At 71.3% G+C, this 48,883-nt stretch carries 47 protein-coding genes and 1 pseudogene (1 of these 48 running past the window's edge); 27 read left to right on the plus strand and 21 right to left on the minus strand.

What is annotated here, in order from left to right:
• The 6 genes from QC283_RS22065 to QC283_RS22090 form a co-directional block, all read right to left on the minus strand.
• A protein-coding gene (locus tag QC283_RS22065; RefSeq protein ID WP_279563334.1) for a branched-chain amino acid ABC transporter permease crosses the window boundary here: on the minus strand, positions 1-312 show its beginning. It extends 621 nt beyond the left edge of the window; 312 of the gene's 933 nt are visible here — the first part of the coding sequence; its start codon is at positions 310-312; its stop codon lies off the left edge, out of view.
• 121 nt (positions 313-433) lie between these two features.
• Entirely contained in the window at positions 434-1,669 is a 1,236-nt protein-coding gene (locus QC283_RS22070) for a branched-chain amino acid ABC transporter substrate-binding protein (RefSeq protein WP_279563335.1), read from the minus strand.
• Between the two features lie 287 nt (positions 1,670-1,956).
• The gene (locus QC283_RS22075; RefSeq protein ID WP_279563394.1) at positions 1,957-2,568 is read right to left on the minus strand and encodes a Tat pathway signal sequence domain protein; all 612 of its coding nucleotides are present in this window, start codon (positions 2,566-2,568) and stop codon (positions 1,957-1,959) included.
• Positions 2,565-3,113, minus strand: a complete 549-nt coding sequence (locus QC283_RS22080; RefSeq protein ID WP_279563336.1) for a hypothetical protein — start codon at positions 3,111-3,113, stop codon at positions 2,565-2,567. The genes QC283_RS22075 and QC283_RS22080 overlap by 4 nt, the downstream gene beginning before the upstream one ends.
• A 131-nt stretch (positions 3,114-3,244) precedes the next feature.
• Positions 3,245-3,733, minus strand: coding sequence for a PaaI family thioesterase (locus QC283_RS22085; RefSeq protein ID WP_279563337.1), 489 nt, complete (start codon positions 3,731-3,733; stop codon positions 3,245-3,247).
• Between the two features lie 79 nt (positions 3,734-3,812).
• Complete coding sequence (locus tag QC283_RS22090) at positions 3,813-6,092, minus strand: FdhF/YdeP family oxidoreductase (RefSeq protein ID WP_279563338.1); 2,280 nt, start codon at positions 6,090-6,092, stop codon at positions 3,813-3,815.
• 179 nt (positions 6,093-6,271) lie between these two features.
• Between QC283_RS22090 and polA the strand changes: the two genes are divergently transcribed.
• Together polA and QC283_RS22100 are read left to right on the plus strand one after the other, a co-directional pair.
• A complete protein-coding gene (gene polA, locus QC283_RS22095) occupies positions 6,272-8,998 on the plus strand; it encodes a DNA polymerase I (protein WP_279563339.1) in 2,727 nt (908 codons plus the stop codon).
• 355 nt (positions 8,999-9,353) lie between these two features.
• Complete coding sequence (locus QC283_RS22100; protein WP_279563340.1) at positions 9,354-9,704, plus strand: hypothetical protein; 351 nt, start codon at positions 9,354-9,356, stop codon at positions 9,702-9,704.
• Here the strand turns inward: QC283_RS22100 and QC283_RS22105 are convergent.
• Positions 9,622-10,479 carry a DUF4184 family protein gene (locus QC283_RS22105; protein ID WP_279563341.1) on the minus strand — a complete coding sequence of 286 codons (858 nt, stop codon included), beginning with the start codon at positions 10,477-10,479 and terminating at the stop codon, positions 9,622-9,624. The two genes, QC283_RS22100 and QC283_RS22105, sit on opposite strands and share 83 nt — an antisense overlap.
• A gap of 239 nt (positions 10,480-10,718) precedes the next feature.
• Here QC283_RS22105 and QC283_RS22110 point away from each other — a divergent pair, with 239 nt between their 5' ends.
• On the plus strand, positions 10,719-12,530 hold the full coding sequence (locus QC283_RS22110) for a lytic transglycosylase domain-containing protein (protein WP_279563342.1): 1,812 nt from the start codon (positions 10,719-10,721) through the stop codon (positions 12,528-12,530).
• A 124-nt stretch (positions 12,531-12,654) separates the two neighbouring features.
• Here the strand turns inward: QC283_RS22110 and hrpB are convergent, their stop codons facing one another.
• Together hrpB and QC283_RS22120 are read right to left on the minus strand one after the other, a co-directional pair.
• Positions 12,655-15,153 (minus strand): ATP-dependent helicase HrpB, encoded by a 2,499-nt coding sequence (gene hrpB, locus QC283_RS22115; RefSeq protein WP_279563343.1) that lies wholly within the window; start codon positions 15,151-15,153, stop codon positions 12,655-12,657.
• A gap of 76 nt (positions 15,154-15,229) precedes the next feature.
• Positions 15,230-15,892, minus strand: a complete 663-nt coding sequence (locus tag QC283_RS22120) for a class I SAM-dependent methyltransferase (protein WP_279563344.1) — start codon at positions 15,890-15,892, stop codon at positions 15,230-15,232.
• A 536-nt stretch (positions 15,893-16,428) separates the two neighbouring features.
• On the opposite strand from QC283_RS22120, the gene rpsA reads away from it, so the two are divergent.
• The 7 genes from rpsA to QC283_RS22155 all read left to right on the plus strand — a co-directional run bounded on the left by rpsA (position 16,429) and on the right by QC283_RS22155 (position 22,533).
• Positions 16,429-17,946, plus strand: a complete 1,518-nt coding sequence (gene rpsA / locus QC283_RS22125; protein ID WP_279563345.1) for a 30S ribosomal protein S1 — start codon at positions 16,429-16,431, stop codon at positions 17,944-17,946.
• Positions 17,947-18,133: 187 nt separating this feature from the next.
• Positions 18,134-19,072 (plus strand): PAC2 family protein, encoded by a 939-nt coding sequence (locus QC283_RS22130; RefSeq protein WP_279563346.1) that lies wholly within the window; start codon positions 18,134-18,136, stop codon positions 19,070-19,072.
• A 60-nt stretch (positions 19,073-19,132) separates the two neighbouring features.
• Positions 19,133-19,738, plus strand: coding sequence for a dephospho-CoA kinase (gene coaE, locus QC283_RS22135; protein WP_279563347.1), 606 nt, complete (start codon positions 19,133-19,135; stop codon positions 19,736-19,738).
• Between the two features lie 77 nt (positions 19,739-19,815).
• Positions 19,816-20,196 (plus strand): tetratricopeptide repeat protein, encoded by a 381-nt coding sequence (locus QC283_RS22140; RefSeq protein ID WP_279563348.1) that lies wholly within the window; start codon positions 19,816-19,818, stop codon positions 20,194-20,196.
• Positions 20,197-20,246: 50 nt separating this feature from the next.
• Positions 20,247-21,179 (plus strand): acyltransferase domain-containing protein, encoded by a 933-nt coding sequence (locus tag QC283_RS22145; RefSeq protein ID WP_279563349.1) that lies wholly within the window; start codon positions 20,247-20,249, stop codon positions 21,177-21,179.
• A 126-nt stretch (positions 21,180-21,305) separates the two neighbouring features.
• Positions 21,306-21,992, plus strand: coding sequence for a class I SAM-dependent methyltransferase (locus QC283_RS22150; RefSeq protein ID WP_279563350.1), 687 nt, complete (start codon positions 21,306-21,308; stop codon positions 21,990-21,992).
• Positions 21,993-22,071: 79 nt separating this feature from the next.
• Complete coding sequence (locus QC283_RS22155; RefSeq protein ID WP_279563351.1) at positions 22,072-22,533, plus strand: DoxX family protein; 462 nt, start codon at positions 22,072-22,074, stop codon at positions 22,531-22,533.
• Positions 22,534-22,626: 93 nt separating this feature from the next.
• On the opposite strand, the gene QC283_RS22160 is transcribed toward QC283_RS22155, so the two are convergent.
• Positions 22,627-23,181, minus strand: a complete 555-nt coding sequence (locus QC283_RS22160; protein ID WP_279563352.1) for an RNA-binding S4 domain-containing protein — start codon at positions 23,179-23,181, stop codon at positions 22,627-22,629.
• Between the two features lie 137 nt (positions 23,182-23,318).
• Entirely contained in the window at positions 23,319-23,720 is a 402-nt protein-coding gene (locus QC283_RS22165; protein ID WP_279563353.1) for a hypothetical protein, read from the minus strand.
• 274 nt (positions 23,721-23,994) lie between these two features.
• Here QC283_RS22165 and QC283_RS22170 point away from each other — a divergent pair, with 274 nt between their 5' ends.
• The gene (locus QC283_RS22170; RefSeq protein ID WP_279563354.1) at positions 23,995-24,708 is read left to right on the plus strand and encodes a uracil-DNA glycosylase; all 714 of its coding nucleotides are present in this window, start codon (positions 23,995-23,997) and stop codon (positions 24,706-24,708) included.
• A 303-nt stretch (positions 24,709-25,011) separates the two neighbouring features.
• Here QC283_RS22170 and QC283_RS22175 read toward each other — a convergent pair whose 3' ends face one another.
• A complete protein-coding gene (locus QC283_RS22175; RefSeq protein ID WP_279563355.1) occupies positions 25,012-26,292 on the minus strand; it encodes an RNA-guided endonuclease InsQ/TnpB family protein in 1,281 nt (426 codons plus the stop codon).
• 23 nt (positions 26,293-26,315) lie between these two features.
• On the opposite strand from QC283_RS22175, the gene tnpA reads away from it, so the two are divergent.
• Positions 26,316-26,744, plus strand: a complete 429-nt coding sequence (gene tnpA / locus QC283_RS22180; protein ID WP_279563356.1) for an IS200/IS605 family transposase — start codon at positions 26,316-26,318, stop codon at positions 26,742-26,744.
• A gap of 131 nt (positions 26,745-26,875) precedes the next feature.
• Here tnpA and QC283_RS22185 read toward each other — a convergent pair.
• Both QC283_RS22185 and QC283_RS22190 read right to left on the minus strand, forming a co-directional pair.
• A pseudogene (locus QC283_RS22185) lies at positions 26,876-27,253 on the minus strand (GNAT family N-acetyltransferase); the annotation flags it as partial.
• Positions 27,250-27,663, minus strand: a complete 414-nt coding sequence (locus QC283_RS22190; protein ID WP_279563357.1) for a RidA family protein — start codon at positions 27,661-27,663, stop codon at positions 27,250-27,252. The pseudogene QC283_RS22185 and the gene QC283_RS22190, both read right to left, overlap by 4 nt.
• A 164-nt stretch (positions 27,664-27,827) precedes the next feature.
• On the opposite strand from QC283_RS22190, the gene QC283_RS22195 reads away from it, so the two are divergent.
• The 4 genes from QC283_RS22195 (at position 27,828) to QC283_RS22210 (ending at position 31,444) form a co-directional block, all read left to right on the plus strand.
• Positions 27,828-28,607, plus strand: coding sequence for a nucleotidyltransferase domain-containing protein (locus tag QC283_RS22195; RefSeq protein ID WP_279563358.1), 780 nt, complete (start codon positions 27,828-27,830; stop codon positions 28,605-28,607).
• 191 nt (positions 28,608-28,798) lie between these two features.
• Entirely contained in the window at positions 28,799-30,223 is a 1,425-nt protein-coding gene (locus QC283_RS22200) for an amidohydrolase (protein ID WP_279563359.1), read from the plus strand.
• A 193-nt stretch (positions 30,224-30,416) separates the two neighbouring features.
• Positions 30,417-31,106, plus strand: coding sequence for a DUF899 domain-containing protein (locus QC283_RS22205; RefSeq protein ID WP_279563360.1), 690 nt, complete (start codon positions 30,417-30,419; stop codon positions 31,104-31,106).
• Positions 31,107-31,261: 155 nt separating this feature from the next.
• Entirely contained in the window at positions 31,262-31,444 is a 183-nt protein-coding gene (locus QC283_RS22210; protein ID WP_279563361.1) for a hypothetical protein, read from the plus strand.
• A gap of 12 nt (positions 31,445-31,456) precedes the next feature.
• On the opposite strand, the gene QC283_RS22215 is transcribed toward QC283_RS22210, so the two are convergent.
• Together QC283_RS22215 and QC283_RS22220 are read right to left on the minus strand one after the other, a co-directional pair.
• Positions 31,457-31,897: a hypothetical protein gene (locus QC283_RS22215; protein ID WP_383525609.1), complete on the minus strand. Its 441-nt coding sequence runs from the start codon at positions 31,895-31,897 to the stop codon at positions 31,457-31,459.
• Complete coding sequence (locus QC283_RS22220; RefSeq protein WP_279563363.1) at positions 31,888-32,529, minus strand: ATP-binding protein; 642 nt, start codon at positions 32,527-32,529, stop codon at positions 31,888-31,890. Before QC283_RS22220 ends, QC283_RS22215 begins: the two co-directional genes overlap by 10 nt.
• Positions 32,530-32,755: 226 nt before the next feature.
• Here QC283_RS22220 and QC283_RS22225 point away from each other — a divergent pair, with 226 nt between their 5' ends.
• The 3 genes from QC283_RS22225 (at position 32,756) to QC283_RS22235 (ending at position 34,977) form a co-directional block, all read left to right on the plus strand.
• Positions 32,756-33,616, plus strand: a complete 861-nt coding sequence (locus tag QC283_RS22225; protein ID WP_279563364.1) for a helix-turn-helix domain-containing protein — start codon at positions 32,756-32,758, stop codon at positions 33,614-33,616.
• A complete protein-coding gene (locus tag QC283_RS22230; protein ID WP_279563365.1) occupies positions 33,617-33,907 on the plus strand; it encodes a DUF397 domain-containing protein in 291 nt (96 codons plus the stop codon).
• A gap of 266 nt (positions 33,908-34,173) precedes the next feature.
• Positions 34,174-34,977 carry an SAM-dependent methyltransferase gene (locus QC283_RS22235; RefSeq protein ID WP_279563366.1) on the plus strand — a complete coding sequence of 268 codons (804 nt, stop codon included), beginning with the start codon at positions 34,174-34,176 and terminating at the stop codon, positions 34,975-34,977.
• 25 nt (positions 34,978-35,002) lie between these two features.
• Here the strand turns inward: QC283_RS22235 and QC283_RS22240 are convergent, their stop codons facing one another.
• Positions 35,003-35,482, minus strand: a complete 480-nt coding sequence (locus QC283_RS22240; protein WP_279563367.1) for an anthrone oxygenase family protein — start codon at positions 35,480-35,482, stop codon at positions 35,003-35,005.
• 163 nt (positions 35,483-35,645) lie between these two features.
• On the opposite strand from QC283_RS22240, the gene QC283_RS22245 reads away from it, so the two are divergent.
• Positions 35,646-36,278, plus strand: coding sequence for a uridine kinase (locus tag QC283_RS22245; RefSeq protein WP_279563368.1), 633 nt, complete (start codon positions 35,646-35,648; stop codon positions 36,276-36,278).
• 257 nt (positions 36,279-36,535) lie between these two features.
• The gene (locus QC283_RS22250) at positions 36,536-37,330 is read left to right on the plus strand and encodes a class I SAM-dependent methyltransferase (protein WP_279563369.1); all 795 of its coding nucleotides are present in this window, start codon (positions 36,536-36,538) and stop codon (positions 37,328-37,330) included.
• A 116-nt stretch (positions 37,331-37,446) separates the two neighbouring features.
• Here the strand turns inward: QC283_RS22250 and QC283_RS22255 are convergent, their stop codons facing one another.
• Positions 37,447-38,364, minus strand: coding sequence for a carbohydrate kinase family protein (locus tag QC283_RS22255; RefSeq protein WP_279563370.1), 918 nt, complete (start codon positions 38,362-38,364; stop codon positions 37,447-37,449).
• Positions 38,361-39,269 (minus strand): pseudouridine-5'-phosphate glycosidase, encoded by a 909-nt coding sequence (locus tag QC283_RS22260; protein ID WP_279563371.1) that lies wholly within the window; start codon positions 39,267-39,269, stop codon positions 38,361-38,363. The genes QC283_RS22255 and QC283_RS22260 overlap by 4 nt, the downstream gene beginning before the upstream one ends.
• Positions 39,270-39,390: 121 nt before the next feature.
• Here QC283_RS22260 and QC283_RS22265 point away from each other — a divergent pair, with 121 nt between their 5' ends.
• Entirely contained in the window at positions 39,391-39,819 is a 429-nt protein-coding gene (locus tag QC283_RS22265; protein ID WP_279563372.1) for a VOC family protein, read from the plus strand.
• Between the two features lie 65 nt (positions 39,820-39,884).
• Here QC283_RS22265 and QC283_RS22270 read toward each other — a convergent pair whose 3' ends face one another.
• Positions 39,885-40,439 carry a methylated-DNA--[protein]-cysteine S-methyltransferase gene (locus tag QC283_RS22270; protein WP_279563373.1) on the minus strand — a complete coding sequence of 185 codons (555 nt, stop codon included), beginning with the start codon at positions 40,437-40,439 and terminating at the stop codon, positions 39,885-39,887.
• Positions 40,440-40,472: 33 nt separating this feature from the next.
• Positions 40,473-41,378 carry a glycerophosphodiester phosphodiesterase gene (locus QC283_RS22275; RefSeq protein ID WP_279563374.1) on the minus strand — a complete coding sequence of 302 codons (906 nt, stop codon included), beginning with the start codon at positions 41,376-41,378 and terminating at the stop codon, positions 40,473-40,475.
• Positions 41,379-41,668: 290 nt separating this feature from the next.
• Here QC283_RS22275 and QC283_RS22280 point away from each other — a divergent pair, with 290 nt between their 5' ends.
• From QC283_RS22280 to QC283_RS22300, 5 genes are all read left to right on the plus strand, one after another.
• Positions 41,669-42,547, plus strand: a complete 879-nt coding sequence (locus tag QC283_RS22280) for an MHYT domain-containing protein (RefSeq protein ID WP_279563375.1) — start codon at positions 41,669-41,671, stop codon at positions 42,545-42,547.
• A 40-nt stretch (positions 42,548-42,587) separates the two neighbouring features.
• Complete coding sequence (gene uvrB / locus QC283_RS22285) at positions 42,588-44,726, plus strand: excinuclease ABC subunit UvrB (protein ID WP_279563376.1); 2,139 nt, start codon at positions 42,588-42,590, stop codon at positions 44,724-44,726.
• A 142-nt stretch (positions 44,727-44,868) separates the two neighbouring features.
• The gene (locus QC283_RS22290) at positions 44,869-45,447 is read left to right on the plus strand and encodes a TerD family protein (protein WP_279563377.1); all 579 of its coding nucleotides are present in this window, start codon (positions 44,869-44,871) and stop codon (positions 45,445-45,447) included.
• A gap of 84 nt (positions 45,448-45,531) precedes the next feature.
• Positions 45,532-47,583 carry a TerD family protein gene (locus tag QC283_RS22295; RefSeq protein WP_279563378.1) on the plus strand — a complete coding sequence of 684 codons (2,052 nt, stop codon included), beginning with the start codon at positions 45,532-45,534 and terminating at the stop codon, positions 47,581-47,583.
• A 254-nt stretch (positions 47,584-47,837) separates the two neighbouring features.
• Positions 47,838-48,839 (plus strand): TerC/Alx family metal homeostasis membrane protein, encoded by a 1,002-nt coding sequence (locus QC283_RS22300; protein WP_279563379.1) that lies wholly within the window; start codon positions 47,838-47,840, stop codon positions 48,837-48,839.
• The last annotated feature ends 44 nt before the right edge of the window (positions 48,840-48,883 follow it).

The following is a 48,883-nucleotide window of genomic DNA, read 5'->3' on the forward strand; positions in this document are numbered from 1 at the left end:
GATGAGTGGGGCGAGGCGGGGCGCGCCGCGCAGTGGGCGGTAGGCGAACCGTTCCGCCCCGACGGCGACGGTGGTTGAGACGATGACCGCGCCGATGAGCATCAGGGGCAGGGCGATCAGCATGGAGGTGCCGTCGGGCAGGATGTATATGTAGACCGTGAGTGCGCCGAAGGCGCCGGTCATGAAGATCTCGCCGTGGGCGAAGTTGATGAGCTGGACGATGCCGTAGACCATTGTGTAGCCGATGGCGACCAGCCCGTACATGGATCCCAGTAGCAGGCCGTTGACCAGCTGCTGCGGCAGTTCGTTCACCGCATGTCCTCCGAGACTTTCGGACGTTCGACGGATGTGGCCGGATGCGAGTGAGCGCGGGGCGCTTGTGGCACAGCGCCCCGCGCGGCTCTTCCGTGGTGCGGGTTTCCTGCCGGTCGGGTCAGCCGGTGTAGGTGCCGGACTTCACGGTGCTCCAGTCGCCGTTCTCGACGGCGTAGACGGTGAGCTGCTTGTTGGTGGCGTCACCGAATTCGTCGAAGGAGACCTTGCCGGTCACGCCGTCGAAGGAGACGTTCTGCATGGCCTCGGTGACCTGGGCGCGGGCGTCGTCGGGGAGCTTTCCGTCGTTCTTCTCGACGACTGTCTTGACGGCTTCGATGATCGCCCAGGCGGAGTCGTAGGAGTAGCCGCCGTAGGCTTCGAAGGGTTCCTTGTAGCCTTCGGCCTTGTAGTTGGCGACGAATTCCTTGGCCGAGGGGAGTTCTTCGACGGGTGCGCCGACGGAGGTGGCGAGGTCGCCGACGCCTTCGGGGCCGGCGAGCTTGATGAAGTCGGCGCTCTTGATGCCGTCGCCGCCGACCAGGGGGATTTTGGCGCCGGCGGCCTTGATCTGCTTGCTGAGGGGGCCGGCCTGCGGGTATTCGCCGCCGTAGTAGACGACGTCGGCGCCGGAGTTCTTGACCTTGGTGGCGACCGCGGCGAAGTCCTTGGTGTCCGGGTTGATGTGCTCGGTGCCGACGACCTGGCCGCCGAGTTTCTTGAACTCGTCGGTGAAGGTGGCGGCGAGGCCGGCGCCGTAGGTCTTCTTGTCGTCGATGACGAAGACCTTTTTCTTCTTGAAGTCGTTGTAGACGTACTGCGCGGCGAACGGGCCCTGGATGGCGTCGGTGGTCGCGGTGCGGAAGTACGAGTCGTACTGGCGGACCTTCTTGGTGCGCCAGTCCGGGCCCTGGGTGAGGCCGGGGCCGGTGTTGGCGGGGGAGACCTCGACCAGTTTGGCGGTGTCGAAGACCTTCTGCATGGACTCGCCGACCGAGGAGTTCAGCGGGCCTACGACGCCGAGGACGTCGTCGTTGGCGACGAGTTGGGTGGCGTTCTGCTGGCCGACGGAGGGCTGGCCCTGGTCGTCGAGGGCTTCGACCTCGAAGGTGATGCCGTCGACGGTCTTTTCCTTGTTGGCGGTCTTGGCCGCGAGGTCCACCGAGTTCTTGATGCCGAGGCCCAGCGCGGACAGGTCGCCGGTCAGCGGGGCGTCGACGCCGATGACGACGGTGGTGCCACCGCCGCCGTTGCCGGAGTCCGAGCCGCCGTCGTCGTCGCGTGAACCGCAGGCGGTGAGGGTGAGCGCTCCCGCCGCCAGAGCAGCGGTGATGGAGATGAGCGAACGTTGACGCACGATCAGTCCTTTCCCTGGCACAGCCGCTTCCCCGTGGAGGCGGCCGAGTCGAGCGCTGGGCCGAAGTGACAATCGGACGGCGCGGTGACTGGCCGTGACTCTAAGCGGGTGTGGGGAACGTGGAGGAGGGTCTGACTCAGGCTGTGACGCTCTTGTTATGACACGGGGTAATGCAGAGCGGTACTGGCTGGGAAGAAGGGCGGAATTCCGGCCGATTCGCCCTGTCCACATGTTGAGAACCTGCAGGACCGACGCTCCGCGCTCAGGAGTCTCGGGTGTTTTGGTGATTACCGGGAAACGTTGCCGCAGGTGGCTTCCAGGGCATGTGAGAGGTGCTGTGCATAGCGTGGTCCGAGGATGAAACTGTGGGCCTCTATTGCGTCCGTATTACGCAGCGTTACATCCAGGAAAGGGAGTCCGGGGTTCCGCGGTGTTTTATCGCATTCCGTCACCCGCACCGTGAGGATGATCTTGCGGGCGGAATGCGTCTTTGTCTGGAAAGGTGCCGCGGGTGACGACGTCATCGAGAGGCCGGCGTAGGGCTGGGTCAGTCCCGTCACGGTGACGGGCGGTCCGGACCGCACGCTCAGCCGCACCGCGAAGCTGAAGTCGCCGGGGTCGGCGCCGCCGGGGCCGGGCACCGCGTCCAGGTAGTCGAGGTCGACCGCCTGGGAGGCGGGCGGCGGCGGGGGCGGCGGCGGCTGCCGCGGCCGGTCGGCGTACAGGTAGCCGCCGCCCGCCAGGACGACGAGCGCCGCGGCGGCCGTGAGGACGGCCTGCCGGTGGCGGTCGTAGCGCCGGGCGATACGTCCGCGTGGCCGGACGCGGGGCCGGGGCGCGTCCGAGGCGTCCCAGGCGCGGGTGCCCTCGCCCGGCTCGACGGGGCCGGTGCCGCTCACTGCCACGGGCCGTCGCTCGGACCGCCCTCGCGGTACTGTTCGGCGCACGCCGCACGCACCTGGCGGTCGGTCAGCTCCTCGGCGGCCCGGACGCCCTGATGGCGTTTCGTGGCTCGCGCGGCCTCCATGACCTCCCGCAGGATGTCGTACTGGCGGTTGGACAACCCCATCGACTGGTAGTCGCCGTAGGGCTCGCCGTCGTGCGGCATCTCTCGCGCCCAGTGGCCGACGGTGCTCGTGCACCACCGCGCCGGGGACGGCGTCCGTCGGACCACCGCCGGCGCGGTCGCTTCGGTGGCGGCGGTGGGACCGGCCTCGTTGGTGCCAGGGTTGCCGCTGCCGCAGGCCGTCGCCAGGGCCGCGGTCGGCAGGGCCGGCGCGAACACGAGCAGCGCGGGCGCGATGCGTGCGTGCGCGAGCCGTCGGTGCGTGGCGTGTGCGTGCGCTGTCCGCTCGTGCGTGGCGTGTGTGTGCGTGAGCCGTGCGTGCGTGAAGCGGAACCGCCGAGCCGCCGCCCCCGGCCTGGGGGCCCCTCCCCGTCCCATGCCCCGACGCTAGAGCGCCGGGTCGCCGGCGGCAATGGCCGTGGCCGGGAGGGACACGATGACCGGGGACGACGAGGCGGCCGGGGTCGGTGGGGCGGCCGGGGGCGGTTTCGTGCCCGGCGGTACGCCGCTCAGCCCGTCGTGCCGGCCGGTGCCCCGTCGCCGGGGTTCACGTCCCGCAGCAGGCAGGTCAGCCGGGCGGTGCACACGCGGCGGTCCTGGTCGTCGCTGATCACGATCTCGTACGTCGCCGTCGACCGGCCCCGGTGCACCGGCGTGGCCACCCCGGTGACCAGACCGGAGCGGGCCCCGCGGTGGTGGGTGCAGTTCAGGTCGACACCGACGGCGATCTTGGAGCTGCCGCCGTGCAGCATCGAGCCGACCGAGCCGAGCGTCTCGGCCAGCACCGCCGAGGCGCCGCCGTGCAGCAGCCCGTACGGCTGGGTGTTGCCCTCCACCGGCATGGTGCCGACGACACGGTCGGCCGACGCCTCGATGATCTGGACGCCCATGCGCGTCCCGAGGTGTCCGGCGGAGAAGAGCGCGGGCAGGTCGACGCCGAACGCGGCGTACTCGTCGATGACCTCCTGCGGGAACTGCACCTGCTGCTGCTCGCCCATGGGCCGGCTCCGTTCGTTGCTCCGTCTGCCTGACTCGCCGGTCGGCCCGGTGCGGCCGGCGGCTCGACTGAGCAAACGCTCAGTCGGTCGCCGATTGTTCCAGACGGACGACGACGGACTTGCTGGCCGGGGTGTTACTGGTGTCCGCCGTGGCGTCCAGCGGCACCAGGACGTTGGTCTCCGGGTAGTACGCCGCCGCACAGCCCCGGGCCGTCGGATAGTGCACGACGCGGAAACCGGGCGCCCGCCGCTCCACCCCGTCCTTCCACTCGCTGACCAGGTCGACGTACGAGCCGTCCCGGAGGTTCAGCGTCCGGGCGTCCTCCGCGTTGACCAGGACGACCCGGCGGCCGTTCCTGATACCGCGGTAGCGGTCGTCCAGGCCGTAGATCGTGGTGTTGTACTGGTCGTGCGAGCGCAGCGTCTGGAGCAGCAGCCGCCCCTCGGGCAGCTCGGGGTACTCGATCGGCGCGGCGGTGAAGTTGGCCTTGCCGGTGGCCGTCGGGAAGCGGCGCTCGTCGCGCGGGGCGTGGGGGAGGGCGAAGCCTCCGGGGTGGGCCACGCGCGCGTTGAAGTCCTCGAAGCCGGGGATGACGCGTCCGATGCGGTCGCGGATCGTCGCGTAGTCCTTCTCGAACTCCTCCCACGGCGTGCGGCTGTCCTCGCCCAGTACGCGGCGTGCCAGCCGGCACACGATCGCCGGTTCGGACAGCAGCCGCGTGCTCGCGGGCTCCAGCCGGCCGCGGGAGGCGTGCACCATGCCCATGGAGTCCTCGACGGTGACGAACTGCTCGCCCCCGCTTTGGAGATCGCGCTCCGTACGGCCGAGGGTCGGCAGGATCAGCGCACGCGCGCCGGTGACGGCGTGCGAGCGGTTCAGCTTCGTCGACACGTGCACGGTGAGGCGGGCGCGGCGCATGGCCGCCTCGGTGACCTCGGTGTCGGGGGAGGCGGCGACGAAGTTGCCGCCCATGGCGAAGAAGACCTTGGCCTCGCCGTCGCGCAGCGCGCGGATGGCGCGTACGACGTCGTAGCCGTGCTCGCGCGGCGGGGCGAAGCCGAACTCCTTCTCCAGGGCGTCCAGGAAGGCGGGCGCGGGGCGCTCGAAGATGCCCATCGTGCGGTCGCCCTGCACGTTGGAGTGACCGCGCACCGGGCAGACACCCGCGCCCGGGCGGCCGATGTTGCCGCGCAGGAGGAGGAAGTTCACGACCTCGCGGATGGTGGGTACGGAGTGCTTGTGCTGGGTCAGTCCCATCGCCCAGCACACGATGGTGCGCTTGGAGGCGAGCACCATGCGCAGGGTTTCATCGATCTCCGCGCGGGTGAGGCCGGTCGCGGTGAGCGTCTCGTCCCAGTCGGCGGCGCGGGCGGCTGCGGCGAAGTCCTCGTAGCCGTGGGTGTGTTCCTCGACGAAGGCCTCGTCGACGGCGCCCTCGGTCTCCAGGATCAGCTTGTTCAGGAGCCGGAAGAGGGCCTGGTCGCCGCCGAGGCGGATCTGCAGGAACAGGTCGGTGAGCGCGGCGCCCGCGGTGAGCCCCTTGGGGGTCTGCGGGTTCTTGAAGCGCTCCAGGCCGGCCTCGGGCAGCGGGTTGACGCTGATGATCTTCGCGCCGTTCGCCTTGGCCCGTTCCAGTGCGGAGAGCATGCGCGGGTGGTTGGTGCCCGGGTTCTGGCCGGCCACGATGATCAGATCGGACTTGTAGAGGTCCTCCAGGAGGACGCTGCCCTTGCCGACGCCGATGGTCTCGGACAGGGCCGAGCCGGACGACTCGTGGCACATGTTGGAGCAGTCCGGCAGGTTGTTGGTGCCGAGCTCGCGCGCGAAGAGCTGGTAGAGGAAGGCGGCCTCGTTGCTGGTGCGGCCGGAGGTGTAGAAGACGGACTCGTCCGGCGAGTCCAGGGCCGCGATCTCCTCCGCCACGATGTCGAAGGCGCGCTCCCAGGTGACCGGCTCGTAGTGCTCGCCGCCCTCGGGGAGGTACACCGGGTGCGTGAGCCGGCCCTGCTGCCCCAGCCAGTAGCCGCTGCGGGTCGCGAGGTCGGCGACGGGGTGCGCGGCGAAGAACTCCGGGGTGACCCGGCGCAGGGTGGCCTCCTCGGCCACGGCCTTCGCGCCGTTCTCGCAGAACTCCGCCTTGTGCCGGTGGTCCGGTTCCGGCCAGGCGCAGCCCGGGCAGTCGAAGCCGTCCTTCTGGTTGACGCTCAGCAGCGTCAGCGCGGTCCGCTTCACGCCCATCTGCCGCTGTGCCATGCGCAGGGTGTGGCCGATGGCCGGGATACCCGCCGCCGCGTGCTGGGGCTCTGTGACCTGCGGCGCGTCCTGAACCGGATCACCCTTGGGCGGCTTGGTGGCCATCGCGCGCTCCTTCGCGTACACGTGTGAGGTACGTCTCCGATCCTCGCACGCCCCGCCGGCACCGAGGACGGCCGGGCGGGCCGGGGTGCGGTGGCGGTGGCCGCGGCGGGGGAGGGCCGCGCCCATGCCACCGGTGAGCGCGGGGCGGAGTGTCAGTGGTCCGTGGCAGGATCGGGGACGTGGCCAAGACAGCAGCGAAGAAGACCGACAGCACCTCCGGCGGCGGCCGTCCGCGCCTGATGCTCATGGACGGGCACTCACTGGCGTACCGCGCGTTCTTCGCGCTGCCCGCGGAGAATTTCACGACCGCGACGGGGCAGCCGACCAATGCGATCTACGGCTTCGCGTCGATGCTGGCCAACACGCTGCGTGACGAGGCGCCCACGCACTTCGCGGTGGCGTTCGACGTCTCCCGCAAGACGTGGCGGTCCGAGGAGTTCACGGAGTACAAGGCGAACCGCTCCAAGACCCCGGACGAGTTCAAGGGCCAGGTCGAGCTGATCGGCGAGCTTCTCGACGCGATGCGGGTCTCCCGTTTCGCCGTCGAGGGCTTCGAGGCGGACGACGTGATCGCCACGCTCGCCACGCAGGCCGAGGCCGAGGGTTTCGACGTGCTGATCGTCACCGGCGACCGGGACTCCTTCCAGCTGGTCAGCGAGCACACCACGGTCCTGTATCCGACCAAGGGTGTCTCCGAGCTGACCCGGTTCACGCCGGAGAAGGTCTTCGAGAAGTACGGGCTGACCCCCTCCCAGTACCCCGACTTCGCCGCGCTGCGCGGCGACCCGTCCGACAACCTGCCGGGTATCCCGGGTGTCGGCGAGAAGACGGCCGCGAAGTGGATCAATCAGTTCGGGTCGTTCGCGGAGCTGGTCGAGCGCGTCGAGGAGGTCAAGGGCAAGGCCGGGCAGAATCTGCGCGACCACCTGGAGTCCGTCAAGCTCAACCGCCGGCTCACCGAGCTGGAGCGGCGGGTCGAGCTGCCGAAGGCGGTCACCGACCTGGAGCGGCCCGCGTACGACCGCAAGGGCGTCGCGGTGATCCTGGACACCCTGGAGATCCGCAATCCCTCTCTGCGGGAGCGGCTCTTCGCCGTCGATCCCGGGGCCGAGGAGGCCGAGGAGACGCCGGTCGTGGCGGACGGCGTGGAGCTGGACGGCACGGTGCTGGGCACGGGCGAAGTGGCCGGCTGGCTCGCCGAGCACGGCACGCGGCCCCTCGGTGTCGCCACGGTCGACACCTGGGCGCTGGGCACCGGTTCGGTAGCCGAGGTCGCGCTCGCCGCGTCCGACGGCAAGGCCGCCTGGTTCGACCCGTCCGAGCTGGACGAGGCCGACGAGACGGCGTTCGCGGCCTGGCTGTCCGACGCGGACCGGCCGAAGGTCTTGCACAACGCCAAGGGCGCCATGCGTGTCTTCGCCGAGCACGGCTGGAGCGTCGCCGGCGTGGGCATGGACACCGCGCTCGCCGCGTACCTGGTCAAGCCGGGCCGCCGCTCCTTCGACCTGGACGCGCTGTCCCTGGAGTACCTGCACCGCGAGCTGGCCCCCGCCGCCGCGGCCGACGGCCAGTTGGCCTTCGGTGCGGACGAGGGTGCCGAGGCCGAGGCGCTGATGGTGCAGGCCCGCGCGATCCTCGATCTGGGCGAGGCCTTCGAGGGCCGCCTGGCCGACGTCGGCGCCGCGGACCTGCTGCGCGACATGGAGCTGCCCACGTCCGCGCTGCTGGCCCGCATGGAGCGGCACGGCATCGCGGCCGACCGGGCCCATCTGGAGGCCATGGAGCAGATGTTCGCGGGCGCCGTGCAGCAGGCGGTGAAGGAGGCGCACGCCGCGGCCGGACGCGAGTTCAACCTGGGCTCGCCCAAGCAGCTCCAGGAAGTCCTCTTCGGCGAGCTGAATCTTCCCAAGACCAAGAAGACCAAGACCGGTTACACCACCGACGCCGACGCCCTGGCCTGGCTCGCGGCCCAGACCGAGAACGAACTGCCGGTGATCATGCTCCGTCACCGTGAGCAGGCCAAGCTGCGCGTCACGGTCGAGGGCCTGATCAAGACGATCGCCGCGGACGGCCGCATCCACACCACGTTCAACCAGACGGTCGCCGCGACCGGCCGCCTCTCGTCCACGGACCCGAATCTGCAGAACATCCCGGTCCGCACGGACGAGGGCCGTGCGATCCGCCGCGGCTTCGTCGTCGGCGAGGGCTTCGAGTCCCTGATGACGGCCGACTACAGTCAGATCGAGCTGCGGGTCATGGCCCATCTGTCGGAGGACGAGGGCCTGACCGAGGCGTTCACCTCGGGCGAGGACCTGCACACCACCGCCGCCGCGCAGGTCTTCTCCGTCGAGCAGTCCGCGGTCGACGCGGAGATGCGCCGCAAGATCAAGGCCATGTCGTACGGACTGGCGTACGGCCTGTCGGCCTTCGGCCTCTCCCAGCAGCTCAACATCGAGGCCGCCGAGGCCCGCGGGCTGATGGACGCCTACTTCGAGCGGTTCGGCGGCGTACGGGACTATCTGCGCCGGGTCGTCGACGAGGCACGGGCGACGGGCTACACGGCGACCCTCTTCGGCCGCCGCCGCTACCTGCCCGACCTCAACAGCGACAACCGCCAGCGGCGCGAGGCGGCCGAGCGCATGGCGCTGAACGCCCCGATCCAGGGCACGGCGGCCGACATCGTCAAGATCGCCATGCTCAACGTGGACAAGGCGCTGCGCGAGGCCGGTCTCGGCTCCCGGATGCTGCTCCAGGTCCACGACGAAATCGTCCTGGAGATCGCCCCCGGCGAGCGCGCGGCGGCGGAGGAACTCGTCCGCCGCGAAATGGCGGACGCGGTACGGCTCAGCGTCCCCCTGGGCGTCTCGGTGGGCGCGGGCCCGGACTGGGAGTCGGCAGCGCACTAGCCTCCGGCGGCTGGCGGCCGGCGGTTCGGGGCCGGGGGCGGCGGCGTGAGTCTTCGGGCCCGCGCCGTCCTCGCGGCCCACGCGGGCGTACTCGCCGTGCCGGAGCACGGAGCACGGAGCACGGAGCACGGAGCACGGAGCGCGGGTACGGGCGCGGGCACGGAAGACGGGGCACCGCCACCACCCGGCCAACGGCCGGACGCCCCGCCCCCGCCCGCACCGCGGGCCCCGTCACTCAGGTGGCCCCCGCGGAAACGCCCCCGCTCCTGTCTCCCCTGAGGATGCGGGCATGGGTATACGCATGCTCCACCACCGGACGACACCGGCACGGGCAAGCACAGACGGACCCGCCCGCGTGCCACTCCTACGAGTCCCGGTCGTCGCGCCGGGCGCAAGTACCGGCCGCATCCCCGCCACCGTCACGACGGCCCTGCGCCGCACCGCGGCGGACCTCCGCCGCCGACTCGCCCACCGGGACCCGACCGCGGCCACCTCGCGCGAGACACCCGCCTGGCGCCTGTGGGCCGACCTGGCCCGCGGCTACCTGGCGCTCGCCCTCACGCTGCTGCCGAGGCCACGCCCCGCCCACACCTTCACCGTGTTCGTCGCGCCCGCCGACACCCTCAGCGCAGGACCCGGCGGTCCGGCTCCGTACCGACACCTCCCGGGCTTCCGGGGACCGGAGCCGGGCGGCGCCACACCCTGACCCCCACGGCGTACAGCAGCAGCCCCGGGACGAGCCCGGCACCCGCCCCGAAGCACACCGTCGGGATCAGCTCCCAGGGCTTCGCGACCTCTCCCCAGTAGTCCCACCACCGGGTCGCCCGCTTCACCGCCCCGGCCACCGCACAGCCGCCCAGCAGCGCCCCGGCACACCACCGGTCCCGTACCGAGAGGACCGGAACACCCAGTGGCTCCGCCCGGGGCGTCCGGCGCAGTGCCCGCGCCAGGAACACGGCGATGACGACCGCGGCCACCGCGGAACCGCCGTACTGGAGGTACCAGTAGAGCGGCGAGCCCGCGATCTCCCGGCCCAGGGCGGGGAACACCCGCATCCCCCAGCGGTCGAGGTGCGTGAACGCGTCCCACACCACGTGTGTCAGCGCCCCCAGCACCGCCGACGCGTACCAACGCGCCACGAGGGACGGCCGCACGCGCGCACGGGCGGCCCCGCAGCGCAGCAGGGCGGCGGCGCGTCCCTGCCAGGCCCGCGGCAGCAGGGCCACCAGCGGCTCGCGGACCAGCAGCCACAGCCCCACCAGCGCCCACGCGATGATCACATCGATGGTGAAGACGCCCGGGAAGGAGTGCGTGACATCGCCGAACTCCATCGCCCCGGACAGGAAACTCGCCGCGTAGTAGGTCATGTCGGGCGCGAAGGACCCGGCGACCAGCACGGCCGGGACCAGTCGTCCCCGGCCGGTGCCGTCGCCCCGCACGGCGGGCAGCACGGCGGCCGCATGACTGAGCGTGAAGGGCAACGAAACTCCTCATATGGCCAACTGGTGAAAATCGGGCACGAACGGGTGCCCGCGCAAAGCAAGTTGTCGTAGGGTCGCCTGCGGCACCGTACTGGTCGAACAGACGAACAACACGCCCGGAAAGTTGCGGTGCAACCATCGCCCCGGACCGGTCGTCACAACAGGGCGGGTACCGCGGACGAGACAGCCGAGGGCCGACGGATACGGACGCGCGGGCGTCCACGGGAGGGGTTCACTCTATGGTGGCGCACTTCGACAGGAGACTCCGCAAGGCGGCGGTCACCACCACCGTGGCGGCGGTCGCGGTCGCGGCCCTGTCCGCGTCCCAGGCTCCCAACGTGACGGCCGACTCCCACGGCAGACAGACCACCGCCGACAACGCGCCCGCGTCCGACACGCCCCCCTCTCAGAGCGCCACCGGCAACTCGCCGTACTACACGGACCTGCCGCCGCTCAAGAGTCCGAGCCCCGCACCCACCATCGGCACCCCCGCCTCCCGGGGCACGTCCGAGGCGGGCATTCCCGCGACCGTCCTCGACGCCTACAAGAAGGCCGAGACGGAGCTGCGCCGGTCCAAGCCCGGCTGCAACCTGCCCTGGCAACTCCTCGCGGCCATCGGCAAGGTGGAATCGGGCCAGGCCCGCGGCGGTCGCGTCACCGCCGACGGCACCACCACCAGCCCCATCATCGGCCCCCAGCTCGACGGCAACGGCTTCGCGCTCATCAAGGACACCGACAACGGCGTCCACGACGGCAACAGCAGCTACGACAACGCCGTCGGCCCCATGCAGTTCATCCCCTCCACCTGGGCGTGGGCGAGCCGTGACGGCAACGGTGACGGCAAGGAAGACCCCAACAACATCTACGACGCCGCGCTCGCCGCCGGCCACTACCTGTGCCGCTTCGGCTGGGACCTGTCCACGCAGGCCGACCTCGACAGGGCGATCCTCAGCTACAACAACTCGCAGGACTACCTGCGCACGGTCCTGTCGTGGCTGGAGCACTACCGCAAGGGCACCCACGAGATCCCGGACGGCACCGGCACGCTGCCCGTGGACCGCAGTGACGACGGCACCGACGTGACCGGGCCCAGTCCCTCGCCCGGCGGATCCGGCGCGAGCACCGTGCCCCAGACCCCCGGCACGGCGACGCCCGGCCCCGGGAAGCCGGACAAGCCCACCGAGCCCAGCGCGCCCGCCGATCCCACCAAGCCGTCGGACCCCGGCACCGGCTCCCCGAGCCCCGGACCGACCGACCCGGAGACACCGCCGCAGACCGAGACCCCGACCGACACGGTGCACCACCTGGAGAACGCCGGTGCCACGGGGCTCACCGCGATCGCGGGCGACACGTTCAGCAAGAGGATCAGCACCCGCGCCGAGACCAAGAACGGAAAGGCCGTCGGCAAGGTACGGATCCGCTTCACCGTCCTGGGCGACACGGACGCCACCTTCGCCGGCGGCGAGAAGGTCGCCGCGGTCATCACCAACGCCTCCGGAGTGGCCGTCGCGCCCGCGCTGGTGGCGGGTGAGAAGACCGGCGGGTTCACCGTGCGTGCCACCGTCGTCGGCCGCGCCGTCGCCGGCCTGGACCACAGGGCCACCGTCACCGAACGCGTCGCCGACGCCCTCGCGCGCACCGGCGACAGCGCCCTGACCTGTACACCGGGCGGCGAGTTCGCCGACCGGGTCGCGGTGAAGGCCACGCACAAGGGCACCGCCGCGGACAAGGTCGCCGTCACCGCCACGCTCGTCAAGTCGGTGCTCGACCCGGCCGAGAACGACAAGGGCCCCTTCTTCAAGGACGCCGACGGTACGGCGGTCCGCACCCTGACCGGCCTGAAGACCGACGCCAAGGGACTGCTGACGCTGCCGAAGCTGTACGCGGACGACACCGCCGGCACGTTCGTGCTCCGCCTCACCACGGCGGGCGGCGCCACGCTCAACGTACAGCTGACGGTCGCCGAGGCCGAGACGGAGCCGTCACCGGCCCCGTCCACCGACGCCTCGCCCAGCCCGTCCACGGAGCCGTCGACCGAGCCCGGGGCGTAGACGCGGCCACTGCCCGGACACCCGAGGGCGCCCCACCGCTTCGGCGGCGGGGCGCCCTCGTCACTCGACGCCCTCGCCACTCGGTAGCTCACCCACTCGGCAGCTCCGTCACTCCGTTACTCCGTCACTTCGCGAGCCGCGCCTTCGTGTGCCGCGTCGGCTCCGCCGTGGCCGGGTCCTCGGGCCACGGATGCTTCGGATACCGGCCGCGCAGCTCCGCCCGTACGCCCTTGTAGCCGTCCTTCCAGAAGGAGGCCAGGTCGGCGGTGACCGCGGCCGGACGGCCGGCGGGGGAGAGGAGATGGACGAGGAGCGGCACCCCGGCGATCTCGGGCGTGTGCTGGAGCCCGAACATCTCCTGCAGCTTCACCGCCAGGACCGGCCGGCCGGGATCGCCGTAGTCGATCCGGATCCTGGACCCGCTGGGGACGGTGATCCGCTCCGGAGCGAGTTCGTCGAGCCGTGCCGCCTCCCCGCCCGCCCACGGCAGCAGCCGCGCCAGTGCCTGCCCGGCGTCGATCCGGGCCAGGTCGGCCCGCCGTCGGGCCCGGCTCAGTTCCGGTTCCAGCCACTCGTCCACGCGCGCGTGCAGTGCTTCGTCACCGACGTCCGGCCAGGGCTCGCCGAGCTGCCGCCGCAGGAAGGCGAGCCGCTTGCGCAGTACGTCCGCGTCGGCCGACCAGCGCAACAACCCGAGCCCCTCCTGCCGCAGCCCCTCCAGCAGCGCGTTCCGTACGAGACCGGGGCCGGCGTCGGCGAGTGGTCGCACGGCGAGTTCCACGGCCCCGAGTCGTGCGACACGCCGGGCCACGACGTCGCCGTCACCCCAGTGCACCTCTTCCCGCTCCTCCAGCAGCGCTCCCGCCGCGAGCCGGGCAGTCGCCTCGTCGACGACCGCCCCGAGCTGCACGCGCGCGTGCCCCTTCCCCACGGGCCGGTCGGCCACGGCGACCGCGATCCACGGCGCGCCGCGCAGCGCCGACGCCTCCGGCAGCTCGGCCCGGGTACCGGAAACCATCAGATACGAACCGCCGTCCTTCCGGGCCACCCGCTCGGGAAAGGCCAGAGCGGCCACCAGCCCGGCGAGAGCGTCCTCCGTGAGTCCCCGTGTCCGCCGGCCGTCCCCTTCTTCCTCCACGGCGCCGCGCAGCCGCCGTACCTCGCTCCGCCACCGCGCCCCATAGGCGTCCCCCGCTCGCCGGGCGGCCCTCAGCGCGGACGCCAGGTCGTCCCCGTACTCCCGCGGCGGTTCCTCACTGAGCAGGGCGACCACCTCGACGACCGCGTGCGACGCGCCCGCGTCGAGCAGTGCCCGCCCCAGCCGCGGATGCAGGCCCAGGCGGGCCAGTCGTACGCCCCGCGTGGTGGCGCGGCCGGCGGGGTCCACCGCGCCCACGGCCGTCAGTACCGACCGGGCCGCCGCCATCGCCCCGCCCGGCGGCGGATCGAGCAGCGCCAGCCCGGACGCCTCCGGGTCGCCCCAGCAGGCCGCCTGCAGCGCGAACGCCGTCAGGTCGGCCACCTTGATCTCCGGCGCCGGGAACCGCGGCAGGCGGGCGTCCTCCGCCTCCGTCCAGCAGCGGTACACCGCACCCGGCGCCTCACGCCCCGCCCGCCCGGCCCGCTGCCGTGCCGCCGCCCGCGACGCGCGGACCGTCGTCAGGGCGCTCAGCCCGCGCGCGTGGTCCACCCGCGGCTCCCGCGCCAGCCCCGCGTCCACGACCACCCGCACGCCCGGAACCGTCAGCGACGACTCGGCCACCGCGGTCGCCAGCACCACCCGGCGCCGCGACCCGGGAACCAGCACCGCGTCCTGCACGGCCGCCGGTGCCCGCCCGTGCACCTGGAGCACGTCGACGCCGGCGGGACTTCCCAGCTGTCCGGCGACCCGGGTGATCTCCCCGACGCCCGGCAGGAAACACAGCACGTCCCCGTCCCGCTCCGCCAGCGCCCGCCGTACCACCGACGCCACGTGCGCGAGCAGCGCCGGGTCCACCCGCATCCCGTGCGGCGGCCGTACCGGGCGCGCCGGCGGGGCCCACACCACCTCCACGGGGTACGACACGCCCCGCGCCTCGACGACCGGCGCCCCGCCCAGCAGCCGGGCCCAGCCCTGCGCGTCGGTCGTCGCCGACGCGGCCACCAGCCGCAGCTCCGGCCGGAGCGTCTGCCGCACGTCCCACAGGAACGCCGCCGTCGTGTCCGCGTCCAGATGCCGCTCGTGGCACTCGTCGAGCACCACCACGTCGACGCCCGTCAGCTCCTGGTCCCGCTGGAGCCGCTGCAACAGCACACCGGTCGTGACGACCTCCACGCGCGTGTGCCGCCCCACGACCCGCTCCCCGCGCACGGTGTACCCGACGCTCGCGCCGGGCTTCTCACCCAGCAGCCACGCCATGCGCCGGGCCGCCGCCCGCGCGGCGATCCGCCGCGGCTCCGCCACGACCACACGCCGCTCGGGGCCCTCGCCCAGCAGCCCGGCCAGCGCGAGCGGCACCAGCGTCGTCTTGCCGGTGCCGGGTGGCGCTACCAGCACCGCGGTGCCGTGCCCCTCCAGGGCGTCGTGCAGCGCGGGCAGGGCACCGCGTACGGGCAGGGCGTCCAGGGCGTCGTAACGGATCACGCCCCCAGTGTCGTACGTCGGCGAAACCACCCTCCACGCGCGCGTGCACACGTGGGCGGAAGCGGACGGCGTGGACTCAGTCGCGCTCGCACACGAAGATCGCCGTGCCCGGGATGAGATGTCCGCGCAGGGGCGACCAGCCGCCCCACTCGGAGGTGTTCCACTCCGGCCACTCCGGCTCCACCAGGTCCACCAGCCGGAACCCCGACGTCACGACGTCCCGGACGCGGTCGCCGAGCGTCCTGTGGTGCTCGACGTACACCGCGAGGCCTTCGTCGTCCTGCTCGACGTACGGTGTGCGGTCGAAGTAGGAGGCGGACACCGACAGTCCCTCCGGGCCCGGCTCGTCCGGGAACGCCCAGCGCAGCGGGTGCGTGACGGAGAAGACGAAGCGTCCCCCGGGCCGCAGCACCCGGTGCACCTCCCGCAGTACCAGCCGCGGGTCGGCGACGAAGGGCAGCGCCCCGTACGCCGAGCAGGCGAGGTCGAAGGATCCGTCAGCGAAGGGCAGCACGGCGGCGTCGGCACAGACCAGGGGGACGTCGCCGCCGATGCGCAGGGCGTGCTGGAGCTGGCGGTGGGAGAGGTCCAGGGCCACCGGACGGGCGCCCTGGGCGGTCAGCCAGCGGGAGCACTGGGCGGCGCCGGCGCCGATCTCCAGGACATCCCTGCCCTTCAGGTCCTCCGGCGGGCCGAGCAGCTCGGCCTCCACCTCGTCCAGACCCTCGGGGCACCACACGAAGCGGTCGTCGCCGAGGAAGGTTCCGTGCTCGACCTGGTACTCGTCCGCGTTCCGGTCCCACCAGCCACGGTTGGCGCGGGAGCTCTCCGTGACACCGGCGGCACGCCGGGTGGCTTCGGGCTCGGCCTCTGCGGCTTCGGACGTCTCGGGCTCTTGGATGACCGGCTCCCTGGTATTAGTCTGCGGGCTCTTCCGTGCCGCCCGTCCCGCGTGTCACGCAAGGGCCGTATGGGGGTTCGCGTGGCCTCGGGAGACGGCTTTTGTGCCGGGTATGCGGTGATCCGCCCCGGGTGTGCGGCTTCGCGCATTGACCCTGCCCGGCTGCCCCCGTATGCTACAAGTTGCGCTGCGGGCCTGCGCACCTCAGACGTAGCAGGTCGCGCTCGCATCTGTTGTATGTCCCCTCGGTTCTCGAGGTGTCACCCCTGGTTTCGGTGACGCTTCCTTGGCTGTCCGGCTTCTGCAGAGCGAAACGGGCTCCCGGCGTAAGCAGTACCTACGACTTCAATGTCCGTACCGGAGCCCTTTCCCACATGACGAGCAGCACCGAGACCACCGCCACCACCCCGCAGGTTGCGGTCAACGACATCGGTAACGAGGAAGCCTTCCTCGCCGCGATCGACGAAACGATCAAGTACTTCAACGACGGCGACATCGTCGACGGCGTCATCGTGAAGGTCGACCGGGACGAGGTCCTGCTCGACATCGGTTACAAGACCGAAGGTGTCATCCCGAGCCGCGAGCTCTCGATCAAGCACGACGTCGACCCCAACGAGGTCGTCGCCGTCGGTGACGAGATCGAGGCCCTTGTTCTCCAGAAGGAGGACAAGGAAGGCCGCCTGATCCTCTCGAAGAAGCGTGCCCAGTACGAGCGGGCCTGGGGCACCATCGAGAAGATCAAGGAAGAGGACGGCATCGTCACCGGTACCGTCATCGAGGTCGTCAAGGGTGGTCTCATCCTCGACATCGGCCTCCGCGGCTTCCTCCCGGCCTCCCTGGTCGAGATGCGCCGTGTCCGCGACCTCCAGCCCTACGTGGGCAAGGAGCTCGAGGCGAAGATCATCGAGCTGGACAAGAACCGCAACAACGTGGTCCTGTCCCGCCGTGCCTGGCTCGAGCAGACCCAGTCCGAGGTCCGCCAGACGTTCCTCACGACCCTCCAGAAGGGTCAGGTCCGTTCCGGCGTCGTCTCCTCGATCGTCAACTTCGGTGCCTTCGTGGACCTGGGTGGCGTCGACGGTCTGGTCCACGTCTCCGAGCTGTCCTGGAAGCACATCGACCACCCCTCCGAGGTTGTCGAGGTCGGCCAGGAGGTCACCGTCGAGGTCCTCGACGTCGACATGGACCGCGAGCGTGTCTCCCTGTCGCTGAAGGCGACCCAGGAAGACCCGTGGCAGCAGTTCGCCCGCACCCACCAGATCGGCCAGGTCGTGCCCGGCAAGGTCACGAAGCTGGTGCCGTTCGGTGCGTTCGTCCGCGTGGACGAGGGCATCGAGGGTCTGGTCCACATCTCCGAGCTGGCCGAGCGCCACGTGGAGATCCCGGAGCAGGTCGTCCAGGTCAACGACGAGATCTTCGTCAAGGTCATCGACATCGACCTCGAGCGCCGTCGCATCAGCCTCTCGCTGAAGCAGGCCAACGAGGCCTTCGGTGCCGACCCGTCGGTGGTCGAGTTCGACCCGACCCTGTACGGCATGGCCGCGTCGTACGACGACCAGGGCAACTACATCTACCCCGAGGGCTTCGACCCCGAGACCAACGACTGGCTCGAGGGCTACGAGACCCAGCGCGAGGCGTGGGAGACCCAGTACGCCGAGGCGCAGACCCGCTTCGAGCAGCACCAGGCGCAGGTCATCAAGTCCCGCGAGGCGGACGAGAAGGCCGCTGCCGAGGGTGTCGACACGGCGGGTGCGGCTCCGGCCGCGTCCAGCGGTGGCGGCGGCGGTGGCGGCGGCTCGTACTCCTCCGAGGGCGGCGACAACTCCGGCGCCCTGGCGTCGGACGAGGCGCTGGCCGCGCTGCGCGAGAAGCTGGCCGGCGGCCAGAGCTGACCGCAGGCTGAGCAGGAGCTCCTCATCGAGCGTTAGCTCGTGAACCGAGGGCCCGCACCCTTCCCGGGGTGCGGGCCCTCGGCGCGTTCGCGGCCGTCGGCCGTCCGCCCGTTCGGCGGACGCACGGGGAATGCCCGGGCCAGGCCCCTTGTTGTCCAGTAGGAACACGAGGAGGGGAGCGGTCACTGTGCTTGATCCGCAGGGTTTGTACGCATGGGAGCCGAAGGGCTTGGCCGTCGTCGACATGGCACTCGCCCAGGAGTCGGCCGGACTGGTCATGCTCTACCACTTCGACGGATACATCGACGCCGGCGAGACCGGCGACCAGATCGTCGACCAGGTGCTCGACTCGCTGCCCCACCAGGTCGTCGCCCGCTTCGACCACGACCGGCTCGTGGACTACCGGGCGCGCCGGCCGCTGCTGACCTTCAAGCAGGACTCCTGGACGGACTACGAGGTGCCCGCCATCGAGGTGCGGGTCGTCCAGGACGCCACCGGAGCACCCTTCCTGCTGCTGTCGGGCCCCGAGCCGGACGTCGAGTGGGAGCGCTTCGCCGCCGCCGTACAGCAGATCGTCGAGCGGCTCGGCGTCCGCCTCGCGGTCAGCTTCCACGGCATCCCCATGGGCGTCCCGCACACCCGCCCGGTCGGAATCACCCCGCACGGCAACCGCACCGACCTGGTGCCGGGCCACCGCAGCCCCTTCGAGGAGGCGCAGGTCCCCGGCAGCGCCGAAGCGCTCGTCGAGTACCGGCTCATGCAGGCCGGCCACGAGGTGCTGGGCGTCGCCGCGCACGTCCCGCACTACATCGCGCGCTCCCCGTACCCGGACGCGGCACTGACCGTCCTGGAGTCGATCACCGCGGCGACCGGTCTGGTCCTGCCGGGCGTCGCGCACTCCCTGCGCACCGACGCCCACCGCACCCAGACCGAGATCGACCGGCAGATCCAGGAGGGCGACGAGGAACTCACCGCCCTCATCCAGGGCCTGGAGCACCAGTACGACGCCGCCGCGGGCGCCGAGACCCGCGGCAACATGCTCGCCGAGCCCGTCGAGATCCCGTCGGCGGACGAGATCGGCCGCGAGTTCGAACGGTTCCTGGCCGAGCGGGAGGGCGACGGCTGACGCCGCTCCGCGGTGGGGCGACGTCCGACGCCGCCCCATGACGGGCCTATGCTTCCGCTCATGCTGAAGGTTGGCCTGACCGGTGGAATCGGCGCCGGCAAGAGCGAGGTGGCACGGCTGTTCGTCGAGTACGGCGCCGTACTGATCGACGCGGACCGGATCGCGCGCGAGGTCGTCGCGCCGGGAACCCCGGGGCTCGCCGCGGTCGTGGAGGCGTTCGGCGAGGACGTGCTCACCGGCGACGGCAGCCTGGACCGGCCGAAACTCGGCTCCATCGTGTTCGCCGACCCGGAGAAGCTGGCCGCGCTGAACTCGATCGTCCACCCCCTGGTCGGCGCCCGCTCCCGCGCCCTCGAGGAGGCCGCGGACGACGACGCCGTCGTCGTCCACGACGTCCCCCTGCTCACGGAGAACGGCCTGGCACCGCTGTACGACGTCGTGGTCGTCGTCGACGCCGACCCCGCCACCCAGCTCGACCGGCTGGTACGGCTGCGCGGCATGACCGAGCCGGACGCACGCGCGCGTATGGCCGCCCAGGCGACACGGGAGCAGCGGCGGGAGATCGCGGACGTGGTCATCGACAACGACGTGCCGCTGGACGCACTGCGGGCCCGCGTGAAAAAGGTGTGGGCCGAGCTGACCCGCAGAGCGCACGCGCCGCGCTGAACGCCCCGGCGGCCGGCCGTCGGAATAGCCGTCCCCGCGCGGGCGTTGATCCCTCTGAGTGAGGGAAGGACTCTGCCGTGCCCGAGACCAGTGGTTCGACCGGACGTACGCCGGAGACGGATGTCATCGACTTCCGTGCCGCCGAGCAACTGCTCGCGGCACGGGACCCGCAGGGCGCGGTGAAACTGCTCGACGGGGTCATCGCCACGCATCCGGAGAGTACCGCCGCGCGACTGCTGCGCGCGCGTGCGTTCTTCGCGGCGGCACAACTGAGACCGGCCGAGCTCGAGTTCACCATCGTCCTGGAGCGTGAGCCGGACAACGCGTTCGCGCACTTCGCGCTCGCCCGCACCTTCGAGCGCCGGGGCTGCCCCGACCAGGCCAGGCGCCACTTCCGGCTGGCGGCGGCTCTCGACCCCAACCCGGAGTACCTGCAGCAGGCGCGGTTCGACTCCTGACGGGCGATTCCTTCTTCCGACGGCCGGGGAGACACGAGGGGGAACAGGCAGTGCCACTGGACCGACCCGTCCTGCCGGACGCCGACGACCTGCCCGAAGTACTGCTCGACCTCGCGGTGCCGCACGAGGACATCAACGCACTGGTGCGCCTGAGCGGGGCGGTGACGCACGACGCCGCAGTGACGCGGCTGCTGGAGGAGTGCGTCCGGGAGCTGGTGCGGGACCTCGGCGAGGTGACCGGGGACAGGGAGGGCGTGCGGCGGTTCGAGGAGCGTCTCGCTCAGGCTCCGCAGGCGCTGGGCGCGTACTTCGCCGCGTACGTGTTCGTCGCCGCGCTGCCGTACACCCGCGCGTACCACCGGGAGCGCGGCGTCCCGGCCGAGGTCACCCGGCACACCCTCGCCGACCTGGGACGGAACATGGCGAGCCACCGCAGGCGGCACGGCACGGGCGGGGTGCGGGCCCCGCAGTGGCTGACGCACCACTTCCGGGGAGAGCTGTACCAGCTGGGGCGGCTGCAGTTCGAGCGGGCCACGATCGGGCAGCGGACGGCACCGGTGCTGCGGGCGGCAGGGCTGGACGCGGTGCCGGGCGAGCCCTGTGTGAACCTGCACATCCCGGACTACCGCGGGCCGCTGACACCGGCCGCCTGCGACCGCTCGCTCACGCTCGCCAGGCAGTTCTTCCACCGGCACTTCCCCGAGGAGCCCTACCGAACGGCGACGTGCCACTCCTGGCTTCTCGACCCGCAGCTGAAGAGGTACCTGGCCGCGGACTCCAACATCGTCCGTTTCCAGGAACGCTTCCGGGTGACGCGCGAGGACACCGAGCCGGCCGACGAGGAGCCGGTCCGCTTCGTCTTCGGGAACTCCTGTCTGCCGATCGAGGATCTGCCGCGCCGCACCTCGGTGGAGCGTGCTGTCGGAGACCATCTACGGGCGGGCGGCCACTGGTACATCGGGTGCGGCTGGTTCCCGTTCTGAGGGCACACCGCTGTGCCGATCGCCCCGCTCCGGACGGACCCGCGTGTGTTCACTCGAGCGGGTGAATCGATGCTGGTCGGGAACGGGCGTGCGAGAGCGGCCCGTTGGACGGGCATGGAGCTGAAAATGCGAGAGGGACACCAGGGGACGGGACCCGGAGCCATCACCCCGGACGGCTGCGCCGTCGAGCTCTACTCACGGCTGCCCGCCGGAGCCGAGCCGGACATCGTCGCCGCCGCGGCGCCCGAGGGCGCGCGCATCCTCGAACTGGGCAGTGGCGTGGGACGCATGACCCATCCGCTGCTGGAGCGGGGCTTCGACGTCACCGCGGTGGACGAGTCCGCCGAGATGCTGGAGCACGTGCGGGGGGCACGGAAGATACGCAGCCCGATCGAGGACCTCGACCTGGGTGAGAGCTTCGACGTGGTGATGCTGGCGTCGTTCCTCGTGCACACCGGCGACATCGAGGTGAGACGGGGGCTGCTGCGCACCTGTGCCCGTCATGTCGCGCGGGACGGCTGTGTACTGATCCAACGAGAGGGTGAGGACTACCACACGAACCTGCCGCGTGAGCGAGTGGATCCCAGCGGCTTCACCGTGCGGATCGTGTCGTCACAACCGGTCGGGGACGGCGTCAACTCGGTAAGGGCGGAGTACGAGTTCCCGGACGCGGTCTGGACGCAGACCTTTCGGGCCCGGCCGCTGAGCAGGGAACAGTTCGAGGAGGCACTGGGGGAGGCGGGGCTCCGGGTGGACCGGTATCTCACCGATGACGGGACGTGGGTGAGGGCGGTCCCCGTGAAAGAAGGATAGGAGATCGGCGATGAGTTCCGAGCCGGCGAGCGGTCTGTACTCCCGACAGCAACACTGACCGCTCAGCTCAGGAGACCCTGTGCCCGTGACCTCCGCTCCCGTCGCTCCCGCCGCACCTGGTGCTTCCGTCACCTCCGCTGCTTCCGTCACGCCGTCCCGCGGGCGTGGCGCCCGGATCGCCCTACGCGCGGTGCAGGTGCTCCTCGCGCTGTTCTTCGCCGTCGCGAGCGCCTTTCCCAAGTTGATCGCGCATTCCTCGGCGGCCGACACTTTTGCCGAGATGGGCTGGGGCAACGCGGGCATGTACACGATCGGCGTCCTCGAGCTGGCCGGAGCGATCGCCCTGTTGGTCCCGGTGCTGCAGTCGGCGGCGGGGGCTGCGCTGAGCGCGCTGATGGTCGGCGCGTTCGTGGTCCAGCTCACCTACTTCGACGGAGAGCAGGCGGCGACACCGCTCATCCTGATGGTGCCGCTCCTGCTCGTCGCCTGGGCCCGCCGCGGGCACAACGAGGAACTGTTCCGGCTGATACGACGCGCCTGACGATGCGCCCAAGGACGTGCCTGACCGTTCGCGTGCCCTGCCGCCGACGTCGCCGTCGGCGTTGCCGGCAGGGCACAAGGGCGGTCCACGGACTCAGGGCCTGGTCTCGGCTTCACTCCGGGCGCGGCCCAGGCTCTCAAGCCCTCGCAGGCGTTCCAGCTCGCGGCGGTCGCGCTTGGTCGGGCGGCCGGCGCCGCGGTCGCGGATGCCGGCCGGAGCGACGGCCTCGCGGGGCGGGGGCGGCGGGGAGTTGTCGAGGTAGCACTGCACGGCGACCGGGGCACCGACGCGCTTGCGGATCAGCCGCTTGACGACGACGACGCGTTCCCTGCCCTCCTGTCGCAGGCGCACCTCGTCGCCGACGCGCAGGGAGTACGCGGGCTTCACCCGCTCGCCGTTCACCCGGACATGGCCGCCCCGGCAGGCGGTCGCGCCGAGGGAGCGGGTCTTGATGAGACGGACGGCCCAGATCCAGCTGTCCACGCGGACGCTCTCGCCGTTCTTCGGCCCGGCCGCCTCGGCGGCGGCGATCGCGGAGGCGGTCTTCGGGTCCGGAGACTGGGCGGCGGCAGCGGCGCCGTCGCCGCCAGTGTCCTGTGGGTGGTCGGCCGTCCCGCCGTTCCTGCCCTCGTCATGCTCGGAAGCCATGACTCGACCTTAACCGCCCGGCCAGGCGAAAGGGGCTCCCTTTTCCGGCGGCGACCGAGGTGGGCGGTCGCGTCCGATGCCCGGCGGACGAGGCGTCCCGGCGCGCGTCGGGACGCCGGGGCTCGACGACAGGTCCTCTAGTACCGCGTGGGGAACAGCTGAAGTGTGGCCTTCTTGCCGGAGACCGACTTCACCCAGACCTTCAGGTTGTTGAACTGGACGGTGCCGCCCGGGCTGGAGCTGCCGCCGAGGCGCCCGCCGGCGGCCGACATCTTCACGGACCGGGGGCTGACGCTCGTGATCTTCAACTTCCCGAACCCGAACTTGCGGCTGTCGACCTTGATGGTCCTGGGCGCCGACACGGTGGTCGTGCACCGCCCGTCGTAGCAGGGCCCGTTGGCGGCCGACGCCACCGGCGTCATCGCGCCGAACCCGAGTGTGCCCGCCATGGCCAGCGTCACGGCAGCCGACGCGGCCCGCCGGCGCGCACCGGCGGTGGTCACCGGGAGTGAGGCTGTCAGTCGGTGGATACGGTTCACGTCATCGTCCTTCGGTCGATCGAAAGCGGTACGGCGGGGAGTTTCCGCGCCGCCCGAGCGCGAGCCCGGGCCCGGGCACGGCACCGGTGCGCTCGGAGTCGAGACGGTCGGTCGGTGCCCCGCTGCACCGAGTCCAGCACCCACCCGGTTGTTCAGGAACGTGCTCCGTACCCCTGAACAACTCGCGGCGCGGCTGCCGCCAGGACGGGACGGGGACGGGACGGCACCGGCAGGCGCAAGGCGCCTCGGGGCTGGACGGCCTTACGGTGGAGGCATGGACACCACCGGCCTCTCCGTACTCGACCAGCGGATCGCGGGGTGCCGGGCCTGTCCGCGGTTGGTCGACTGGCGGGAGGAGGTGGCCCGTACCAAGCGGGCGGCCTTCGCCGACTGGACGTACTGGGGCCGGCCGGTCCCGGGCTTCGGCCCGCCGGACGCGCGTCTGCTGATCGTCGGGCTCGCCCCCGCGGCACACGGCGGCAACCGCACTGGCCGGATGTTCACCGGCGACCGCTCCGGGGACGTGCTGTACCAGGCGTTGTACGACGTGGGCCTCGCCTCGCAGCCCACCGCGGTCTGCGCCGACGACGGCCTGGAACTGTACGGCGTGCGCATCACCTCGCCGGTGCACTGCGCCCCGCCCGCCAACAAGCCGACCCCCGCCGAGCGGGACACCTGTCGTTCCTGGCTCGTTCAGGAGCTGGGTCTGCTGCGGCCGACGCTACGGGCCGTGGTGGTCCTCGGCGCCTTCGGCTGGCAGGCGGCGCTGCCCGCGTTCGCCGAGGCGGGCTGGCCGGTGCCCCGGCCCCGTCCCGCCTTCGCGCACGGCGGCCACGTCACACTGGACGCCCCGGACGGGGCCGGCCTGGACCTCTTCGGCTGCTTCCACGTCAGTCAGCGCAACACGTTCACCGGCCGGCTCACCCCCGAGATGCTCCGTGAGGTGCTGCGCACCGCGGCCGAGACGGCGGGGCTGCCCACCCGGTAAAGGGGCGAGTGTCCCAGCCGACGGCGCTACGGCGCCCCGCTGGGCCTGCATCCGGAGACCGAACCGCACGACCACGGCATGCTCGGCATCGCCTGGCGGCTCCGCCACGCCTGACCGGCCGCGGGCCTCACCGGCCGGTCCGTCCCTCGGCCGTGCCCGGGTCCGTGTCCGCGCGCCAAGGCCACCACACGTACCGCACGTCCGGCTCCCGCTCCTCGTTCCCGGCGCCGTCCGTCCACTCCACGGCCGTGAAACCGTGCCGTTCTTGAAGTGCTCTCCCGGCTGAAGCCGGGAGATTCCTGCTTACCTTGCGGTAGCGGGCTTGACGCGCTTTGCGCGCCTGACGACTGCCCTTCCGGCAGCCGGGATGAGCGCGAGGCCCATCCGGTACAGGTGCAGGACGTTGCGGGCCGCGTTGTGGTCGGCGTTGCCCGACCAGCCGCAGTCCGGGCTCTTGCACACGAAGACGGCCTGGGACTCCCGGCTGCCGGGCGTGGTGAGACCGCACGCCGAGCAGCGCTGGGAGGTGCCGGGGGCAGGGACCTTGTGCAGGGTGCCGCCGTGCTGGGCGGTCTTGTACGTCAGCAGGGTGACCGTGCGGCCCCATGCCTCCTGGTTGATGGAGCGGTTCAGCCCGGACTTCTGGGCGACGTTCTTCCCCGGTGTCTCGGTGGTTCCCCTGGCGGATTTGACCATGTTCGTGATGGTGAGTGCTTCGACCACGATCGTGCCGTAGGTGCGGGCGATGGTGGTGGTCGTCTTGTGCTGCCAGTCCAGGGCCCGGCGCTTGGCTTTCGCGCGGAGCTCTGAGATCCGGTCGTAGGTGCGGCGCAGCCGGCGGCTGGTGCGCTCGCCGGGTCTGCGGTGTCGTTTACGCTGGGCGGCGCGCTGCTCCAGGTGCAGGAGCCGTGTCTTCTCCTTGTCGGTCAGCCACTCGTCGTGCTCGTAGGTTTCGCCGTTGGAGAGGGCGAGGGGCACGTTGATCCCGACGTCGATGCCGACTTCGGGGCCGGTGTGGGGTTCGGGTCTGGTTTCGAGGGTCTGGACGCGGAAGGCGAGGTGCCATCCGAGGGCGTCTTTGACCAGCCGGGCTCCGGTGATCCGGTTGCCGTCGCCGGCGTGTTTGCCGACCGGGAGGTCCTTGGTCCAGCGGAAGCGGACCCGGCCGATCCTGGGGATGTTGGCCATGCCCCAGCGTCGGTGCACACGGCTGATGTTCAGGTCCCGGCCCTGCGGAACGTCCACGGACATCACCGAACGGAGGCGGCTCTTGAAGTCCGGAGCGTTCGCCCGCCCGTCCCAGCAGTTCTTCCACGCCCGGAAGTAGGTCTTGAGTACCGCTTGCGCGGCCTGGGCGGGGAGGGCGGCGAGGAAGTCGATGTCCTTGCGGGCCTGTCGGATCGCGGCGTCCGCGTTCGCGAGTGTCCGTTTCTCTTTCGGCATCATCTGCCACCACGCGTGCAGCAGGTTCCACATCGTGCGGGCGGCGTGTGCCTGGTCGTCCGTCTTCAGTACCTCGGCAGGCGACAGTGCGAGCCGGGCACGGTGCCCGAACTGTCGTGTGACCAAGGTGTCTTGTTTCACGAGCGTGAGATTAGCATTGGTTTATGTCACCACGCTGGGAACCGAATCCGGATGTCAGAACCGGTCGCCATGTTGTCCACCACTTGCACGTTCACTTGGTCTTTGTCACCAAGTACCGGCGGAACGCGTTCACCGACGCCATGCTGACCCGCACCGAAGAGATCATGCGGGAGGTCTGCACCGACTTCGAGGCCGAGCTGAAACAGTTCAACGGCGAACAGGACCACGTCCACCTGCTCGTGCATTACCCGCCCAAGGTGCAGCTCTCCAAGCTGGTCAACTCCCTCAAGGGCGTCAGCTCCCGCAGACTCCGCCAGGAATACGACAGCCACGTCCGCCGGTACCTGTGGGGCGGACACTTCTGGTCCGGCTCCTACTTCGCCGGATCATGCGGCGGAGCACCGCTCACCGTCGTCCGCCAGTACATCGAGAGCCAGCAGCGACCCATCTGACCGTCACCACAAAGGCGCAGAGAACTCCAGCGCTTCGCGCCTCCGCACCAAGGATGCGCCTCACCTCCGCCCTGAAGGACTCCGTTGGGCCAACGGAGTCCTGAAGGACGGAGCACTGCGCAAGATCAGAGGTAGAAGCGGTGCGCGGGCGCGTTGACCTGGAAGGTCCACAGCGAGAGCCCGCCCGGCCGGAGTTCCTTGGCCAGTGCGACGAACCGGTCCCCGATCCCGCGCCCGCGCCAGTCCGGGGCGAGGTACAACTGCGACAGTTCCCCCTCCGCCAGCACCATTACGCCGACGACGGCACGGTCGGTCGCCACCTCCGCCACCCAGGTCTCACGCAGGGGCACCAGCACGTGACGGAAGTAGCCCTGGACCTCGTCGTCGGTGCGGGGCCGGACCACGGTCGGCAGCGCGGCGGCGAAGGACCGCAGCCAGACACCCGCCGCCGCACCCGCGTCGGCGGCCACCGCCCGCCGTAGGACCACTCCGCCGCCCTCCCGGCTCACGGTCGTATCTCCTCCGGAACGACGGCCGTCGCCGTGATCTCCACCAGCTGTCCCGGATACCCGAGGCAGCTCACCCCGAGGAGCGTCGAGGAGTGCGGGCCGGTACTGAGCCCGGACGCCTCGACGACCTCCCAGACGGCGGACAGCGCGGAAGTCTCACCGCTCACCACGTACACGTCGGTCGAGAGCACGTGGCTCAGCTCGCTCCCGACGGCACGCAACTGCTCGGTGAGGTTGGCGATCACCTGCTCGGCCTGACGGACCGGATCGCCCTCACCGACCAGTGCCCCCTCGGCGTCGAGCGGAACGGACCCGGCGAGGAACGCCAGCCTCGTCCCGGCCTCGACGACGGAGGCATGGGAGTAGGTGGGCGGCGGGAACAGACCGGGCACGGTGACTCGCTGGATCACTAGGGCTCCTGAGACGGTGAACGACGATCTCCCCGATCGTCCGTTCGCCGGACCGCCTCCGCATCCGAATTTTCCCGTATCCGAATTCCCCTCGCGGTCCGCGACCGGCCTCCCTAGGCTTCCGGTGTCCGTCACGCAGCCCCCACCGCCAGGAGCCCGAAGCAGTGCCCACCCTTACGGACCAGGCCTTCCTCGACACGACCGCCGACCGGCTCGCCGGCCTCCCCACCGTCCGGGCGGTCACCCTCGGCGGCTCCCGGGCCCAGGGCACGCATGGGCCCGACAGCGACTGGGACCTGGCGGTCTACTACCGGGGCACCTTCGACCCGGACGACGTCCGTGCCCTCGGCTGGCCCGGCGAGGTCTCCGGGATCGGCGCATGGGGCGGCGGCGTCTTCAACGGGGGCGCCTGGCTGACGATCGACGACCGCCGGGTCGACCTGCACTACCGCGACCTCGACGTGGTGGAACACGAGGCGGCGCGGGCGGAGGCGGGACGCTTCGACGTCGAGCCGCTGATGTTCCATCTGGCGGGCATTCCGACGTATCTGGTCGTCGCGGAGCTGGCGATCAACGAGGTGCTGCGCGGCGAACTGCCCCGCCCCGCCTACCCGCAGGCCCTCCGCGCCACCGCCCCCGACCGCTGGTACGGAGCGGCCACCGCCACCCTCGCCTACGCCAGGGCCGGCCACGCGCCCAAGGGCGCCCTCACCCAGGTCGCCGGCGCGATCGCCCTCGCCACGACCCAGACGGCGCACGCGGTACTGGCGGCGCGCGGGGAGTGGGTCACCAACGAGAAGGGGATGGTCGAACGGGCCGGGCTGAGCGGGATCGACGCGCTGTTGACGGGCCTGACGCCGGAACCGGAAAGCCTGACACGGACGATCACGGAATGCGGGACGCTGCTCGGCCAAGCCGTCCGGACCGCCCGGCAGGCGGTGTAGGCGCTGTCAGTCCTGCGCGGCGTACGAGGCGCCGGCCTGGTGAACCGTCCCGCCCGACGCCACTGTGGCTCCCATGGCAGCACTTCCGCCCGACACGGCCGCGCTCATCGTCGCGGTGCCGAACTGGCCCTGCCGCGCTGACCGGCCCGGCATCAGCCCGTAGGCGCGGATCGGCACCGTACGTTGGCGGGATGACGCCTTCTTCGCACGAGAAGCCGGCCGACTCCCGCGAGCCCGCCGACGCCCATGAGAAGACCGCCGACGCCTGTGGGGAACCCGCCGATCTCGTCATCACCGGCTGCACCGTCCTGGTGCACGACGACCGGGCACGGATCGGCTTCCAGGAGGACGCGGCCGTCGTCGTACGGGACGGAGTCGTCGATGCGGTGACGAGCGCCGCCGCCGTGGACGGGCTCCCCGCCGCCGACCGCATCGACGCGCGCGGTCAGGTCGCCCTCCCCGGTCTGATCAACTGCCACACGCACGCGCCGATGGTCGCCCTGCGCGGACTCGCCGAGGACCTGCCCACCGAGGAGTGGTTCAACGACGTCGTCTGGCCCGTCGAGTCCAACCTCACCGCACGGGACGTGGAGCTGGGTGCCCGGCTCGCCTGCGCCGAGATGATCCGCGCGGGCGTGACGACGTTCGCGGACCACTACTTCGCCATGGACGCGGTCGCCGCCGTGGTCGCCGAGTGCGGGATGCGGGCGCTGCTGGGGCAGGCGTACTTCTCCTCGCAGGGTCCCCGAGGGCGGGAGGCGTCACTCGAGTTCGCGCTGCGCCACCGCGACACCGCCGGAGGCCGGGTCACGACCGCTCTCGCCCCGCACGCCCCCTACACCGTGACCGACGCCGACCTCGCCGCCACTGCCGTGCTCGCCCGGGACCACGGCCTGCCCGTGCACCTGCACGCAGCCGAGAACCGCGCCCAGACCGACGCCAGCCTCGCCCGGCACGGCGTCACCCCCGTGGAGGTCCTGGAGCGCACCGGCATCCTCGACACCGACGTGCTCATCGCGCACGGCACCGGCATCGTCGAGGCCGATCTGCCGCTCCTCGCGCGCGCGGGCGGCCGTACGGCCGTGGCGACCGCGCCCCGCGGCTATCTCAAGTTCGCCTGGCCCACCACCACGCCTGTGCGCGCCCTGCGCGACATCGGCGTCCCCGTGGGGATCGCCACGGACGGTGCCGCCTCCAACAACTCCCTGGACGTGTGGGAGTCGATGGCGCTCACGTCGCTGGTCCAGAAGTCCACCGAGGGCGACCCGCGGTGGCTGACCGCCCGCCAGGCGCTGCACCACGCCACCGTGCAGAGCGCGGACGCGGTCGGGCTCCGCGACACCGTCGGCCGTATCGCGCCGGGGTGGCGGGCCGACCTCGTCCTCGTCGACCTCACCGGCCCGCACACCCAGCCGGTGCACGACCTCGCCGCCACTCTCGTGCACAGCGCCCGGTCCGCCGACGTGCGCACGACGATCGTCGACGGGCGCGTCCTCATGCGGGACCGCGAGCTGCTGACCCTCGACGTTCCCGCGGTGGTGCGGGAACTGGGGGAGCGGCTGCCCGCCCTGACCGACCGCGGTCACGGCCGGCGCCTCCAGGAGTACGACACCTGAACCTCGTAGGAGACCTGAACCTCGTACCAGACTGAACGCCCAGGTCAGCGGCTTCCCGGCGTCCTCCCGAAAAGAATCTTGCCGGGCCGCGATGAGTTCCGCTCCGTCCGCCGGTCACCACCCCGACGGACCGATGGACCGATGGAGACGTCGCACGCAGCACGTCGCACGTCGCACAGGAGGAGCTGGACCCATGTCGTTGCCCGAGATCGTCACCCGCGCGGACTGGCGCGCGGCGCGCGAGGCACTGCTGGTCAAGGAGAAGGCCGCCACGCGCGCGCGGGACGCGCTCAACGCCGAGCGGCGCGGGTTGCCCATGGTGGAGGTCGGCAAGGAGTACGTGTTCGAGGGCGGCGACGGCAAGGCCACGCTGCTCGACCTCTTCGAGGGACGCGACCAGCTCGTCGTCTACCACTTCATGTTCGCGCCCGAGTGGGACGCCGGCTGCCGCAGCTGCTCGGCGTTCCTGGACCAGATCGGGCACCTCGCGCACCTGAGGGCCCGCGGTACGTCGTTCGCGACCGTCTCCCGGGCGCCGTACCCGAGGATCCTGCCGTTCAAGGCGCGGATGGGCTGGACGCTGCCCTGGTACTCGTCGTACGTCAGTGACTTCAACACCGACTTCGAGGTGACCCTCGAGCACGAGGGCGAGCTCGTCGAGCGGCCGGGCCTGAGCTGCTTCCTGCGGGACCGCGACCGGGTGTTCCACACCTACTCGACGTACGAGCGCGGCCTGGACGGAATCGGCTCGACCACCACCCTGCTCGATCTGACCGCCCTCGGCCGGCAGGAGCGGTGGGAGAAACCCGAGGGTCGCGCGTCGGCCCTCGGCGCGCCTGCGGGCAGCGAGAACATCCGTTACCACGACGAGTACGAGGGCTGACACGCACCGTAGCGAAAGGGTCCGAACGGCTGAGGTGCCGCTCACACTTTGCGGTGAACGAGTGTCAACTATGTCTCAGTACCATCACCGCGCGAGGTGTTCGCTCCATGGTTGGCGTTTAACTCTACGAGTACAGCGCTACATGGAGGTGCGGGGTGAACGGGCGAACGGTGCTCGAACGCTTTCCCGCCGGTGGACCGCGAGGATCCTGGCCGGCGGAGGAGTTCGCGAACGCGCGACGTCTGGAGGGTCTGCCCGCCGAGGTCGTCATGGACCTCGCCACGGACATGTTCCTGGTCATCGTCCGCGGCGACGCCGTCGGCGGTGCGGCCGCCTGAGCGCGGCGGTGGCTACGCGCTCACCGGCCGAGACCATGTGGGCGTCGTGTCCGTCAGCCGGCACAGCGCCAGGTAGAGCGGAATCGGCGGGGTGTACGGAACCGTGCCGTCCGGGCGGTGAATGAGGCCGGGGACGTCCGGGGCGTCGGGGACGACCGCGCCCGTGGCGTACCGCGCGGGCGCGGGCCACTCCAGGGCGTAGTCGGAGTCGGACGGGACGATCCACCACCAGTGCGCGTCGTCGGCGTAGACGCAGCCCACGCGCGGCAGCCGGGGCAGTACCAGGGGGCCGAAGCGGGCGGGCACCGCCACGGCGTCGCAGCCCAGCGGGGCCGTCATCCCGTCCGGTACGGGCAGCCGCCGGAGCGCCCCGGGGGCGCGCAGCCCGCGCTGGAGGCGGACGAGTGTGTCCAGGCCGAGCGGTCGTATGCCAAAAGCGGCCCTCATGGCCATTCGGTCCCCGTTCCGCGGCGCGCCTCAAGGTGGCGTCCCTCCGCCTCGCCGTCGTCCCCCGGCCCGCCGGCGGGGCCGGGTTTCGGGCGGGCGCCCCAGCCCAGGTCGTTGTGGGGCTCCGACGGATCGCGCGGCCCGTCGGCCTTGCGTGGCAGCTCGGCCCAGACCAGCAGTCCGGGGCCGTGCTCGTGGGCGCCCCAGGCGTCGCACAGGGCGTCGACGAGGAGCAGCCCTCTGCCGTGTTCGTCCTCGGGCTGCTGGTCGGCCGAGGGGTGGGGCTTGCCCGGGGCGCAGCCCTCGTCGCGTACGGCTATGCGGACCAGGCCGGCGCCGTCGTGCAGCTCGCACACTATGTGTCTGCTCGCGGTGTGCACGATCGCGTTGGTCACCAGCTCGGAGACCACCAGGGCCGCGGTGTCGCAGGTGTCCTCGCACACCGACCACCCGTTCAGCCGGGCGCGTGTCAGGCGTCTGGCCTGCGCGGGGGAACCCGGATGGGCGGCCAGCTCGAAGCGGAACCGGCGCTCGGCGGCGGCGGTCCCCGAAGGGCCGGCTCCCATGGCGGCACCGAGGCCCAGGGAGCCCGCGGTGGCGTCTGTTCCTAAGGGCGCGGACGGAATCACGCTTGCCACTATCGCCCCGCCGTGAACACTTGGCAAGTGTCACTCTGAAAAATGCAGAGTGCTGTGTGACGGTCTGGACGGCCGTGGCACACTGCTCGCAACAGCACGTCGAGCGGCGCCACTTCAGACCGCCGGGAGCCCGATCAGGTTCTCGAACAGGTCTTCGAATGGCGCCGCCGGGCTGTCCGCACAAAGACGCGTCAGGACTCTTTCGGGACTCTTCAGGAGGTGGGCGGTGAGCGAGCCGCGGTCCGCGCCGACGGTCGGCCAGGTCGTCCTCGGCCGGCGCCTGCTGGACCTGCGCGAACGCGCCGGTCTCAAGCGCGAGGAAGCCGCCCGCATCCTGCGCGTCGCCCCCGCCACGGTCCGCCGGATGGAGATGGCCGAGGTCGCCCTCAAGATCCCGTACCTCCAGCTCCTGCTGAAGGCCTACGGCATCGACGACGAGGAGGCCGACGCCTTCGTCCAGCTGGCGGAGGACGCCAACCAGCCCGGATGGTGGCAACGCTTCCACGACATCCTGCCGGGCTGGTTCTCCATGTACGTCAGCCTGGAGGGCGCGGCCTCCCTCATCCGCTCCTACGAGCCCCACTTCGTCCCCGGAGTGCTGCAGACGGAGGACTACGCGCGCGGGGTGCTGCGCTCGGGAGCCATCGGGCAGACCCGGCCCGACGACATCGAACGCCATGTCGACCTGCGCATGCAGCGCCAGGAACTGCTCACCCGCGAGGACGCGCCCAGGCTGTGGGTCGTGATGGACGAGACCGCTCTGCGCCGCCCCGTCGGCGGCCCGGAGGTGATGCGCGCCCAGATCGACAGGCTGCTCGAGGCCACGAAGCTGTCCAACGTGACGCTCCAGGTCGCCCCGTTCTCCAACGGGCCGCACCCGGGCACGTACGGGCCCTTCGTGCTGTTCCGATTCGCCATGCCGGAACTGCCGGACATGGTCTACAGCGAGTACCTGACCGGCGCCGTCTACCTCGACGCGCGCGCCGAGGTGGCGACCCACCTCGAGGTCATGGACCGCATGGCGGCGCAGGCCGCCACGGCACATCGCACGAAGGAGATCCTCCGGGATCTCCGCAAGGAGCTGTGAATGAATCGCATCAAACCCCAGCGCTCGCCGTACAACCGCGTCGAGCGGCTCCGCAGCGAGCGGATCTACAACGGCATGCCCGCCCGTGAGCTGGGCACCGAGGGCTGGCACAAGCCGTGGAGCGGCGGCAACGGGGGCAACTGCCTGGAGGCGATGAAGCTCGCCGACGGCCGGATCGCGGTACGGCAGTCCACCGATCCCGACGGGCCGGCGCTGATCTACACCTCCGCCGAGATAACGGCCTTCATCGAGGGAGCGAAGGCGGGAGAGGCGGACTTCCTGCTGTCCTGAAACGCGCGCTCTGTTGATGCTTGTTTTCTAAGCTGTTTGGCACTGAGTCGATCACCCACCGCGTCACCTCCAGCCATCACCCTTAGCCATCACCTGTAGCCCTCACCCGTAGCTGTCACCCGTAGCCATCGCCTGTAGCCCTCACCCGTAGCCGTCGTCCGAAGTCATCACCCCTCGCCGTCGCCGTTGTCCGCGGCCGTCACCCACCCGCGTCGTTCTTCGACGTCACCCTTCGCCAGGGAAAACCCAACACCTTGGAGCTCGTCATGACCGGGCAGCACCACGCCGAGATCGACACGAGTAGGCCGCATCCCGCGCGGATGTACGACTGGTATCTCGGTGGCAAGGACAACTACCCGGTCGACGAGGCGATGGGCCGGCAGATGCTCACCCTCGACCCGAGGGTGCCGGTGATGGCGCGGGTCAACCGCGCCTTCATGCACCGCGCCACCCGCTGGCTCGCGGGCCAGGGCATACGGCAGTTCCTGGACGTCGGTACCGGCATCCCGACCGAGCCCAACCTCCACCAGGTCGCCCAGGAGACCGCGCCCGACGTCCGCGTCGTCTACTGCGACAACGACCCCATCGTGCTGGCCCACGCGGCGGCCCTGCTGCGCGGCACGCCCGAGGGGGCCACCGAGTACCTCCAGGCCGACGTCAGGGACCCGGACGCCATCCTGGACGGCGCCAGGAAGATCCTGGACTTCGACCGGCCCGTCGCGCTGTCCCTGGTCGCGCTGCTGCACTTCGTCTCCGACGAGGACGGCGCGCACGACCTGGTCGGCCGGCTGCTGTCGGCGCTGCCCTCCGGCAGCCACCTGGTGATGACCCACGCGACGGCCGACTTCACGCCCGAGGAGTCGCGGGCGGCAACCGAGAAGCTCAGGGCCGCGGGTGTCACCCTGGCCCTGCGCTCACGCGAGGAGTTCGCCCGCTTCTTCACCGGCCTCGACCTGGTCGAGCCCGGCGTCGAGGTGCCCCACCTGTGGCACCCGGAACTGGGCGAGCCGGTCGCCGGGCAGGAGGACGGGGTCATCCCGGGGTACGGGGCGGTGGCCCGTAAACCGTGAGTCGTTGACGGAGCGCTCCGCACGCTCAGGCGAGGGCCAGCACGTACGCCACCGCCGCCGCGGCCGAGGCAGCCGTGCGGACGTGGTTCCACGCCGTCCACTCGCGCACGTACGAGGACCAGTGCGCGGCCGCCTCCGCGGTGCCGGGCTCCAGCCGGAGCAGCGCCGAGTTGCGCGGCACGTTGGCGGCCGCGGTCACCCCGAACGACCCGAACAGGAACAGCGCGCTGCCCAGCAGCAGCTCCACCGCGGCCCCCTCCGGCCACCGTACGAACGTCACCACGGCGATCACCGCGGTCAGCACCGACGTCCCGAGGAACACGGACATGAAGGCCGGCCGCACCGCGGCGGTGTTGACCGCGTTCATCGCGGCGACTCCCTGCGCGGGCGGCAGCGCCGCGAGCCCCCGCATGACGAAGGTCGAGAACGCGCAGAAGACGCCGGCCGTCAGTCCGGTCCCGAGCACCCCCAGCACCGTCAGCACGAAGTACGGTCCGTCGGTCATGTCGTGTCAGCTCCCACCCGTCGCTTCGATGCCCGCTCGGCACCGTCGGCCACCGATCACTCCAAGTCAACCTCCGCACGGGCACGGTGACCATGGCCGATCGGCGCGAGCGCATACGCGAGCGTCCAGGCGGGCGGGCCGGCGGCTGACGCATCATGGGCGGGTGCGACTGGAAGCGATCACCTGGGACCGGCTCGGCGACCTGCTCGCCGATCGCCTGCTCGACCTCGAGCCCGCCGACGGCGGTGCCTGGCCACGCGTCGCCTTCGACGGTGCCCCGGCCGCCCGCCCCGGTGACCTCGCGGACCGGGTCTCCGCCGCGCTGCGCGTCCGCGGCCGACCCTCCCTCGTCGTCGGAACGGAGGGCTTCCTGCGCCCCGCCTCCCTCCGCCTCGAACACGGGCACCAGGACGTCGAGTCCTACTACAACGGCTGGCACGACACCGGCGCCCTGTGGCGCGAGGTCTTCGACCCCCTCGGGCCCGGTGGCGACGGGCGTGTCCTGCCCGACCTGCGGGACCCGGCCACCGACCGCGCCACCCGCAGCGCCTACGTCCCCCTGCCGCCCGGTGGTGCGCTGCTGCTGCACGGCCCCTTCCTGCTGCACCACTGGTTCCCCCTCGACCTGAGCGTCCACCTCGTCCTCGGCCCCGGAGCACTGCGCCGCCGTACCCCCGAGGCCGAGCACTGGACCCTCCCCGCCTTCGACCGCTACGAGGAGGAGAGCGACCCCAGCGGCACCGCGGACGTCCTGGTGCGCGCCGACGATCCACGGCATCCCGCGTGGAACGGCTGACGCGCCCGGCGGACGGACCGCCCGCGCACCGGTGCCGCCGCGTGCGCAATCGGTCGGTCGCGACGCGGGCGACAGCTGTCACACGGCTGGCACGAGACCTGTCACCAGGCCTGCCACTAGGCCTGTCACGCGGCCTGTCACGCGTACGGCCGAGCCGTGGCCGTACCGTCGGCGCGGGCTCCCGGCCGGCTCCGCGGGGACCTCGCGCCGGAGCGTCGACCACTTCGGGCAAGCCGGACAACTGGGATGATCGGCGTATGACGCGAACCGACGGATACCTCCTCGACAACCGGCGGGCCGAGGCGGCGGAGCGCTTCGACGCCTTCGCCACCCTCTTCGACCCCACGACGTTCCGGTACCTCCAGGCGCTCGGCGTCGGCCCCGGCTGGCGTTGCTGGGAGGTCGGGGCCGGGGGCACCTCGGTGGTGTCCTGGCTGGCCAAGACGGTGGGGCGGACCGGCAGGGTGCTCGCGACCGACATCGACACCTCGCGGGTCGCTCCGGCCGGCCGGCACCCGGTCGAGGTGCGCGTGCACGACGTGGGCGCGGAGGAACCGCCGGGGGAGGGCTTCGACCTGGTGCACGCCCGGCTCGTGCTCGTCCACGTGCCGGACCGGGAAAGGGCGCTGCGGTCGATGGTCCGGGCCCTGCGACCGGGTGGGCGTCTCCTGGTCGAGGACGCCGATCCCGCGCTGCAGCCCCTGCTGTGCCCCGACGAGCACGGCCCCGAGCAGCAGCTGGCGAACCGGTTGCGGCACGGCTTCCGCCAGCTGCTGGCCCACCGTGGCGCCGATCTCTCCTACGGCCGGCGGCTCCCGCGTCTGCTCCGGGAGGCCGGGCTGCGCCGTGTGGAGGCCGACGCCTACTTCCCGGTCACCTCACCCGCGTGCGCCGCACTGGAGTCCGCGACGGTCCGTCAGGTCCGCGACCAGCTGGTCGGCGCCGGGGCGGCCACGCACGAGGACATCGACCGCCACCTGGCGAACGTCGCGTCCGGCGGCATGGACCTCGCGACGGCTCCGATGATCTCGGCGTGGGGGCGCAAGCCGTAGGGGCGAGGGCCCGGCGGGCCGCATCCCGCGTCGCGGAGGACCGCATGACCCACCATGGACTCCTGACGCCTCGTCGACCACGCGCCCCCGCGCCCACCTGCCCGGCCGGCCGACCGTCAGTCAGCCGCCCGTGGAGGTCTCCCGCCCACTCGTTCGACCGCCCTCGCTCCCGCCCGGCACCCCGCGACCGCCGCCTCCTCGGGCACCGCGCCCGCGAGCAGCGCGGCGAGGAACGCGCCGGTGAAGGCGTCACCGGCACCCGTACTGTCCCGCGGTGACGCCGGGGTGGCGGGGACACGCGCGCACACGGCGCCGGACCGGGCCACCAAGGCACCCTCCGCGCCCTGTTTGGCGACCACCAACGGGACGTGCCGGCTCAGCTTCGCCGCCGCGTCCGCGGGGTCGGGCAACCCGGTGAGCAGGCACGCCTCGTCACGGCTGGGCAGCAGGACGTCCACTCCCGCGACCAGGTCCAGGAAACGGCCGACGCCCAACGCGGTGAGGAAACCCGCCGACGCCGGGTCCAGACTGACCGGCACTCCACGCGCGCGTGCCGCCGCCAGGGCGACCGGCACCAGAGCGCGGCTCGGTTTTGAGAACAGGAGGTAGCCCGACAGGTGCAGCCGGGCCACGCCGTCCAGCAGCCTGTCCGACCAGTCCCCGGGCCCGATCCGGAGCGACGCCCCGCTGTCCGTCAGGAACGTCCGCTCGGCCGAGTCACCCGTGTCGACCAGACAGATCACCGTCCCCGTCGGCACCTCCGGGTCGACGACCAGGACGGGACGCACACCATGGGCGGCCAGCTCCCGCTCGTGCCAGGCCGCCGAGTCGGCGCCGACCCGCCCCAGCATCCGTACGTCTCCGCACCCTCCGTAGGCGGCCCAGCAGGCCACGTTGGCACCCGCCCCGCCGGGCAGCCGGCGGATCGAGGCGGCCGTGTCCGTGCCGACGGCCAGGGGTCCCCGGTGCCGGGCGACGACGTCCGTGACGACGTCCCCGACGACCAGCAGCGCGCCGCCCGGCTCCGCGGTCACACCCCGGTCCAGGCCGCCGCGACGCGCGCCGCCAGCCGCACGTTCCCGCGCACGGCCGCCAGGTTGGCGCTCAGCGAGGCACCGTCGGTGTGCCGCACCAGATAGTCGAGCAGGAACGGTGTGACCGCCTGGCCCGTGACCCGCTCCTCCTCGCACGCGTGCAGCGCGTCGGCGAGCACCCGCCCGTGCAGCGCGGGGTCGAGCTGCTCCTCCTCGGGGACGGGGTTGGCGACCACGAGTGCGGACCGCGGCCCATCGAGCGTGTCCTGCGCCCGCATGACCGCCGCCACCTGTTCCGGGGTGTCCAGCGTCCAGTCCACCGGATGGCCCGAGTCGGACAGGTAGAAGCCGGGGAAGCGGTCCGTACCGTAACCGGCCACCGCGACGCCCAGCGTCTCCAGTCGTTGCAGGGTCGCCGGCACGTCCAGGATGGACTTCACGCCCGCGCAGACCACCGTGATCCGGGTGCGTGCCAGCAGGGCCAGATCCGCCGACTCGTCCTGTGTCACCGTCCACTCGCGGTGCACACCACCGAGCCCGCCGGTCGCGAACACCCGTACGCCCGCCAGGGCCGCCAGCAGGGCGGTGGCCGACACGGTGGTCGCGCCGCTCGCGCCGGCGGCCACCGCGAGCGGCAGGTCGCGGTGGCCCAGCTTGCGGATGCCGTCCCCGTTCGCGACCCGCTCCAGCTGCTCCTTGTCCAGGCCGACATGGGGATGTCCGTCGAGCACGGCGACGGTCGCCGGTATGGCGCCCTCCTGCCGCACCGTCTCCTCCAGCTCCCGTGCCACCAGCAGATTGCGCGGGCGCGGCAGCCCGTGCGCGATGATCGTGGACTCCAGCGCCACCACGGGGTGACGCGCGTCGATCGCCGCCCGTACCTCTTCCGACACCATCAGCGTCACGCGCCTGCCTCCTGTCCGTCGGTCCTCCCTCATCTCTGGCGGGCGGGGGACCGGGCCAAACCCTCGCCGAGTCCCTGCCGGACTCTTGCGAAGCAGGAGGGAGGGCACGAGGCTGGCAGCCATGACGGACAACACGACACGTCTCGACCATGTCGTCCTCTGGGTGCGTGACCCGGTGGCCGCGGCCGGTTTCTACGAGAAGACCCTGGGGCTGGAGCCCCTGCGGCTCGACGAGTACGCCGCGGGGACCGTGAGCTTCCCCTCCGTACGCCTCAACGAAGAGACCATTTTCGACCTGGCACCGCACTCCCTGGCGGAACGCATGCGCATGCTCCCCGGCGCCGACGGCAGTGCGGGCCATCCCGTCAACCACGTCTGCGTGACACTGTCACGGCATGACTTCGAGGCACTGCGCACCCGCCTGGAGGAGCAGTCGGTGCCGGTCTCGGAACTCTCGTACGACTCCTACGGCGCCCGCGGCGCGGCCCGGCGCAGCTTCTACTTCGGCGACCCGGACGGCAACATCTTCGAGGCACGGCACTACGAGTAGCCCGGCCCGGCACCACGCGGCGGCCCGGCGCACCCGGCCGCCAGGCACACGCGTGCGGCGGCCCCTCAGAACAGCGGCTCGGGCAGCACGCCCTCCAGGGCGAGCAGCTGCCGCTTGGTGTCCAGGCCGCCCCCGAACCCGCCGATGCCGCCGTCGCTCTCCACGACCCGGTGGCACGGCACGACGACCGGCAGCGGGTTGGCCCCCATGGCCATGCCCACCGCCTGGGCGGCGCCCGGCCGGCCGACCCGGCCGGCGAGGTCGCCGTAGCCGACGACCGAGCCGTAGGGGACGCCCGATGCCAGCTCGCGCAGCACCTGCCGGTTGAAGCCCGCGATCAGCGACCAGTCCAGCGGCAGGTCGAAGTCACGCCGGCTGCCCGCGAAGTACGCCTCCACCTGCCGTATCGCCTCGGTCAGCAGCGGGGAGCCGGGCGCCTCGACGGGCTCCGTGCCCAGCCGGGCCGCGAGCCCTTCGAGTGCCTGGTCGCGCGCGGCGTCGGTGGCGTGGAACACGACGTTGACCAGACCCTCGCGGGTGGCGGCCAGCAGCAGCGGACCGATGCCGGTGCCGACGACGGTCCACACCACCCGCTGTTCATACTCCCCATGGCTGTCCATGCGCCCACGGTACGGCCGGGCACTGACAACGAGTCACCGGCCGGCGTGGTCCCCGTCCCGGTCCCCGTCCTCCTCCACGGCCTCCCGAACCACGTCGGGTTTGTTGGTGATGATGCCGTCGACGTCGTACCCGGCGGCCCGCCGGGCGGCCTCCGCGTCGTCGACCGTCCAGGTGAAGACCTCCAGCGGCCTGCCGTGCGGTCCCGTGAAGGCGTGGACCGAGGAGACGTAGCTCATGGAGAGGGAGCCGTAGGACGGATTGATCTGGTCGGTGAACTCGGCGTACTCGGGCAGATCCGACACGGGAGGCGTGCCGAGGAACCCGGTCCTGACGGCCGGCTCGAGCTCGTGGACGGTACGGACGCTGTCCGCGCTGAAGCTCTGCACGACCAGCCGGGCCGCCACATGCCGCCGGTCGAGCCAGCCCTCGTTGGCGAGGACCTTGAGGGTCTGCTGCTCGATGCCCGGGTACATCTGGGGGTTCTTCAGCTCCAGCAGCAGCTTCTGGTGGTTGTGCTCCACGCGGTCCACATACTGCTTCAGCGTCGGCACGCGCGCGCCCGCGTACTCGGAACCGAACCAGCTGCCCGCGTCCAGCCGCGCGACCTCCGCGGCGGTGAAGTCCTTCACCTTCCAGGGCGACCGGTCGGGGAAGACCTCCTCCACGTTCGTCGTACGCCGCAGGCTGTCGTCGTGGAGGACGACGAGTTCGCCGTCACTGGTGCGCTGGACGTCGTTCTCCACCCAGCGAATGCCCAGCTCGGCCGCCTTGTCGACGGCGGCCAGCGTGTTCTCCGGCGCATACCCGGAAGCGCCCCTGTGGGCGACGACCGAGGGCTCGTCGTCGCCGCTCTGGGCGGTCCGGGCGTGCGAGAGCGGAGCGAGCAGGGCCACTCCCAGAAGCGCGGTGGTCGTGACGGCAACTGCGCGCACGTGCATGCGTACTCCTCGCGTCGAGTGATCACGGACAGCACCACTGTGGCATCAGAGAGTCAACAAAAGAGGGGTGCGGAATGGCCACAGGCTTAATGGAGTTGCTCAACTCCGCTCACCGGGGCCGCACAAGTGGGGCAAACCCGTGATTATTTGCCGGAGAATCGTTCGACCATTCCGGTGGGAGTCATACTCTCTGCCTCGACCCTGACCGTTCACGCGGTTCTGGGAGGGGGTGCACACCAGCGAATTCCGGGACGTAACCGGGGCGTAAGGAAGCGGAAGGGCAGCCGCACATGCAAGGCACGGTCGAGGGATTCAACTACGGACTCGTCACACCGCTGGTGGCCTATCTCATGGCCTGCCTCGGCGGTGCCCTCGGGCTGCGCTGCACCACCAGGTCCATGCGGGTCACCCGGTCCTGGCGCCCAGGATGGCTCGCCCTCGGCTCGGCGGCGATCGGCTCCGGCATCTGGACCATGCACTTCATCGCGATGATGGGGTTCACGATCGAACACACGCCGGTCCGCTACGACTGGCTGATGACCTTCGCCAGCCTGGCCGTCGCCATCGTCATGGTGGGCATCGGGATCTTCATCGTCGGCTACCGGGGAGCGCGGGGCACGGCCCTGTTCACCGGCGGCACCATCACCGGCCTGGGCATCGCCTCGATGCACTACCTGGGCATGGCCGGGATGCGCCTGGACGGGCAGCTGACGTACAACACGTTCACCGTGGCCGTGTCCGTCGTCATAGCCATGGCGGCCGCCACCGCCGCGCTGTGGGCGGCCGGACAGGTCCGGGGTTTCCTGTGGAGCGTGGGCGCCAGTCTGGTCATGGGGCTGGCCGTCACCGGCATGCACTACACGGGCATGGCCGCCCTCGAGGTCCATCTCCACGGCACCACCGACCCCGCCACCGGAGGGTCCCCCGCCGAACTGCTCGCCCCCATGCTGATCGGCCCGCTCGCCTTCCTCCTCCTGGCCGGCGTCGTGGTCATGTTCGACCCGCTGATGGTCATGGGGCAGCCCGGCGGAACCCCCGTCGAGCGGAAGCCGGGCGTCCCCGCCCACACCGAGGCCTCGCGCACGGTCCGCCACCCGGTGCACCACCCCGGGCACCACACGCGCCGCCCGCTCGTCCACCGGCGTTCCCGCGCTCCGCAGAACCGCTGATCCGGGCCCGTTGTCAGTGCGGGGTCGTACGGTGGAACCCATGCGGCCCGTTTCCCAGATCGAACGCACGGTGGCGCCCTTCGAGGTCGTCAGCCCCTACCAGCCGAACGGCGACCAGCCGGCGGCCATCGCCGAGCTCGCCCGGCGTGTCGAAGCAGGCGAGAAGGACGTCGTCCTGCTCGGCGCGACCGGCACCGGCAAGTCCGCCACCACCGCGTGGATGATCGAGAAGCTCCAGCGCCCCACCCTCGTGATGGCGCCGAACAAGACACTGGCCGCCCAGCTGGCCAACGAGTTCCGCGAGCTGCTGCCGAACAACGCCGTCGAGTACTTCGTCTCGTACTACGACTACTACCAGCCCGAGGCGTACGTCCCGCAGTCGGACACTTACATCGAGAAGGACTCCTCGATCAACGAGGAGGTGGAGCGCCTGCGCCACTCGGCGACCAATTCACTGCTCACCCGCCGTGACGTCGTCGTGGTCGCCTCCGTCTCCTGCATCTACGGCCTCGGCACCCCGCAGGAGTACGTGGACCGCATGGTCCCGCTCCGGGTGGGCGAGGAGCACGACCGGGACGAGCTGCTGCGCCGCTTCGTGGACATCCAGTACACGCGCAACGACATGGCCTTCGCCCGCGGCACCTTCCGGGTGCGCGGCGACACCATCGAGATCTTCCCGGTCTACGAGGAGCTCGCGGTCCGCATCGAGATGTTCGGTGACGAGATCGAGGCCCTGTCGACGCTGCACCCGGTCACCGGCGAGATCATCAGCGACGACCAGCAGCTGTACGTCTTCCCGGCCTCCCACTACGTCGCGGGACCCGAGCGCCTGGAGCGTGCTGTCAACGACATCGAGAAGGAGCTGGCCGAGCGACTGACCGAGCTGGAGAAGCAGGGCAAGCTCCTGGAGGCTCAGCGACTGCGGATGCGCACGACGTACGACCTGGAGATGCTCCGGCAGATCGGCTCCTGCTCCGGCGTCGAGAACTACTCCATGCACTTCGACGGCCGCCTGCCCGGTTCCCCGCCGAACACCCTGCTGGACTACTTCCCGGACGACTTCCTCCTCGTCATCGACGAGTCGCACGTCACCGTGCCGCAGATCGGCGCCATGTACGAGGGCGACGCCTCCCGCAAGCGGACCCTCGTCGACCACGGCTTCCGGCTGCCCTCCGCGCTGGACAACCGCCCGCTGAAGTGGGAGGAGTTCCAGGGCCGCATCGGGCAGACCGTGTACCTGTCGGCGACCCCGGGAGCCTACGAGCTCTCCCGCTCGGACGGCGCCGTGGAGCAGATCATCCGTCCCACCGGCCTCGTCGACCCGGAGGTCGTCGTCAAGCCCACCGAGGGCCAGATCGACGACCTGGTGCACGAGATCCGCAAGCGGACCGAGAAGGACGAGCGCGTCCTGGTCACCACGCTCACCAAGAAGATGGCCGAGGATCTCACCGACTACTTCCTGGAGCTCGGCATCCAGGTCCGCTACCTGCACAGCGACGTCGACACCCTGCGCCGCGTCGAACTCCTGCGTGAGCTGCGGGCCGGTGAGTACGACGTCCTGGTCGGCATCAACCTGCTGAGGGAGGGTCTCGACCTGCCGGAGGTCTCCCTGGTGGCGATCCTGGACGCCGACAAGGAGGGCTTCCTGCGCTCCGGCACCTCCCTGATCCAGACCATCGGCCGGGCGGCGCGCAATGTCTCCGGCCAGGTCCACATGTACGCCGACAAGATCACACCGGCGATGGAGAAGGCCATCGACGAGACCAACCGCCGCCGCGAGAAGCAGGTCGCGTTCAACAAGGCGAAGGGCATCGATCCGCAGCCGCTCCGCAAGAAGATCAACGACATCGTGGCGCAGATCGCCCGTGAGGACGTCGACACCGAGCGGCTGCTCGGCTCGGGCTACCGCCAGTCGCCGGACGGCAAGGGCGCCAAGGCTCCGGTGCCCGCCCTCGGCGGCCGGGCGGCGGCCGGGACGAAGGCGGCCAAGGGCAGGGCGAAGGAGACGGCGGTGACCGACCGCCCCGCGGCGGAGCTCGCCGAACAGATCGAGGATCTCACCACCCGTATGCGGGCGGCCGCCGCGGACCTCCAGTTCGAGATCGCGGCCCGGCTGCGTGACGAGGTCTCCGAGATGAAGAAGGAACTGCGCCAGATGAAGGAGGCCGGCCTGGCCTGACGGCCCGCCCGGGCACGCGCTGTGTTGCAAGACCGACACAAAGTGCGGACCGGGGTGGGGCGCTGTCAGTGCCCCTGCGTAGGGTTCTGCTCAACCGCGGTGACCGCGGTAACAGGGGACAGTCCGAAGAGGGGATCAGCGCGTGACCGTCAACATGACCAAGGGTCAGGCCATCAGTCTGCAGAAGAACGACGGCGGCAGCCTGACGTCGGTGCGCATGGGCCTCGGCTGGCAGGCGGCTCCCCGGCGCGGCCTGTTCGGCTCACGCACCCGCGAGGTCGACCTGGACGCCTCCGCCGTCCTGTTCGCGGACAAGCAGCCGGTCGACGTCGTCTTCTTCCGCCACCTGGTGAGCGACGACGGCTCGGTGCGCCACACCGGTGACAACCTCGTCGGCGGTGTCGGTCAGGGCGGCGACGACGAGGCGATCCTCGTCGACCTGCAGCGCGTCCCGGTCCACATCGACCAGATCGTCTTCACCGTGAACTCCTTCACGGGCCAGACCTTCCAGGAGGTGCAGAACGCCTTCTGCCGCCTGGTCGACGAGACCAACGGCGAGGAGCTGGCCCGCTACACGCTGGCCGGCGGTGGCGCCTACACGGCCCAGATCATGGCGAAGGTGCACCGGGCGGGCCCGGGCTGGTCGATGACCGCCATCGGTTCCCCCGCCAACGGCCGCACCTTCCAGGACCTGATGCCGGCGATCCTGCCGGTCCTGTAGCCGACCGGCGCCGACCGGCCGGTCCCGTGAGCAGGACGGACGGGCGCCGCACGACACATCACGAGTGACACAGGGGGAAAGGCGATGACGGCCGAGCTGACGCGGGGACAGAACCACCCGCTTCCCCGGGCCCGTCTCGAGATCCGGGTCTCGGCCGGCACGCCGATCGTGGCCGGAGCCACACTCGGCGACGAGAACGGCGAGGTCCACGGCGTCGAATGGGTGGCCCACCCGGGCACGCCCACCCTGCCGGGGCTGGAGGTCTCCCGGCAGGCAGCCGCCGAGCACCGCCTCGCGGTGGACCTGGAAGCCGTGCCGGACGCCGTGCACCGCGTCAGTGTGCTGATCGCCCTGCCCGTCGGCGGGGCGGGCCCGGCCCGTTTCGGGGCTGTCCCCGCCCCCTTCGTCGCGGTCACCGGCCTCGACGGCAGCGAGGTCGCCAGCTACACCATCACCGGCCTGGAGGCCGAGTCCGCCGTCGTCGCTCTCGAGCTCTACCGGCGCCAGGGCGACTGGAAGGTGCGCGCCGTCGGCCAGGGCTACGCGGGCGGCCTCGCCGAGCTCCTCACCGACCAGAATCTCCCCCAGGCCCACCAGCTCGCCGGGAGCATCCAGGAGGCGGTGGCCGGCGGCCTGGCGCGATCCGTGCCGGCACCCCCGGCTCCCGGGGCCCGCACGGCCGACGGCAACCGCTCCCGGCAGGCCGCCGCCCCGGCACACGGTCCGGACCACGGCGCCACCGCAGCCCAGGGCGCCCCCGGCCCCGTACCCCCGGCGTCCCCGTACGATCCGCAGGGTGGCTCCGGCCCGCGCACGCCCGGAGCCCCGGGGCAGCAGGGTCCGCAGCAGCCGTACCCGGGCGGGCCGGAAGGCTCCGGCACCGCCGGGCAGCCGGCCGCGCCCGGCGGCAGCGGCCCGATCGACTACAGCCATCCGCGCCGGCAGAACGCCGCTCCGCCCCCACCCCCGCCGACCGCGCCCCCGGCCGCACCCGGGCAGCCCGCCCGGCCGGTCGCCGGCGATGCCACCGGCTGGTCCATGGAGGAGCGGCTCTACAACCAGGTGTGGGGCATGTTCGAGGACCTGGCGCGCACCACGGCCGCCTACCGGAGCGCCGTCGACTTCGCCGACTCGCGCATGGAGAAGGAACTCGACCAGGCCCTGTCCGACCCGCGCGGCCGGATCGGCGGCCAGGGCGACGCCGCCCGGGAGGCGGCGCGCGCCCGGCACGCCCAGCTCGTCTCCCAGGCCCAGGAGGTCCTGGACCGGGACGTCGCTCAGCTCGCCGCCGAGGCGGAGGTGGTCGAGCCCGCCCTGCCGGCGGCCTACGCCCGCTGGGACAACCCCGTCTGGCACGCCTACCGCGTGCCCATGGAGATCCCCATGGCCCTGCGGCTGGGCGATCTCCATCTGCCCGAGTCGCCCCGCATCAGCATCCCGCTGCTGGCCCGGCTGCCGCTGGAGCGCGGCCTGTGGATCGACAGCGGGCGTTCCACCTCGCTCGACGGTTCGTTCACCGACTCCCACGAGGTGCGGCGGCTGGGCCTGGAGACCGCGGTCGCGCACGCGGCCAGGCTGCTCGCCGTCTATCCGGCGGGCGAGTTCACCGTGCATGTCATCGATCCGGCCGGATCGGGCACGCGGGGACTGGCACCACTGGTGCACAGCGGTGTGCTCGCGGCTCCGCCCGCGCTGGGGGCCGCCGGGACGGCGGACGTACTCGCCCGCCTCACCCAGCGCGTCGACCTGGTGCAGATGGCGTTGCGCGGAGGCGCTCCCGACGCGCTCCCGCCCGGCCTCGACACGTCCCAGCAGCTCCTGATCGTCAACGACTTCCCGCACGGCTTCGACGACCGGGCGGTGAACCAGCTGCGCTACCTCGCCGACGAGGGGCCGGCCGTGGGCGTCCACCTGATGATGGTCGCCGACCGTGAGGAGTCCGCCGGGTACGGACCGCTGCTCGACCCCCTGTGGCGCTCGCTGCTCCGGCTGACGCCGGTGGCCGACGACCACCTCGCCGACCCGTGGGTCGGGCATGCCTGGACGTACGAGCCCCCGCTCGTGCCGCCCGGCAGCCAGGTGCTCCGGCAGGTGCTCGACCAGGTCGCCGCAGCCCGCCGCTCACGGGAGCTGTGACCACACCCGAGCTGGGCTTTTGAGCTTAATTTGCGAATCTCTTTACCATCCCTTGGGGAATGGGGTACTGTCGTCCGTACGGAGGGGAGTACTCCCTGTCTGTGCGGCGTACCCGTCAATACGGATCAGGCCAGATCCCGGGGCGTCGGCCCGTGGAATCCGAACGCGTCATGCGTCCCGGACCCGGGTGGAAGAGACCTCCGGCAGCGACGACGCTGACATTTGCCGTGTGACGTACTGCCGGAGGCGTAGTAGTGGAAGTTTCTGTGACCCTGTGGGTCCTGACCGTCGTGGGCCTCGCCGCCCTGATCGGCGCCGATTTCTTCATCGGCCGCAAGCCGCACGACGTATCGATCAAGGAAGCCGGGATCTGGACGGCCGTCTGGATCGCCCTGGCGGGCCTCTTCGGAATAGGCCTGTTCGTCTTCGGTGGCGGCCAGGCCGGCGGCGAGTTCTTCGCGGGCTACATCACCGAGAAGTCCCTGAGCGTGGACAACCTCTTCGTCTTCATCCTGATCATGGCGAAGTTCGCGGTGCCCACGCAGTACCAGCAGCGAGTACTCCTCGTGGGTGTCCTCGTGGCCCTGGTCCTCAGGACCATCTTCATCGCGGCGGGCGCCGCGATCATCGCCAACTTCTCCTGGGTCTTCTACATCTTCGGGGCCTTCCTCATCTACACCGCCTGGAAGCTCATCCAGGAGGCGCGGGCCGACGAGGACGACGAGGAGTTCGAGGAGAACAAGCTGCTCAAGGCGGCCGAGCGCCGCTTCGGCGTCGCCGACCGGTACCACGGCACCAAGCTGTGGATCGAGGAGAACGGCAAGCGCGTCATGACCCCGATGCTGGTCGTGATGCTCGCGATCGGCACCACCGACGTGCTCTTCGCACTCGACTCCATCCCGGCGATCTTCGGCCTGACCCAGGACCCGTACATCGTGTTCACGGCCAACGCGTTCGCCCTGATGGGTCTGCGACAGCTGTACTTCCTCCTCGGCGGTCTGCTGAAGAAGCTGGTGCACCTCTCCTATGGCCTGTCGGTCATCCTGGGCTTCATCGGCATCAAGCTGGTGCTGCACGCCCTGCACGAGTCCGGTGTCCACGTTCCCGAGATCAGCATCCCGGTCTCGCTCGGTGTGATCTGCGGCGTCCTGATCGTCACCACGATCACCAGCCTCCGCGCCTCCAAGAAGCAGGCCGAGGCGGAAGCGGCGGCCACCAAGGACGACGACGCTCCGAAGGACAGCATCGAGGCCTGACCACGTACGGCCCTTGGGGTCGAACGAGACAGACCACCGGGAGC

The sequence above is a fragment of the Streptomyces sp. DH41 genome, from assembly GCF_029813785.1.
In the GTDB taxonomy this organism is placed as follows: Bacteria; Actinomycetota; Actinomycetes; order Streptomycetales; family Streptomycetaceae; genus Streptomyces.

Bases quoted from the DNA above. Each gene is read 5' to 3' on its own strand.
- QC283_RS22235 (WP_279563366.1), top strand. From the start codon at position 34,174: ATGACCGGGCAGCACCACGCCGAGATCGACACGAGTAGGCCGCATCCC.
- QC283_RS22215 (WP_383525609.1), bottom strand. From the start codon at position 31,897: ATGGCCATGAGGGCCGCTTTTGGCATACGACCGCTCGGCCTGGACACA.
- QC283_RS22085 (WP_279563337.1), bottom strand. From the start codon at position 3,733: ATGGGCGAGCAGCAGCAGGTGCAGTTCCCGCAGGAGGTCATCGACGAG.
- QC283_RS22205 (WP_279563360.1), top strand. From the start codon at position 30,417: ATGTCGTTGCCCGAGATCGTCACCCGCGCGGACTGGCGCGCGGCGCGC.
- QC283_RS22270 (WP_279563373.1), bottom strand. From the start codon at position 40,439: ATGGACAGCCATGGGGAGTATGAACAGCGGGTGGTGTGGACCGTCGTC.
- QC283_RS22170 (WP_279563354.1), top strand. From the start codon at position 23,995: ATGGACACCACCGGCCTCTCCGTACTCGACCAGCGGATCGCGGGGTGC.
- tnpA (WP_279563356.1), top strand. From the start codon at position 26,316: ATGTCACCACGCTGGGAACCGAATCCGGATGTCAGAACCGGTCGCCAT.
- QC283_RS22080 (WP_279563336.1), bottom strand. From the start codon at position 3,113: ATGGGACGGGGAGGGGCCCCCAGGCCGGGGGCGGCGGCTCGGCGGTTC.
- QC283_RS22240 (WP_279563367.1), bottom strand. From the start codon at position 35,482: ATGACCGACGGACCGTACTTCGTGCTGACGGTGCTGGGGGTGCTCGGG.
- QC283_RS22150 (WP_279563350.1), top strand. From the start codon at position 21,306: ATGCGAGAGGGACACCAGGGGACGGGACCCGGAGCCATCACCCCGGAC.
- uvrB (WP_279563376.1), top strand. From the start codon at position 42,588: ATGCGGCCCGTTTCCCAGATCGAACGCACGGTGGCGCCCTTCGAGGTC.
- QC283_RS22280 (WP_279563375.1), top strand. From the start codon at position 41,669: ATGCAAGGCACGGTCGAGGGATTCAACTACGGACTCGTCACACCGCTG.
- QC283_RS22200 (WP_279563359.1), top strand. From the start codon at position 28,799: ATGACGCCTTCTTCGCACGAGAAGCCGGCCGACTCCCGCGAGCCCGCC.
- rpsA (WP_279563345.1), top strand. From the start codon at position 16,429: ATGACGAGCAGCACCGAGACCACCGCCACCACCCCGCAGGTTGCGGTC.
- QC283_RS22265 (WP_279563372.1), top strand. From the start codon at position 39,391: ATGACGGACAACACGACACGTCTCGACCATGTCGTCCTCTGGGTGCGT.
- QC283_RS22275 (WP_279563374.1), bottom strand. From the start codon at position 41,378: ATGCACGTGCGCGCAGTTGCCGTCACGACCACCGCGCTTCTGGGAGTG.
- coaE (WP_279563347.1), top strand. From the start codon at position 19,133: ATGCTGAAGGTTGGCCTGACCGGTGGAATCGGCGCCGGCAAGAGCGAG.
- QC283_RS22090 (WP_279563338.1), bottom strand. From the start codon at position 6,092: ATGGCCACCAAGCCGCCCAAGGGTGATCCGGTTCAGGACGCGCCGCAG.
- QC283_RS22160 (WP_279563352.1), bottom strand. From the start codon at position 23,181: ATGGCTTCCGAGCATGACGAGGGCAGGAACGGCGGGACGGCCGACCAC.
- QC283_RS22230 (WP_279563365.1), top strand. From the start codon at position 33,617: ATGAATCGCATCAAACCCCAGCGCTCGCCGTACAACCGCGTCGAGCGG.
- QC283_RS22295 (WP_279563378.1), top strand. From the start codon at position 45,532: ATGACGGCCGAGCTGACGCGGGGACAGAACCACCCGCTTCCCCGGGCC.
- QC283_RS22250 (WP_279563369.1), top strand. From the start codon at position 36,536: ATGACGCGAACCGACGGATACCTCCTCGACAACCGGCGGGCCGAGGCG.
- QC283_RS22110 (WP_279563342.1), top strand. From the start codon at position 10,719: ATGGTGGCGCACTTCGACAGGAGACTCCGCAAGGCGGCGGTCACCACC.